Here is a 57,671-nt window from a genome sequence, read left to right on the forward strand (position 1 = left end):
AAAAAAATGCCCGGCCAATTGCCGGGCATTTTCATTTCTGCGACCCGGGTTACGGAGCTCAGTTTGCCGCTTGCGGTTGAGACTCGGTGGTCGCTCCGTTGCGGGCGATCACGGTCAGGATCGACAGCGCGGCGATCACCAGCCCTGGTGACGTTGCCAGCAGCACGCCCGTGGTGCCGGCACCGGCGGCGAGGATCTGGCCGGCGGCCAGGGGGCCTGCCACCGAGCCGAGCCGGCCGATGGCCACGGCCGCGCCGACTCCGGTGGCGCGCACCGATGTCGGGTAGGAAGGGGGCGCCAATGCATACAGCACCAGCTGTGCGGCCATGACGAACAACCCGACGGCAAACCCGGCGATGGCCATTGGCACGATACCCACCGACAGGCCGACCCCGGCCAGCGCCGCCAACACCCCGGCGTACACGAACAGGACCACTTTCAGGCCGTTGCAGCGGTCCAGCATCACCCCGCCGAGCAGCGAACCAATGGCGCCGCCGATGTTGAACAGCATCTGCACCATGCCTGCCTGGGGCTTGGTGAAGCCCTGTTCCAGCAACAGTGAAGGCAGCCAGTTGAGCAGCATGTACATCACGGTCAGGGTGAAGAAGTAGCTCAACCACAAGGCCAGCGTGCAGCGTGCGCGTCCTTCGCCGAACAGCGCCTGAGCGGTAGACGAGCGTGAGCTGCTGGTCGTGATGTGTTGCTGGCGGAACGCGGTGGATTCGGGCAGCAGCAGGGCCATCAGCGGCACTACGAGCAAGGGCGTCAGACCGCCGATGATGAAGGTGGTTTGCCAGTGCTCACTGGAAAACATCGCCACCACGGCCGCCAGCGCGCCGCCCAAGGGCACGCCGCAGTACATGACGCTGATGGCGGTACCGCGATGGCGCTCGCTCACGGCCTCGGCACACAAGGCAATCAGGTTGGGCAGGGCGGCACCCAGGCCCAGGCCGGTCATGAAGCGCACCAGCAGCAGGCTGGAGTAGTTCTCGACATAGGCGGTGCAGAGCGAGAAGACACCAAACAGCAGCACGGCGCCGACGAGGATTTTCTTGCGGCCGATACGATCGGCCACCCAGCCGCCAAAAAACGCACCCGGCAGCAGGCCGATGATCCCGGCGCTGAACACCCAGCCCATCATCTTCGGGTCCAGGGCAAAGCTCTGGCGCAATCCCGCGGCAGCGGTGCCGGCAGCCTGCAGATCGAACCCCTCGATCAGCGCAACGATAAAGCACAAAGCGATTGTCAGCGTCGAGCGACGCGATGGACTGTCCATGGGTGAACCTCATTGTTGTTTTTGTTATGCAGTCGAGCCCGCCATGTGTTTGGGGTGCCGTCGCTGACCGCTGGTGATTAAGATAACAAAGATAACTAAAAAAAGAACACCGTCCTGAAAATTGTAAAAAACACAAATAAAGTGTTTAAAAACAGTCTATTAAGAATGCATTCAGATGGTTATGTGAAAATAGATAATAATATTAATGTTCGATTATCGGTCATCTGCGATTGACGGCGACCCTTGGCTGTTTCCATTCTCTGGTCGTGAAGCCGGCAGTCCCGTGCGGATCCGGCACCCACGAACAACAATAAAAAGTGGACATCGAACATGCCAAAACGCCCTATGAACAGCGGTTCCGTAGCGTCACTTCCCTGCGTCTGCAGTGTCCATCCAGGGTGGGTCGTGGCACTGCTAGGCGTCAGCGTTCTGCCCTCTGAGCTGCGGGCCGAGGGGTTTATCGAGGACAGTCACGCAAACTTGACCCTGCGCAATTACTACATGGACCGTGACTACAAGGATGGCGGGGCCAAGTCTGCTGCGCGGGAGTGGGCCCAGGGGTTCATCCTTGGCATGGAGTCGGGGTTTACCGAAGGGGTTGTGGGTTTCGGTCTGGACGTTCGCGGGTTGCTGGGGGTCAAGCTCGACTCCGCGCCGCATCGCAGCGGCACCGAGTTGTTGCCGGTGTCGGCCAGCGACAAGCGCGCGGCGGATGAATATTCACGGCTCGCCCCGACAGCCAAACTAAGATTTGCCCAATCCACGGTGAAGAGCGGCGATGTCTCGATTTTCCTGCCGTTCGCTTTCGCCAGCCCATCGCGACTGTTGCCACAGACCTTTCGCGGCACGACCCTCAGTTCCAAAGATTTCGATGGCCTGACCCTCAACACCGGCTACATCGACCGCATCAACAAGCGCGATTCCACGGACTATCAGGCCATGAGTATCGCCACGCCAAACCGGCGATTCAACGGCGCCGCCACGACCTCGCATCTGGCGTACGTGGGGGGCGATTATCAGGTCAACAAAGAACTCAGTCTGCGCGCCTACCATGCGGAGGTGGCCGAGTTGTACCAACAGGACACCCTGGCGCTGCTGCACAACCTGCCGCTCGGCGACGGTGTGTTCACCAGTGACTTGCGCAGTTTTTTCAGCCGTGAGGATGGCGCCGCCAAAGCGGGTGAGGTGGACAACCGCAACCTCTCGGCATTGTTCGGCTACCGCCTCGGCGGGCACCGTGTGAGCCTCGGCTACATGCATTCCAGCGGCGACACGGCGACGCCCTACATCTCCGGCACGGAGTTGATGGGCATGAGCGAACAGACCATGGCTTCGGATTTTCTCAACGCCAAGGAGCGCACCTGGCAAGCGATCTATGACTACGACTTCGTCGCGTCCGGGGTGCCCGGCTTGAAGGGAAGGTTGCGTTACGTGCGCGGCGACAACATTGAGCTGGCCGCCTTCAACGCCGAGGACCGCAAAGAGCGCGAATTCCAGATGGAACTGGGTTATGTGATTCAGAGCGGTCCGCTGAAAAACGTCGGGCTGTTGGCGCGCAAGGCGATCTATCGCAACGACTTCCCGAGCGGTACGGCCTTTCGTGACGAAAACCAGACCCGGTTCCAGGTGCTCTACACCTTGCCTATCTGGTAACGCCAAGTTGCTCGATGTTCCTGGCCGGCCACCCCTCGGGGGTGTGCCGGCATAACGCGTTCAGTCCTGATAAACCTTCTTGAGCAGGCGCAGCAGTTCTTCGCGTTCCCCGCCGGTCAGCGCTGACGTGGAGTCGAAATCGCTTTGCGCGGCGATTTGCTTGAGCTCCTTGAGCAAAGTTTCGCCGGTCTTGCTCAGGAAGATCCCGTAGGAGCGTTTGTCCGGCTTGCAACGCACCCGCACCGCCAGCGCGCGGCTTTCCAGTTTATTGAGCAGCGGCACCACCTGCGGCGGCTCGATGGCCAGGGCCCGGGCCAGGTCGGCCTGCATCAGCCCCGGATTCTGGTCGATGATCGCCAGGGCCGAGAACTGCGCGGGGCGCAGGTCGTGGGCTGACAGGCGACCGATCAGGTTCTGGAACAGCTTGAGTTGGGCGCGCCGCATCGCGTAGCCGATCAGGTCATCCAGTGCCGAATCCAGCGGTGCCTGCAGCTCGGCGGTGGCGGACGGGGACTCGCTCTGGTCGGCGAGGGGAGAGGGCTTGGCCATTGCGGGTGAATCCTGAAGAGGTGGAGGTTAACAAGTGTATCTAGTTTGCCGGGGTTGGCCGCTGATAGCTATGCCCGTCGTTCACCGCGATGGGGTGGAAGGATATTTGCGGGTAGATAAAAAAATGGTTAATTAGATTAATAGTTAATTGACATAACTAAATCGCTCCTTTAATTTCCAGTCATCTTCAAGCCAAGAACAAGAGAGCATCGCCATGAGCAATTACGAAGGTCGCTGGACAACCGTCAAGGTCGAGATCGAAGAAGGCATCGCCTGGGTCATCCTCAATCGCCCGGAAAAACGCAACGCCATGAGCCCGACGCTCAACCGGGAAATGATCGATGTGCTGGAAACCCTGGAGCAGGACCCGGCGGCCGGCGTGTTGGTGCTGACCGGTGCCGGTGACGCCTGGACCGCGGGCATGGACCTCAAGGAGTACTTTCGCGAAGTGGACGCGGGCCCGGAGATCCTCCAGGAAAAAATCCGCCGCGAAGCCTCGCAATGGCAATGGAAACTGTTGCGCATGTACGCCAAGCCAACCATCGCCATGGTCAACGGCTGGTGCTTCGGTGGCGGCTTCAGTCCGCTGGTGGCCTGTGACCTGGCGATCTGCGCCGATGAAGCAACCTTCGGCCTCTCGGAAATCAACTGGGGCATCCCGCCGGGCAACCTGGTGAGCAAGGCCATGGCCGACACCGTGGGCCACCGTCAATCGCTGTACTACATCATGACCGGCAAGACCTTCGGTGGGCAGAAAGCCGCCGAGATGGGCCTGGTCAACGAAAGCGTGCCCCTGGCGCAACTGCGTGAAGTCACCGTGGATCTGGCGCGCAACCTGCTGGAGAAAAACCCGGTGGTGCTGCGTGCGGCCAAGCATGGCTTCAAGCGCTGCCGCGAGCTGACCTGGGAGCAGAACGAGGACTACCTGTACGCCAAGCTCGACCAGTCGCGCCTGCTCGACACCGAAGGTGGTCGCGAACAGGGCATGAAGCAGTTCCTCGACGACAAGAGCATCAAGCCCGGTCTGCAGGCCTACAAGCGCTGAGACTGATCGCCGGGTGCATGTCTGCCCCGGCGCTCTGTATCGCTCGACTGTATTCCCGATAAAGACAATAAAGAGGAATCACCATGCTGGACGTGCCCCTGCTGATTGGCGGCCAGTCGCTGCCTGCCCGCGACGGTCGGACCTTCGAACGCCGCAACCCGGTGACCGGTGAAGTGGTATCGCGGGTAGCCGCCGCCACCCTGGAAGATGCCGATGCCGCGGTGGCTGCGGCCCAGGCAGCGTTTCCCGCCTGGGCCGCCCTGGCGCCCAATGAACGTCGCACCCGTTTGCTCAAGGCCGCCGAGCAGTTGCAGGCGCGCAGCGACGAGTTCATTGCTGCGGCTGGCGAAACCGGGGCCATGGCCAACTGGTACGGTTTCAACGTGCGGCTGGCGGCCAACATGCTGCGTGAAGCGGCGTCGATGACCACCCAGATCAATGGCGAAGTCATCCCTTCGGATGTGCCGGGCAGTTTTGCCATGGCCCTGCGCCAACCCTGCGGTGTGGTGTTGGGCATTGCCCCGTGGAACGCCCCGGTGATTCTCGCCACCCGCGCCATCGCCATGCCGCTGGCGTGCGGCAATACCGTGGTGCTCAAGGCTTCGGAGCTGAGCCCGGCGGCACACCGCCTGATCGGCCTGGTCTTGCAGGATGCCGGATTGGGCGATGGCGTGGTCAACGTCATCAGTAATGCCCCGGCCGATGCCCCGGCGATTGTCGAGCGGCTGATCGCCAACCCGGCGGTGCGGCGGGTCAACTTCACCGGTTCGACCCATGTCGGGCGCATCGTTGGTGAGCTCTCGGCGCGTCACCTCAAACCGGCGCTGCTGGAGCTGGGCGGCAAGGCGCCGTTGCTGGTGCTCGATGATGCCGACCTGGATGCAGCGGTGGCGGCGGCAGCCTTTGGCGCGTATTTCAATCAGGGCCAGATCTGCATGTCCACTGAACGGCTGATCGTCGATGCCAAGGTTGCCGATGCCTTCGTCGCCAAACTGGCGGCCAAGGTCGAGACCTTGCGCGCCGGTGATCCTGCGGCGACGGATTCAGTGCTCGGTTCGCTGGTCGATGCCAGTGCCGGCACGCGCATCAAGTCGCTGATCGATGATGCCGTCGCCAAGGGCGCGCGGCTGGTGATTGGCGGGCAACTGGAAGGCAGCATTTTGCAGCCGACCCTGCTCGATGGTGTCAACGAGAGCATGCGCCTGTACCGCGAAGAGTCCTTCGGCCCGGTAGCGGTGTTGTTGCGTGGTGATGGCGATGAAGCGTTGTTGCGTCTGGCCAACGATTCCGAGTTCGGGTTGTCGGCGGCGATCTTCAGCCGTGATACCGGGCGTGCCCTGGCGCTGGCCCAACGGGTCGAGTCGGGCATCTGCCATATCAATGGCCCGACCGTGCACGACGAAGCGCAAATGCCCTTCGGCGGGGTCAAGTCCAGCGGCTACGGCAGCTTTGGCGGCAAGGCATCCATCGAGCATTTCACTCAGTTGCGCTGGGTCACCTTGCAGCATGGACCACGGCATTACCCGATCTGAACCGCAGAAATAACAATAAAAAAGGCTGCAGCTACCACCATGCCCATTCGTGCGGCTTGGTGGTAGCGTGCCTTGATGGAGAACAAGCACGTGAGTTCCGAATTCAGATCGCAACCCCACACCGAGGCCGGCGCGCCGCGCTACCGCCACGTGTCCATCGGTCGCGCCGCGGTCGAGGTGACAGAGCGGCAGGGCGCATTGCACATGCGTTCCCTGGAGCCATTGGCCGAGTATCCGCCGCGCCTGCTTGACCGTCTGGTGCATTGGGCCCGGGTGCGTCCCGAGCAGACTTTCATTGCCGCCCGCCAGGCCGACGGTGAGTGGCGCCGGGTCAGCTATGCCGAGATGCTCGACAGCGTTCGCGCCATTGCCCAGCGCTTATTGAGTTACGGGCTGTGCGCAGAGAAACCGTTGGTGCTGCTTTCGGGCAACGACATCGAACATTTGCAACTGGCGTTCGGTGCCCTGTACGCGGGCATTCCCTACTGCCCGGTATCGCCGGCCTATTCGCTGTTGTCCCAGGATTTCGCCAAGCTGCGTCACGTCTGCGAGCTGCTGCAGCCCGGCCTGGTGTTTGTCAGTGACGCCGCGGCCTACCAACGCGCCATCGAGGCGGTGCTGCCGGCCCAAACGCCATTGATCACCGTCCGTGGCCAAATCGCCGGGCGTAACCAGGTCAGCTTTGCCAGCCTGCTTGAGCAGCCGGGCGGGGCCGAGGCCGAAGCCGCGTTTGCCGGCACGGGGCCGGACAGCATCGCCAAGTTCCTGTTCACCTCTGGCTCGACCAAACTGCCCAAGGCGGTGATCACCACCCAGCGCATGCTGTGCTCTAACCAACAGATGCTGTTGCAGACGTTTCCGGTGTTCGGCGAAGAACCGCCGGTGCTGGTGGACTGGCTGCCATGGAACCACACCTTCGGCGGCAGCCATAACGTCGGCATCGTGCTCTACAACGGTGGCAGCTTTTACCTGGACGACGGCAAGCCCACGGCGCAGGGTTTCGCGCAGACCCTGCGTAACCTCAAGGAAGTGTCGCCCACCGCCTACCTGACCGTGCCCAAGGGCTGGGAGGAACTGGCCTCGGCACTGGAGCAGGACGCGGAGTTGCGGGAGATCTTTTTCAAGCGCATCAGCCTGTTTTTCTTTGCTGCGGCCGGTCTGTCGCAAAGCGTCTGGGACCGCCTCGACCGGATCAGCGAACAGCACTGCGGCGAGCGTATCCGCATGATGGCCGGGCTCGGCATGACCGAGGCTTCACCGTCCTGCACCTTCACCACCGGGCCGTTGTCCATGGCCGGTTATGTCGGCTTGCCGGCGCCCGGTTGCGAGGTGCGCCTGGTGCCGGTGGACGGCAAGCTGGAAGGGCGCTTTCGTGGGCCGCACATCATGCCCGGCTACTGGCGGTCACCGCAGCAGACGCTCGATGCGTTCGACCCGCAGGGCTTCTACTGTTCCGGCGATGCGCTCAAGCTCGCCGACCCGCGTGATCCGCAATTGGGGCTGATGTTCGACGGGCGTATCGCCGAAGATTTCAAATTGTCATCCGGCGTGTTTGTCAGCGTCGGGCCCTTGCGCAGTCGTGCGGTGCTCGAAGGTTCGCCCTATGTCCAGGACCTGGTGGTGACCGCGCCGGATCGCGAATGCCTGGGCGCGTTGGTGTTTGCGCGGATGTTCGAATGTCGACGGCTATCAGGGTTGGCGGCCAGTGCCAGTGACACCGAGGTGTTGGCCAGCGCGCCGGTGCGCGAATGGTTTGCCGGCTGGTTGCAGCGACTCAATCGCGACGCCACGGGCAATGCCAGTCGCCTGGAATGGATCGCCTTGCTCGACGAGCCGGCGTCTATCGACCGGGGTGAAATCACCGACAAGGGCTCGATCAATCAGCGTGCGGTATTGCAGTGGCGCGCGGAGCAGGTCGAGGCGCTGTATCGCGGGCTCGATCCGGCCATCCTGCGTGCCGGGGCGAAGTCGTGAGCGAAGTCCTGAACACCGGCGGGCAGTACTCGGCTTTTACCGATGCGGCGATTTTCGATGCGGTGCGCACGCCGTGGGTGGACCTCGGCGGGGCGTTGGCCGAGGTGTCGCCGATCGACCTGGGCATCAAGGTCGGGCGCGAAGTACTGGCGCGCGCGCAAGTCGATCCGCTGGCGGTCGACAGCGTGCTGGCGGGCTCCATGGCCCAGGCCAGCTTCGATGCCTACCTGCTGCCACGGCACATTGGCCTCTACAGCGGCGTGGCGCAGTCGGTACCGGCACTGGGGGTGCAGCGCATCTGCGCCACCGGTTTCGAACTGCTGCGCCAGGCCGCCAGGCAATTGGATGACGGCGTGCAATTGGCTCTGTGCGTGGCCACCGAATCGATGTCGCGCAATCCGATTGCGGCCTATACCCATCGAGGTGGCTTCCGCCTTGGCGCGCAAGTGCAGTTCAAGGATTTTCTCTGGGAAGCCTTGTACGACCCGGCCCCCGGGGTGGACATGATCACCACCGCCGACAACCTGGCGCGGCGTTATGGGCTGAGTCGCGAAGCGGTGGACGCCTACGCCTGTGCCAGTCATCAGCAGGCGTTTGCGGCACAACAAGCGGGGTGGCTGGCACCCGAGATCGTTGCCGTGGGGCATCAGGTGTTCGAACTGCAAGGCTATCAGCCACGGGGCATCCGCCTGTCACGCGGTGTCGCCACGGTGAGTCAGGACAGCCACCCACGACCCGGTGACATCGCGGCGTTGGCCCGGTTGCGCAGCGTGCACGAAGACGGGGTGCAAACCGCCGGCAACAGTTGTGCGGTGGTTGATGGCGCGGCGGCTGCCCTGGTCGGGCGCGCTTCGGCCTGTCGGGATACACACTTGGCCTTGCTGCGGGCCAGCGCGGTGGTCGGGGTGGCGCCGGAGTTCATGGGCATCGGTCCGGCACCGGCGATTCGCCTGCTGTTGCAACGCAGCGGCCTGAACCTGGAGCAGATCGGTCGCTTTGAAATCAACGAAGCCCAGGCCGCCCAGGTCCTGGCGGTGGCTCAGGAACTGGAACTGGACCCTTCGCGTCTGAACGTCCAGGGCGGTTCGTTGGCGCTTGGCCACCCCTTGGCCGCCAGCGGCTTGCGTCTGGTGCTGACCCTGGCCCGACAACTGCGTGAGCACAATCTGCGTTACGGCGTCGCCGCGGCCTGTGTTGGCGGCGGGCAGGGCATGGCGCTATTGATAGAGAACCCGGCCTGGTGTGCTTGAGATTTCCTCGGCTGGCGGACAGCCTGTGTTGTCCGCTAATGAACGGTTCGTGAGGGTATTGATCTTGCTGCAACGGGGCGTCCAGCCCCGACGCTACTTGACCTCCTCAACTTCATAATTCACATAGCCAAACTCATTGCTGCGAACCGCCATGTATTTGCCGTTTTGCTCGAATACTGTGGCCTCGAAGGGCGTACCGCCGAGTGTTGTCACCAGATGCCCGTCCTTGATTTCATATTTGGCCGGCACGCCAAACTGGCCGTCATGCAGCAGGTTCAGGTATTCCCCTTGCGTAGGCGGCTTGCCATCGACGCTGGTGACCAGGCGTTGGCCTCCTGTTCCATAGACGATCTCGAACGTCTGGCCCGTGACGGTATTGCGCACCTTGATGGTCTTACCCACCACGTAGGCTTGCAACTGCTCGTTAGTGAGCGCTTTGGCGCCTTCGCTTTTCAGCTGGTCGATGGTTTTGCCAGCAGCGACAAGCTTGCTGTCCTCAACGGTCGGCGTGTACCAGATCGGCGAAGTCCACGCACGCTCCTGGACGGTGGCCGAGACATCGGCCGGTGGCGGCACTTGCAACTTGGCCGCGTCATAGGTGCTCCAGCGCGGGGTCGGAATCTGGAGCACGCGGGCGTAGTAGAACGCGTGCTGGGCCGGATCGAAATCCGGATCGACCCAGACTTTTTTCAGCTCGGTGGCACCAATGGTATTGGTGTAAGTCGCCTTGGAAACATCGACCGTGGAACCCACCGGTGGGATTTTGCCGGTGGCCTGGTCCGGTTGGCGATCACCGGACCAGGCGACGTCGTAGATCTTCTCGAAGGTCTGGCCGTTTTTGGTCCAGCCCTTGATGATCTGGATTCGGTCGAGGTTGCCATCGTCGACATCCTTGACCGCCCACACCACGAAGGACGGCGCCTGTTTGCCCTGTTTTGCCGGCAAGTCGCCGCCCATGGGAACGCCCTTGGCGTAGGCCGCATGCACCCAGTCTTTTTCATTCCACAAACCGCTGTCGAAGCCCCAGCCACCAAACATGCGCACGGGGATGCGCACGCCGCTGGTGCCATAGACTTCTTTGCGCTTCATGGCATCGAAGATCGCTTCGCGGGTGTTTTCTTCGGCCCAGACACCGGCCAGACCGGAAGTGCTGGTTTGCAAGGCAATCAACCCCGAGTTCTGTTTGCCGGAAAGACGCGCCGCCGGGGTGCTGTCGGTAAAGCCGTGGGAGCCGAAGTTGTAGCTTTGGGAATAAGGAATCACCCCATTGTGCGAGTCGCTGGCGCCGACCACGCCCATTTTGTAGGGGTTGTATCCACGGGCTTGCTGCAAAGCCATGCCGTTTTGCCAGGCTTGCCTTACGTAACTGCCATTGATTTTCGACGTGCTGTTGTCGATGCCGAGCAGGAAATTCATGATTTCATAATTGGCAAATTCGTCTGTCGGCGACAGTTCGGGGTGGGTTTCCGAGGTGCCCTTTACCTGGTGAATTTCGGTGAGGGATTCATTGCGCATCCGCGTCTCGGCCCAGGCGGCATCGATGGGGCGGCCACGGTCATCTACGTCCACTGGGAACATCAGGCCGTTGCTGAGATTGGCGTTGTGGGAGATCGCCAGCACCTCGTTGCCTTTTTTGCGTTGATCGTCCATCCAGCCCCACAAATCCTCCGGTTTGTCCGAATCGAGGGCTGTGAAGGGCAGGTCCGGCACCTTCTTCGAGTCGCGAAAAAACACATTGCGGTGCATGTTTTGATTGTTGGGGGCCGAGGTCCATTCATAGGCGACAAACGTGGTGAACTTGCCGGGCTTGTAGTACTTGTCGGCGATGGCGATGCTCTGCTGCCAGATATTGCCGGCGACCTTCGGATCGATCAGCTCCTTGATCGGGTGGCTCAAGCTGCCGGCGATCCATTTGAACACCCGGTTGAAATCTTCCGGGGTTTTGACAATCAGCTTTTGCGCGATGGGCTGCTTGCTGAAGTCTGACTTCGGATCGTTGGCCAGGGCGATTACGCCCACGTATTCCGAGTGGTCGGTCACGCCATGGAAATCCAGCGGGCGACCCTTGAGTTGTACTTCAAACCCCATTGGATGCTTGATCGGCATCCCCAGTGAGAATTGGTACGTCTGCTCGGGATCGACCTGGTGGTTGCCGATCAGGTAGGCATCAATTGACCAGGAGCTGTGCGAGTGCGTCTGGCCAAAGTAAACCTCGCGATCCGGGTTGCCCTCTGCCAATGCCAGCGTGCTGACAGTAAACACGGCGCAACCGAGCAGTGTTGGTGCGGTGAAGTGTGTAGGGTTTTTCATATTCCACGTCTCCGGAATACGGCAATGACAGGGTGCAACTCAGGACAGGAAACTCGAGACTCTTTCGAAAAACCAGAAGGCAGCCAGCGTGCCCAACCCGTAAGAAGCAATTGGTCGGGCATACAGGACTGCAGGCTGTGGCAATCGACAACGCAGCAGCAGTTCGCGCAGGCTCAACACGACGGCGACGAACATCAACTGGCCGATCTCGACGCCGACATTGAAGGTGAACAGCGCCAGCGGCAGGTCGCGCTGCGGCAATCCGATTTGCGCCAGCGCACCGGCAAAACCGAAGCCATGCAACAAGCCAAAACAGAACGCCACCACCCATGGCCACTGGAGTGTGAAACTGGTTTCGTCACGGTTCTTGCGGGCGATTTCCACTGCCAGCAACAGAATGCTCAGCGCGATCGTCGCTTCCACAGGAGGGCCGGGCAGCCGCACCGCACCCAGTGTAGCGAGTGCCAGAGTGACGGAATGGGCGAGGGTGAATGCGGTGATGGTCTTCACCAGCATCCAGCCATTACTCACCAGCAACAGGAGACCGAAGACGAACAGCAGGTGATCGAAGCCTCCCAGGATGTGCTGGATGCCATGGACCAGAAATGCACCGGCCACCGAAAACGCTCCCGGCGTGGCAGCGATCTCTATCCAGGGTTGCGCAGGGTGGACGAGGGTGGTCGTCAGGCTGCCATCCAGGCGCGAGACACGCACCAGCACATCGGTGATGCTCGCTTGCAGACCGATGAATTCAATACGTTGCCCGACCAGCCCTGCGGGACCGGCATCAATGACGCGACGCTCGATCAGTGAATCGTTCAGTTCGCTTTCCACGGGCTCAACGACAGTACGAATACCTTCGGCAAACCGGAGCGCAATCGGCAATCGCATGCCTGAAAGCAGCGGCGTGCGCCACAATGCGTCATAGCGCCCGACGGCCGTTTCGTTGAGTTCCAGGTAAGCAGGGCGCGACTCATGGGCCATGGCCGGCAGCCCCATGAGCCAGAGCACCAACATCAGCCAGACTGCGCGCCTCATCGCGACTGCTGCGTCTGTGTGGCGGCAATCGCACCGGAAGAAGCAGGCATCATCACTACGACCTCATAGCGTGCTTTCAGTGCATCGAAACTCGCGCGTTTCGATGCACTGCGCTGTTCGGACAACCAATCGGACTTGACCTGCCGGGCCACGGTTTCGAAGGGCGGAGGAGGTGATTTGGTCAGTGCATCAATCCACACCAGATGCCAGCCAAAACCCGACTCCACAGGCCCCGCCCACCCCCCCGGCGTTTGTTTGAACAATGAAGTGGCGAACGTTGAACCAAAGACCCGCGCCACCTGATCCCGGGATTGTTCTGTATAGGCGTTTTTGAACATGAAGGCATCGCCTTCACCGCTGTTCTTGTCAGGCAGCCCACTGAGTGCGGACTGAGCCTGCGCTTGCGCATCCGCGCCACGTTTGTCGAAGGCGAAAAACAAATGATGGAAGGTCAAAAGTGGCGGCGGGGCATATTGGTCCTGATGCTGGTTGTACCAAGTCTCAAGTACACCGGGTGCCGGTTCGCGAAGTGACGCTATATCCTCGGCGAGGAAGTCCATTTTTTGCGCCAGTCGGCGGCGAATAATAGTGTCGTCTTTATCCAGGCCAAGTTTCAGTGCTTCGCGATAGAGGATTTCCTCTTTCACATATTCCTCAATCAGACCCTGCAACTGTTGCTCCGATGCGGGTCGTTGCCATCGTGCCAGCCAGGAAATCGCGATCCGCTGAACAACTTCGGGGGTGATTTCGATGCGTTGCGGATCTTGATCAAGGGTTGAACGGTGTAAACCTCCGTACAACACAAAGAGTGCAAAGCCTGCGATCAGAAAGTGCAATAGCGGCTGGTGGAGACATCGCTTGATTAACGAAAATCGAGATTCTTTCGCTTCGCAGACGCTAGAGTTCATGACTTATTGCCCCACGCCATTCTGCGAATGGTTTTCGCAGCAGAACGGAGTATTGCTGCTGTGACGCAACTTTCCACCAAGGCTAATCACCATAAGCACTATGGCTTAGTCGCAATCGGATTAACCAATTCCCCTAGGCCGTCCAGTCTTCTGTCTATACAGTCCGGGACGGAGCGCATGTCGCCATTTTCACCCGTCAGCGCGGCTTTCGGTGCAACGGGTTGATACGGCTGCGATATGACCGCTATCCCAACGACGCCACGCTATTGAGCAAGGTCTTGACCAGTTGCGCCTGGCGCGTGGCGCCGGTCTTGGCGAACACTCCGCGCAGGTGGGCGCGCACGGTGTTGCGCGAAACCCCGAGTGCCTCGGCCGTCTCGTCGAGGGTCTGGCCGTCCATGACCAGCATGGCCACTTCGGTTTCCGTGCGGGTCAGCTGGAACAGGCTGCGCAGCAGGTCTCGGGAGGCTTGGGGCGAGTCGGCGGGATCGCGGATGAATACCACCACTGCGGGGCGTCGGGCGCTGTTGTGGGTCTGGTAGTTCATGGCAATCGGGCGCAGCAGCAAGTTCAGCGGCATCTCGCCGCTGGGCCGCGACAGGGTCAGGACTTGCAGGTCGTCGAGGCCCCGCGGGCGCTGTTTCAGCACCGCCTGGATGGCCTGCTGCAGTGTGCGGTTCTCATGGTTGGCGAAGGCACAGAGCTTGTCGTGCTTGCACTCCAGGCCGTCATGGCTGTCGAACAGGCGCTGGGCGGCACGGTTGCAGCGCATCATCCGGCCGTTCTCGTCGAGGATGGCCGTGCCCACCATCAGGCGGTCGATGGTGGCCGCGTAGAGCTGGCGTTCGGCATCCAGTTGATCCACCGCCGAGTGCAGGTCCACCGCCTGTTGCAGGTGCGGCAACAACAGGCGGATCAGGTTGAGCTGCGCCGGGGTGAAGGCTTCGCTGGCGTGGTCGCGGCAGGCGAACAGCGCGCAGTGCATGCCGGCGGCGGTGCGCATGTTGGCCACCAGCACATCGCGCAGGTCCAGGGGCTGCAGGTAGTTGCGGTAGAAATCATGGGCCAGCCAGGCCTCTGTGCCCAGCACCTGGTCGGCACTGGCCACCTGGTCCGCGGGCCAGTCGAGGAACGGGCAGATCGAATAGAAGTGCTCGCTGTAGGAGGGCTCGCCGGGCAACAGCGCGCCATGCACCGAGGCATTGACGATCAGCCCGGGGCGTTCATGGTCGGGGTTGCGCAGCACCAGGGTGAAGAAGCTGACGGCGAAGCGCTGGCGCAGGGCTTCGAGCAAACTGGCCCAGGGCGTTGGCTCCAGCGTGCCGTGGTAGACCAGCCCGAGCAGGCTGCTGAGCTCGGCAGAGGGGATGTCGATGCTGGCGTGCAGGTCCGGGCAGGTGGAAAAGGGCAGGGTCATGCGCGCCTCTTTGGCTGCGTGTTGTCATGGGCGAGTATCGACCGGGGTTACGACAGCAAAATCGTCCGTTTGGCCTAGGGGCGCAGCGCATGCCCAAGGGGCAGGCTGCGCCCGGCAGCCGTTACAGCGCCAGCAGGGCTTCGACGATGCGTTCGGCGGCGGCCTCGGCGGACTCGAACTGGGTGTCGATGTGGATGTCCGGCGCCACCGGCGGCTCGTAGGGTGAGTCGATGCCAGTGAAGTTTTTCAGCTCACCGCGCCGGGCCTTGAGGTACAGGCCCTTGGGGTCGCGCTGCTCGGCCAGGGCCAGCGGCGCATCGATGAAGATCTCGAGGAAGTTGCCGTCGCCTGTCAGACTGCGGGCCATGTCACGCTCGGCACGGAACGGCGAGATGAACGAGACCAGGGTGATCAGCCCGGCATCGAGCATCAGCCTGGCCACCTCCGAAACCCGTCGGATGTTTTCCACCCGGTCGGCTTCGGTAAAACCCAGGTCGCGGTTCAGACCGTGGCGCACGTTATCACCGTCGAGCAGGTAGGTGTGCCGGCCCAGGGCATGCAGCTTGCGTTCGACCAGGTTGGCGATGGTCGACTTGCCCGCGCCGGACAAACCGGTAAACCACAGCACTCGCGGCGATTGGCCCTTGAGCGCGGCGTGGGCCTCGCGGTTGACGTCGATGGCCTGCCAGTGCACGTTCTGCGCACGGCGCAAGGCGAAGTGCAGCATGCCGGCGCCGACCGTGCGATTACTCAGGCGGTCGATGACGATAAAGCCTCCGGTGTCGCGGTTGTCGGCATAGGCATCGAAGGCGATCGGCCGGTCCAGGTGCAGGTTGCACACGCCAATGCCATTCAGTTCCAGGGTCTTGGCCGCCAGATGCTCGAGGCTGTTCACATCGACCCGGTGCTTGAGGTTGGCGCAGCTCATGCCAACGGTGCGGTAACCGATTTTCATCAGGTACGGGCGGCCCGGCAACAGGGGCTGTTCGTCCATCCAGACCAGGGTCGCTTCGAACTGGTCGGCCACCGCCGGCGGGGCGTCGGCCAGGGCGATCACATCGCCGCGGCTGATGTCGATCTCGTCCTTGAGGGTCAGGGTCACGGCCTGGCCGCACAGGGCTTGCTGCTGCTCCCCGGCGCTGCCCAGGATACCGGTGATCTCGCTCTGCTGGCCCGAGGGCAGCACGCGGATACGCTCGCCGACGCTCACGCTGCCGGCCACGACGTTGCCGCAATAGCCACGAAAATCCAGGTTCGGCCGGTTCACCCACTGCACCGGCAAACGGAACGCCGCATTGCTCTGCCGGTCCTGCTCCAGCGGTACGTCTTCAAGGTAGGCGAGCAGACTCGGGCCCTGGTACCAGGGCGTGTTGGGGCTGGCCTGGAGCATGTTGTCACCGCGCAGTGCCGACAGCGGGATGCACTGGATATCCAGCAGGCCGATCTGCGCGGCGAAGGCGCGATACTCGGCTTCGATGCGCTCGAACAATGCCTGGGAATAGTCCACCAGGTCGAGCTTGTTGATCGCCACCACCACCTTGCGAATACCCAGCAGCGACACCAGGTAACTGTGTCGGCGGGTCTGGGTCAGCAAGCCCTGGCGGGCGTCGATGAGGATCACCGCCAGGTCGGCGGTGGACGCGCCGGTGACCATGTTGCGGGTGTACTGTTCGTGGCCGGGTGTGTCGGCGACGATGAACTTGCGCTTGTCGGTGGCAAAAAAACGGTAAGCCACATCGATGGTGATGCCTTGCTCGCGCTCGGCGCTCAGGCCGTCCACCAGCAGGGCGAAATCCAGTTCGTCACCCTGGGTACCGAGCTTTTTCGAGTCGGCTTCGAGCTGGCCCAACTGGTCCTCGAACAGCACCTTGGATTCATACAGCAGGCGGCCGATCAGGGTGCTCTTGCCGTCGTCGACACTGCCACAGGTGATGAAGCGCAGCAGTTGCTTGTTCTGCTGTTGTTGCAGGTAGGGCGTCAGGTCGCCATTGCGTGCATCGGTGATCGCGTTCATCAGAAATACCCCTCTTGTTTCTTCTTCTCCATGGAGCCCGCCGAATCGCTGTCGATCAGGCGGCCCTGGCGTTCCGAGGTGCGGCTGACCAGCATTTCGCTGATGATCGCCGGCAGGTTGTCGGCGTCACTGTCGATGGCGCCGGTCAACGGGTAGCAGCCCAGGGTGCGGAAGCGCACCTTGCGCAGTTCCGGGGTTTCTCCCGGCAGCAGCGGCAAGCGCTCGTCGTCGACCATGATCAGCGTGCCGTCACGGCGCACCACCGGGCGCTCCTTGGCGAAGTACAAAGGCACGATGGGGATCTGTTCCAGGTAGATGTATTGCCAGATATCCAGCTCGGTCCAGTTCGACAGGGGGAACACCCGCAGGCTTTCACCTTTGCGCTTGCGGGTGTTGTACAGGCGCCAGAGCTCCGGGCGTTGCTGCTTGGGGTCCCAGCGGTGCTGCTCGGAGCGCAGGGAAAACACCCGCTCCTTGGCCCGCGACTTTTCTTCGTCGCGCCGGGCACCGCCGAACGCGGCATCGAAACCGTAGTGGTCCAGGGCCTGCTTCAGGCCCTGGGTCTTCCACACATCGGTGTGCACGGCCGAGCCGTGGATGAAGGGATCGATGGCCTTTTCCACGCCTTCGGGGTTGATGTGCACCAGCAGTTCCAGGCCCAGGCGTTCGGCGGTCTGGTCGCGAAAGGCGATCATTTCGCGAAACTTCCAGGTGGTGTCCACGTGCAGCAGGGGGAAGGGCGGCTTGCCCGGGGCGAAGGCTTTCATCGCCAGGTGCAGCATGACCGCGCTGTCCTTGCCGATGGAGTAGAGCATCACCGGGTTCTCACACTCGGCCACCACTTCGCGGATGATCTGGATGCTTTCCGCTTCCAGCCATTGCAGATGAGTCAACATCGGATACCTCCTCGTGTTCTGCCGGGATGGGTGCCGGCTGAACACCACGGTAGGTAAAGCACCGCCGGTGCCTCTTCGTCTGCTCGGACGAAGAAGCGCCGGCGGTTGAAGATCACGCGACGGACGCGTACAGCGTCTCGGCACGGACCTTGAGGGCATGGGCAACGGCATCGAACCCTTGCTTGACCCAAGCGCCATGGTCGGTCATGACCTGGTCGGCGGTGGCGCCGAGGAACTGGTCGGTGGTGTGGTAGCGGCAACTGGCCGCTCCGGTGTGCTCGATGTGTTGCTCGCGACGGGCCGCGTCGGGATTGCCGGCGTTGGCATACATCTCCCAGGCGAGCAGCCGGTGGGGCTCGAAGTCCGCCAGGTACTCGATCACGTGCAGCAGTTCACCCGGGCGCCCCGGATTGGGCAGGAACAGGTTGACCGGATCGCCGAGCACCAGGCTCGACTCGACCTTGACCGTGTAGGGGTTCCACTGCGGGTAGGCGGGCAGGTCGATGAGGATTGCCCAGACCAGTTCGGCCGGGGCGGCGATGTCCACGGTCAGCGAACGGACCAGGTTTTTTTCTGCGCTCATGGGTGGCTCCTGTGAGGATGACTGCGCGCCACGGACGGTGGCGCCAGTGAGCCCTGGGCTCAGGCGCGATCCTCACCGCTTGTACCCGTCGGCTCCTCGTCCGCCCGGACTAGATCGGGCGTTTAGTCCGCATGGACGAAGAACCGTTGCCGCGCTTCTCCCTAAGGTCGTCTACAGCGGCGGGCCCTCCGCCGGCAGAGGAGACTGACATGGCTACAGACACCCCCCAACAGGAGGTCATCAGCGGTGAGACCTGGACCCGGTTTTGCGAGCAGTTGCGCCGCAGCGGCGAACAGATACTGCGTGCCGAAGCCCCGGCCGACGAGCAGACCCGCGCCGAAGGCTTTCGCTACCTCACCCGCTTGCTGCGCATCGCCCTGGAGATGCACCTGGAATTCGCCGACCCCGACTTCCCCGGGTTCATCACCCCTTCCCATGAAACCGCCAAGATCGGCGCCGACAACCCCGACAACCTGTACCGCTATGCGCGCCTGAACGGCGAGCACGAATACCGGGTCAGCGGCCAGCGCGGCAGTGTCGCCTACCTGAGCTTCGGTTCGCAGAAGGGCGGTTACGAGACGGACGGCAAGATGATCCAGACCGGCTTTATCGACGCCGGGCAACTGCAACTGGATGCCGAGGGCAATTTCGAAATCATCCTCAGCCAGCGCCCGCCGGCCAGCGGCAACTGGCTGCCCCTTGAGCCGCAGAGCAATGCGCTGATCGTGCGCCAGACCTTTCTCGATCGCAGCAGCGAGCAACCGGCGCAACTGCGCATCGAGCGCCTGCAGGCCAGCCAGGCACCCGTGCCGCTGGATGCCGCGGGCCTGCAACAAAGCCTGCAGCGGGTCGGCAGTTTCGTCGAGAACACTGCGCGCTTGTTCGCCGACTGGGCCCAGGGTTACCAGCAGCACAGCAACCAACTGCCGCCTGCCGACCAGGCGCTGTGCCAGTCCGTGGGCGGCGACCCCAACATCTTCTATTACCACTCCTGCTGGGCGCTGGCCGACGACGAAGCGCTGTTGATCGAAGTCGATCAGGTGCCGGCCTGCGACTTCTGGAACCTGCAGATCAACAACTACTGGATGGAGTCGCTCGACTACCGCTACCACCGCATCTGCCTGAACAAGCACTCGGCACAGCTTGCGGCGGACGGCAGCCTGCGCATGGTCCTCAGCCACCGTGACCCGGGCCTGGCCAACTGGCTGGAAACCGCCGGCCATCCCCACGGCACCCTGTGCCTGCGCTGGGTCGGCGCCACGCAACCGGTTCACCCGACCACCCGCGTGGTCAAACTCAATGACCTCAAGGAGCTGGCACTATGAGCGGCAACGATTTTTCTCCGGAGCTGCTGCTGGCCGAAGCCAGCGCTCGCGCAGGTGGCCTTGAGGATTTCGGCCCGGGTGATTTTCGCCAGGGCCTGGTGGTGCTGGCTGACGCTCTGGAAAAAGAAGCACGGTTGTCGTCCCGGGGGCGTGCACTGTTGCGCGAGAAACTGCTGGCGCAACTGGTGAACCGTCTGGTGATCGAAGACCATTGTCGACGCTTCCCGGAAATCCTCGAACTGCAAATCAACGATCCGTTGGTGATCGTCGGCCTGCCACGCACCGGCACCACATTGCTGCAACGCACCCTGGCGGTGGACCCGCAGTTCAGCAAGGCACAGTGGTGGGAAACCCGCTACCCGGCACCACTGAGCGGGGAGACCCTGGAGCAACCGTTGCAGCGCCTGGGCCTGGCGCGCGCTGAAGTGGCGGCGATGATCGAGTTCCTTCCGCAGTTGCTGGCCATCCACCCACTGGACGCCGAGCAGCCCGACGAAGAGTTCATGTTGATGGAGCACTCGTTCCTCTGCGCCATGGACTCCTACGTCAACGTCCCCAGCTACACCGCCTGGCTCGACCGTCAGGACCAGACCCAAGTCTACCGTTACCTCAAGCGCACCTTGCAGTTCCTGCAATGGCAGCAGGCACGCCGTGGCATCGCCCCCGGCCGGCGCTGGTTGCTCAAGAGCCCGCAGCACCTGCATACCCTGGAGTTGTTGTTCGACGTGTTCCCCGGGGCGCAGGTGGTGCTCACTCATCGCGAACCGGCCAGGACCATTCCCTCGCTGGCCAGCTTCATCCATACCCTGTGGCAGCTGTACAGCGACCAGGCCGATGCCCTCGCCGTCGGCGAGCAGTGGAACCGGCGCATGGCGCGGGCCTTGCGCCATGCCATGGCGGTGCGCGAACGCATGCCGGCCGAGCGCTTTCTCGATGTGCAGTTCGAAGACACCCTGGCCGCGCCCCAGGCAGTGGTTGAACGCATCTATCGCTTCGCCGGCCTTGAATGCACGCCAAAGGTCCAGGCGGCCATGGACCAATGGTTGTCCGCCAACGGCCGGGAAAAACGCGCTGCCCATCACTACAGCCCTGACCCGTTCGGCCTCAGCGACGCGCTGCTGCAACGTGACTACGCCGAGTACCGCGCCCGGCATCTGGGTGCCTGAGCCTGTCCAAAACAATAAGAGGATTCATCCCATGCTGCTTAAAGACAAAGTCGTGATGGTCTCGGGCGTTGGCCCCGGGCTGGGTATCAAACTGGCCCTGGAGGCCGCGCGCGAAGGGGCGCGGGCCGTGGCTATCGGCGCCCGCGACATGGGCCGCCTGCTTGAGGCGCAACAGCGCATCAAGGCGGTCGCCGGGCATTGCCAAGTGCTGTGCGTGGCCACCGACATCACCGATGTGCAGGCCTGCAAGCGTTTCGCCGAAGCCACCCTCGAGCAATTCGGCCGTATCGATGCGCTGATCAACAGCGCCTTTTCCCATGGCGGTTTCCAGGCGGTGGACGAGGCGGACAACGACCCGCTGCGCGAGGCGCTGGAGGTCAACCTGCTGGGCTCGCTGAACATGAGCCGCGCGGTGCTGGCGCCCATGCGCGCGCAGGGTGCGGGGGCGATTGTGATGATCAACACCCTGGGGGTGCGCAAGCCGTATCAGGGTGGGGCGGCCTATGCCGCGTCGAAAAGCGCCCTGGCGGCCAGCGTGCGCTACCTGGCCAGTGAGCAGGCGGCCCATGGTCTGCGGGTCAACGCCCTGGCCTGTGGCTGGATGTGGGGCGAGCCGGTGCAGGCCCTGGTACGACAGACGGCTGCCGCCCGGGGTGTCAGCGAAGAACAGGTGCGCGCCGAGTTCAGTGCCGGCATCCCTGGCGGTCGCATGCGCAGCGACGAGGAGTGCGCCCGCGCTGCGTTGTTTCTGGCATCGGACTACGCCAGTGCGATCAATGGCGCGCAGCTCGATGCCAACGGCGGCGAAGTCATGCACTGAGGAGGATGGCAGATGAACACAATCGATCACTGCGCCTTCAACGGCGATGCCGACGGTCTGTGCGCCCTGCAGCAGTTGCGCCTGGCGGGAGAACTGGGTCCGCAGGTGCACCTGGTCAGCGGGGTCAAGCGCGACATCGAACTGTTGCGCCGGGTCCAGGCCGGACCCGGCGAGCGGGTCACGGTGCTGGACGTGGCCCACGAGCAGAACCGCGAGGCCACCCGGCGCCTGCTCGACGCCGGCGTCCGGGTACGCTACTTCGACCACCACTTTGCCGGCGAACTGCCTCGGCACCCGGCATTTGAGTCCTTCATCGACACGGTTGCCCAGGTGTGCACCAGCCTACTGGTCAACACCTACCTGGGCGGGCGTCATTACCGTTGGGCGGTGGCCGCCGCCTTTGGTGACGGCCTGGCCGGGCCGGCGCGGGCGCTGGCGAAGCAGCATGGCCTGGCCAACGATGAGGTGCAGGCCCTGGAGGAGCTAGGCCTGCTGCTCAACTACAACGCCTATGGCGACAGCCTGTCGGACCTGCACTTCGAGCCGCTGGCGCTGGCCGCCGAGCTGCTGCCTTACCACGACCCGCTGGATTTCATCCGCCACAGCACAAGCTTCACCACCCTGCGCATCGGCCACGCCGCCGACATGGCTGCTGCCGCAGGCCTTGAACCCTGGCACGAGGGCCGGGGCGCGCGGCTGTACCGCCTGCCCGAGCAACCCTGGGCGCGAAGGGTCAGTGGCGTGTTGGCCAACCAGCTGGCGGCCGGTGCACCGCGCAAGGCGATCGGCTTGCTCAGCGCCAGGGCGGACGGTGACTGGGCGTTCAGCCTGCGGGTACCGGAAGAGGCCGGGCTGGCGGCGGATGCCTTCTGCCGGCAGTTTCCAACGGGGGGAGGGCGCAAGCGTGCTGCCGGGATCAACCGTCTGGCCGACGCGCAATTGAAGGAAGTCGCCGCACGCCTGCTCGATTGCTATCGCTGAAGAAAGAGCAACGCCCCGAGCGGATCGGTCGGGGTGTTGCTTGCCACCAAGGGTCAGCGATACAAGCGCCTGAACCGCTCGATCCAATATAGCTTGAACGCAGTCTTATATTCCATAAATGAAGTACAAAGTATTTTTATAGTGCGTTTTAATCTATTCAGTATTTTGAATCGATTGGAGCACTTGTCTGTGAACACTAAGGCGCTTTTACCTTTTGGCTTGGCATTACTGGCTACCTGCTCGACGGCGTTCGCGGGCGCCACCCTGGATCGCGTAACCGGCAGCGGGGAGCTGACCGGCGTTCTGATGGAAAGCTATCCGCCATTTTCCTTTCTCAATGAACAGAACCAACTGGACGGGTTTGACGTGGATGTCGCCAAGGCCGTTGCGCAACGGTTAGGGGTGAAGCTGAAGCTGCAGACACCGTCCTGGGATGTCATCGCTGCCGGACACTGGAACGGACGCTATGACATCTGCGTCTGCTCGATGACCCCGAGCAAGGCACGGGCCGAAGTGTTCGACTTCCCGGTCGAGTATTACCAGTCCCCGGCCGTGATCGTGGTGAATGCCAAAGACAAGAACATTGCCACGGGCAAGGATCTGTCAGGTAAAAAAGTCGGTGTGATCAGTGCGTCGACCTATGAAGCCTATCTGAACAAGGACCTGGTGATCGAGGGCGCCGAGGACAAGCCGTTGAGCTATCCATTCGAAAGCGTCCAGGTCGCGCCGTACGACAACGAAACGGTAGCCTTCCAGGATCTGGCCCTGGGTACGGGCGTGCGCCTGGATGCCATGGTCACCAACCTCATCACCGCTCGCGAACGCATCGCCCAGGATCCTCGCTTCAAAATTGCCGGCGACACGCTGTATGCGGAACCCAACGTGGTAGCGATCGAAAAGGGCGATCCGCAATGGAATGCCAAAGTCACTGAGGTCGTCACCCAGCTCAAGGCCGACGGCACATTAAGCAAGATTTCACAGAAGTGGATCGGTGCCGATATCAGCCAATGACAGCCCTCAATCCACACCCGGCCAAGGCGACTGTCGCCCCCGAGACCCAGACGCGTCGTTTCAGCCCGCTACCTGGTTTTCGCACTCGCCTGTATTTGACCTGGGCAGTGCTGTTTGCCCTGTGCGTCATGTTTTTCATGAGCTTCGATCTGAAGTTCTCGATCATTGTGCAGAAGCTGCCCAACCTGGTCGGCCTGCATTTGGGGCCTGACGGTTTCTTGCAGGGCGCCGCACTGACACTGTTCCTGTGCTTCTGCTCGATCTGGCTTTCATTGCTCCTTGGCTTCGTGACGGCACTGGCACGCCTGTCTCGCAGTGCAGTGGCTTTCGGCATTGCCAGTTTCTATGCGTCCTTTTTTCGCGGTACTCCGCTGCTGATCCAGATCCTGCTGATCTACCTGGGGCTGCCGCAGTTGGGTGTGGTTCCGGGCGCCATCAGCGCGGGGATCATTGCGCTGTCGCTCAATTATGGTGCCTACCTCAGCGAGATTTTTCGTGCCGGCATCATGGCTGTCGCACCCGGGCAGCGCGAAGCGGCGATGGCCCTGGGGCTGAAGCCGGCGGCAACATTCCTGCACGTCGTCCTGCCGCAAGCCATGCGCACGATCATTCCCCCGACAACCAGTCAGTTCATTTCAATGCTCAAGGACTCTTCGTTGATATCGGTGATGGGGGTCTGGGAAGTGATGTTCCTGGCGCAGTCGTACGGTCGCTCGTCCTACCGCTACATCGAAATGCTCACCACCGCAGCCGTTATCTATTGGCTCCTGTCCATTGGGCTGGAGTTGATTCAGAACCGTCTTGAACGCCACTACGGCAAGGGTTTCAAGCATCAGCGCTGACCCGTCCGATTAATGATTTTTTACAGGTACTACGATGTCCGATCCGAAACCTCTGTTGTTTGCGTTATACGAGCAAGCCAGTGTTGGCTGTGGCGGCGCGCCGAGCCTCTGGACGCACCCGGCTGACGAACGACTGACCATCAATTCCCTGGGCTACTGGTCGAATCTGGCACGCATCGCCGACCAGGCTCATCTCGACATGCTGTTCTTTGGTGATGTGCTGGGCTTCTACGATGTGTTTGGCGGCAATGCCGACGCGGCCATGAAGTGGGCGGTGGAAGCACCGGCCAACGATCCGTTGATGATCATCCCGGCATTGGCCGCCGTGACGGAAAACCTCGCCTTCGGCGTCACTGTCACTACCAGTTACGAGCATCCTTTCACCCATGCCCGGCGCTTCAGCACACTGGATCACCTGACCAATGGCCGGGTCGGGTGGAACATCGTCACCTCCTACCTGACCAGCGCCGCTCGCAACTTCGGCCTGGAGCAGATGATCAGGCACGATGATCGCTATGAGCGCGCGGATGAATTTCTCGATGTGGTCTACAAGCTCTGGGAGGGCAGTTGGGCAACCGATGCCGTGGTGGCCGACAAGTCTCGCCAGGTCTATGCCAGGGGCGATCGCGTGCGACCGATCAACCATGTTGGCGAGCATTACCGGGTGGCCGGGCCGCATTTGACGTCCCCGTCACCGCAACGTACACCTTTGCTGATCCAGGCCGGTTGGTCAGGCCGTGGTCGCGAGTTTGCGGCCAAGCACGCCGAACTGATTTTCATCGCCAAGTCCAACCCGCTGGAGATTCGCCAGGGACTGGAAGATATATGGACGCAGGCCAGGGCACGGGGGCGTCACGCCGAGGATGTGAAGTCGCTGACGGTGCTGCGCATCGTCACCGCCAGGACCGAGATCGAAGCCCAGCGCAAATATGACGAGCTGCAAAGCAACTATCACTTGCAGGCGCAACTGGTGAGTTATGCCGGGGATACCGGTATCGACATCAGCCGCTACGCGGACAGCGATGCGTTGTCCACTCACACCGAAGGCATGACCTCTTATGTGATGCGTCCCGATGGCAGTGGCAAGCCCTTGACCGCCGGCGATGTCAAACAGCGCTTTGCCAACGTCACCCGGGGCAGTGACCTGATTCTGGTGGGAACGCCGCAACAAGTGGCCGACCGGATCGAAGAGCACGCCCGTATTTCCGGCACCAGCGGCTACATGCTCAACCCGCTGATCAGCCCGGGCAGCCTTGAGGACTTCGTTGAGCTGATCATTCCTGAACTGCAAAAGCGTGGTTTGTATCGCACCCGGCCACAGAGCGGTACTTTCCGTTCGCGGTTACGGGAAGATGGCGCTAGCCATTTACCGGATTCGGCCTACGGCGCCTCATTCCGCTTTGATTAAGGGTTTCAGGACGGGACAAACATCTTAAAAAAGGGGCTCTCCAGGGGGCCCTTCATTGAGCAAATATCCTGTTCAGAAGTATTTGAGCCATCCGATATCGCGACGGCGTGCCTTCAATGCCGCGAAGCAGCGCACGGGTAAATACAGGGATAGAGCCAAGAACACCGCCGTCAGCCACACAGCCCAAATGCTGTCGAAACCGAAAAAAACTCCCTGGTTCAATCCGAACAGCGCCACGCCGACCAGATACAGCGCCTTGAGTGCGTAAAGGTGAAGCAAGTAGAAGAACATCGGCGCCGCACCAAAGACGGCCAATGCATTGACCCACTTGCGTTGTCGGGCCCGTTCCAGGGCACGTAGCAGTAACAGCCCCACTCCCAGCGTCAGTGAAAGAAACAGCAGGGAAGGTGGGTATTTTGTAATGTTGAAGAAGCTCATGAGGGTTTGCGTGATGCCTTCATGGGCGACCCAATGCGCCTCGCCATAACCATTGATGGCTCGCAGCGCGACAAATCCGATCAATGTCCCGGCCCCGGCAAGCAGCAGATTACGTTGACGCTGCGCGGCCAAGACCTGGCCGGCAAACCAGGGGCCGATACTGTATCCAAGGGCAATCACACCGATCCAGGGAAGCACCGGATAAGAGGTGCGCAGACGCAAGCTGTCGGAGAAATCGATCCAGCCGCGATCATGCAGAATCGCCCAAGGTATATGCATGGGCGAGCCTGCCGCGAAGTGAACATTATCCAGCAGGTTGTGCCCGGCCACGATCACCAGGCCCAGGCAGCACAGCATGGGCCTGGGTAACCAAACCAGTCCGGCCAGGGCAATCATGCAGATGCCAATGGCCCAGATCACTTGCATGTAGATTGCCGTAGGCGGGAACTGAAAAGTCCAGGCGAAATTCACCAGGGTGAACTCAAGCAGCACAAGGAACAGACCGCGCTTGAATAAAAAAGCTGACACATCGCCCTTGCCCTGGTGTTTTTGGCCATACAGGTAAGCGGAAAGCCCGGTGAGCAGTATGAAAACCGGCGCACACAAATGGGCAAGTGTGCGGCTGAAAAATAGCGCCGGCTCAGTGGATTCGATGTCCATCGGGTCTGTTACCTGACGGTGCAAAAAGAACGTTTCGCGCACGTGATCCAACAGCATCAGGAGGATTACCAATCCCCTCAGGGCATCAATGGACAGCAGGCGTTGGCTCAAGCCTGTGATGGGCGGGACATGGGTAGAAGTTGTCATCGAATATCGCAAGCAGGGAGTGGATGGCTCTGCCAGTGACAACGGGCAGCTCATGTTTATATTGGTTATAACATAACATGTTTGCCTGCTTCGTGGACATTCGCATGGGGTGGCTAAATCGGTGTCATCGTCACGTCGAGGAGGGCGAAAGCGCATCGCTCGTACCTCATCGACGTTTTTAGCCTGCGGGGCGTCGCATTAGCGACGATAGTAGCGGCGATCGTCCTCGTAACGGTACCGCATGGCCCGATCCTGGTGGCGCTCCCAATCACGGCGGCGTTCGGCTTCCCGGCGAGCTTGTTCTCTACGCCAGTTATCTCGATGCCAGTCGTCCCGGCGCCAATCGTCTCTACGAGAGTGCCAACGGCCGTCATGCCAGTATCGGTCGTCATGGGCAAGCAACGGCCCTGTCTGCTTGTCGGACATGCTGGCCAAGGTCGGCCAAGGATTGCCAGCAGCCTGGACGGGAACCTGAACTGCCGCGACTTCAGGTGCCAAAACAGGGGTTGAGGTCTTCATCTGTGTGGCTGATGCCGAGCCCACTGCCGCGAACGCGAACAGGCCGAAGAGCACCATCCGTGGGTCATGGAATTTCATGAGCGAAGACAACCTCTGATTGATTTCTGGGCGTGTGGCCATCCGGCTGCGGGAATCCTGCGGGTTCTCGTCTGGCGAGTGGATGTGCCTATCCACATAGACCGATAAACAGGAAAAAGTTCTAGGGGCCGCTGTTTAAATAGCCAACGGCATAAGGGGGCGGGATCCAGGCATCAATCCTCGAAAGTTATTGAGCGCAAATAAACGCTCGGACGCGACATCGGGCGTGTAGAATAGTTCCGTTTTAATGGAGTAAATTGTGCAATGGAGCTTGTATGAGTCACGCAGAGTCGCTACCGTCATCCCGCCCCATCCCGGTTTCGTACAATACCCAAGCAATTGATTTGGGTGAGTTATTCACCACCCTGTGGCGTCAAAAGTATCTAATCGCAGGCATAGCCTTGGCAGTCACAGCGATGGCAGCGGTCTACGCTTTTACAGCGACACCTCAATACCGGACGAAGACATTTCTTCGTCCTCCGTCTATTAAAGACCTTGACGCACTCAATCAGACTGGGGTTTACACCCTCAATCCCGAGGAATCACTCAGGCGCGTAGGTGCTGCACTTAACTCCTATGAAGTGCATAAATCCTACTTCGATAAGCACCAAGAACAATTCTCCGGTATTGACTCAGGCGACTTGAAACAGGCCTTCGAACGCTTCAACAGCGAAGCGTTCAGGGTTATTCAGCCAAGTACTAAGATCGGCGACAACCTCACAACATTCGTCGGACTGGAAATGACTTATCCGGAAACCGTCGAAGGTCATCTCATTCTTAATGGGATCGTGCAAGAAGCCATAAAAAGCGAGCGCAAGCAGATTCAGGACGACTTGAACAGTGTGATTGACAACAGTCTCAACACCCTGGAACGCAAGATGGGCATTGCCCGCGCTAGTTATGAGGCCGATAAGGACTCAACGATTGCTAAAATCAGTGAAAGTGACGTTCTCAAGCGCGCGCAGCTGCAGGATGAGTTGCGTGCAGTTCGTACAGAGCTGCGCGACCGTCGGGAAAGTCGTATCACCCAGCTGAACGAGTCCATTCACATAGCTCGTGAGTTGGGGATCGTGAAGCCGACTACCCCTACGGCGATGGGGCAAGGTAACGGCGTAAGTCAGGGCAATGTTTTTCGTGCGGAAGTTTTCAACGAGCAGTTCCCGCTGCACTTCATGGGTACTGAAGCTCTTGGTGCCGAGCGAAATGCCCTGTTGGCACGAAAGTCTGATGACCATGCCAGCCCTCGGATCTCCGAGATCAAAAAAGAGCTTCAGCTTCTGGATCAAAATCGGCAGATTGAACGACTTAAATCGCGTAAAAACGACGATCTATTCCTCAACACGCTGGTTGATATGAGGGCAGAAAAAACACGGCTGGAACATATCAATCGCGACCTGAGTGAACTGGTTTTGGTAAAGGTTGATCAGCAGGCTATCAAGCCAAACCAACCGATCAAGCCCAATAAGTTGCTGATTCTGATTCTCGGGATATTCGGGGGCGGTGTGCTCGGCATATTCGTCGCACTGATACGCGGCATAGTACTTAACCGCTCTGCCAGCCATTACGAGTTGAGTACCGGAAAAGTACTTATAGGGCAATCAACCATACAATAAGCATTAAGGAGTCATGTCGCATAACTCCGAAGTTATGCGGCGGCTCTCTCGGGCTTGGCGGTGAAAGCATTGTGATGTCGTGTGAGTCTGTCGCAGCTGCTCAATGATCTGCAACACTCCTTCTGCTTGCACGGAATTTAGTTGTTTTGCATCGACCGGTTGAATCCACAACACAAAGCTGCCGCTTGGAGATCATCCCCGGCCGTTCACGCTCATACCTGATCCATAGCCTCGGTCATCCCCCGATCTTCACCCAGGAACCCGCCACTCTGATGGTGCCACAGCCGCGCATAGATGCCGTTCCTGGCGAGCAACTCGGTGTGGGTGCCCTGTTCGATGATGCGTCCATCGTCCATGACAACAAGTCGATCCATTGCCGCAATCGTGGACAACCGATGGGCGATGGCGATTACGGTTTTTCCCTCCATCATTTCATCGAGGCTTTCCTGAATGGCCACTTCGACTTCCGAATCCAGCGCGCTGGTCGCTTCGTCAAGTAGCAGGATAGGGGCGTTCTTGAGCATCACTCGGGCTATGGCGACGCGCTGGCGCTGGCCGCCCGAAAGCTTGATGCCGCGCTCGCCCACCAAGGTGTCGTAGCCGGTGTGCCCTTGCCGGTCGCTCAGTTGGCTGATGAACTCATCGGCCTGGGCATTGGCCGCGGCACTGCGGATTTGTGCGTCGCTTGCATCGGGTCGACCGTAGGCGATGTTGTCGCCAATGGAACGGTGCAGCAGGGAAGTATCCTGGGTGACCATGCCGATGGCGCTGCGCAGGCTGTCTTGCGTCACGTGCGCAATGTCTTGCCCGTCAATGCGAATCTGCCCGCTGTCGACGTCATAGAAGCGCAGCAGCAAGTTGATGAGTGTGGATTTGCCCGCGCCGGAGCGGCCCACCAGGCCGATTTTTTCGCCAGGACGAATGCTCAGGCTCAGGCCATCGAGCACTTGGCGTTCGCCATTGTAGTTGAAGCTCACGTTGTCGAAGGTTACCGCTCCGCCGGAGGTCACCAGGACTCCCGCGCCTGGCGCATCCTGCACCTTTGGGCCGCGGGTAAGGGTTGCCATGCCATCCTGTACGGTGCCGATGCCTTCGAACAGCGAGGCCATCTGCCACATGATCCAGTGCGACATGCCGTTGATACGCAACGCCATGGCGGTAATCGCCGCCACGGCACCTGTGCCGACTTCGCCCAGGTGCCACAGCCAAAGCGCATAACCGCCTGCTGCCATGATCAAAGCCACCACCAACGCTTGGTTGACGATCTCGAATTGGCTGACCAGGCGCATCTGGCGGAAGCCGGTCTGCTTGAAATCCTCCATGGCCGCGCGCGCGAAGTGCGCTTCACGATTGGAGTGGGAGAACAGTTTCACTGTCGTGATGTTGGTGTAGGCGTCTGAGATACGTCCGGTCATCGACGACCGCGCATGGGCTTGTTCCTGTCCGACTTTCCCCAAGCGGGGGACGAAGTAGAGCATGGCCAGCCCGAACAACACGATCCAGGCAACGAAGGGCAGCATCAGTTTCAGTGCGAAGCCGCCGGCCAGTGCGATGATCGCGATGAAGTACACCCCGATTCCGGGTGCGATCTCGATAAGGGTGAACAGCACGTCGCGCACGGCCAGTGCAGTCTGCATCACCTTGGTGGTGACCCGTCCGGAGAACTCATCGGAAAAGAACGAAAGGCTTTGCCGGAGCATCAGGCGGTGGAAGTCCCAACGCAGTCGCAACGGCAGATTGATCGCCAATATCTGGTGCTGAACCATGGTTCGCAGAGCCACCAGCCCGATGCTGGCAAGCATTACGATGCCCATGCCCCACAACACGCGACTCTCCTGCGCAGCCGCATCACCACCGGCCTGCCAGGTCGAGAGCAGGTCCACGACCTGGCCGAGGAAGGAAAACAGCCAGGCTTCGTAGATCGACACGCCGGCACTGAGCAGCGCAAACGCAAGAATATAGCCGCGGGCGCCCCGTGTGCACGCCCAAAGGAACCGAGTCAGGCCTTCGGGTGGCGGTGGTATCTCGTCGGGCGGGAAGGGGTCGAGTCTTTGTTCAAATGCGCGAAGCATGCTGGTCTCCGAAACGATCAAGTAAGGAGATTCTGCCATTTAAAGGTTACTTTGAGGGTTATATGGAGTGGCGGGTCAGCGCTTCATGATCCGATCAACTTGAAAGCCCAAAGCGCCGCCATGCCTGCCGCCAGTGTCAGGACAGTATTTCGAGTCTTCCACGCGACCCAGGCAGCAACAATGGCGGCGGGGATTTGCGGGTTGCCGAGCACGAATTCACTGTGCCCGTTGGGATACACCACGGCGGGGAGTACCAACGCCGCCAGCACACTTGCCGGTACGTAGAGCAGGGCTCGACTCAGCAGGTCGGGAATTCGCCATCGACCATAGAGCTCGACAAACGAAAGGCGCATCACAAAGGTTCCCACGCCTACTGCCAGAAACATCCCCCACAAAGCCAGGTCACTCATCGTGTCTCCTTCTCGACGCCGTCAGAGCTCATAGTGTTCAACGGGCTTCTACGAATGTTCTCGATCAATAACCCTGTAAAGACTCCACCTATCGAAGCCATTACCAATCCAAGGTTGTAGGGCATATTGACTGCCAACACAGCGATCAACCCGCCGACCGCTGCGGCCCCCAGGCTCGCCGCACTACGCAGATTGGGAACGAGAAGCGCCAGAAAAGACAAGGGAATGGCAAAGCTCAGTGACCACGACTCGGGGATACTTGCGCCCAGAAAGACCCCGGCCAATACCGAGAGCTGCCAGGTTAGCCACATGGCCACAGCAGTACCGGCATAAAAGTAATGTCCGAATCGATCTGGTTCTCCCGAGGAAAACCTTAGACTGTAGAGCGCGAAAGACTGATCGGAAAGCAGGTAGGACATTGGCCATGTCCAGCGACGGGGCAGGTGATGCAGGCGAGGTGCCAACGAAGCGCTGTACATGATAAAGCGCAAGTTGATGATCAAGGCTGTAACCACAATCGCCACCGGCAAGACACCGTTATGTAGCAGCTGGAGTGCAACCATCTGTGCGGATCCAGAGTAAAACAGCAGCGTCATGCCCATCGTCATGCCAGGCGACATTCCCATTTCGATGGCCATCACTCCGGTAACCAGCCCGAATGGAATCACTCCGGGAGTCAATGGAATGAGCGTTCGAACGCCGTGCATGAAAGCTTCCATTCCTGTTCGATACTGCATTTCGTTTCCTTTTGACCGGCGCTGCGAGGGCTTCGTGGAGTGGAGTGTAGGCGCCGCAGGAGCATGGGCAGAATCGACTTTTTTTCTGAGAAAACAGGTACTTTTTGTTATGGCAAGAATTCCCCAGCCTGATCAGGCACTCATGAAAATGCCATCGTTCAAGGCCATGCGGTCATTTGTTGCTGCCGCCAAGTACCGGGATTTCACCCGGGCCGCAGAAGCGTTGTGCTGCTCCCCGGCGTTATCAGCGCTTTGGCTTTCACAGCTGTCGGAGCAGGTCGACTGGAACGTGTGGTTCGCTTTTCAATCCCACGATCTACAGATACCAACGGCGCAAAGCCCGCATTACTGCGCGGTTAAGAGGCATTCAGTCAAGAGTCCTCAATCGCCTGTGGAAAGCCCATGCTTGTGTGCGTAGGCGTACAGATCTACGCGGTTAGTCAGGCCCAGCTTGCTGTAGATCGATGTCAAATGGTTGCGCAGCGTGTGCTCGCTGATGTGCAGTTTCTCGGCCACCAACTTGCCAGGGGCTGAGGGATCGCTGGCCAGCGATGCAATGGTTTGCTGCTCGCGGCGTGTCAGCCTGGCGATTTTGTGTTGCTCCGGGTCTATATCGCGATCGGCTTTCTTGCGCGCCAGTTCAAGGAAGATACGGCTGGTCGCATTGCGGTCAATCCAGAGTTCGCCTTCATGCACTTTTTCTATGGCTTTGAGCAAAATTGAGGCGGATGCCGACTCCCGCTTATCCACCACCCCACGTGCGCCCGCCAGCACCGCACGGTCATGCAGTGCCTCGTCGCTCGACCCTGTCACTACCAGAATCCTGGCTTTGGTCCGGCTGTGCAGTTCGGCCAGCGACTCGATGCAGTCCTCGCTGTCCAGGTCCAATACCACCACATCTGGTGTGTACAGGTGCAGCGAAAGCAGGTATTGCGCCACCGACGCCGTCGAACCCGCCAGCGCCAACTTCGGTTGAGCGCTTTCCACCAGACGCTCAAGGCCCCAGGCCACGAGCGGTAGAGCAACTAACAGGACTTGAATTGGCATGCGGCTCGCTGCCTCTTTAGGCGGGTTGTGTTAGCTGATCATGATAGCAATCGTTGCAGATCCTGGCTTTTTCCATAGCGCTTCAGGCACCCCCTCCCATGACATTTGTCCCGTAAAACACTGTTTTTCCGGGTGATTGACTCCCAGAAAAAAGGGATAGAGCACTCATGTAAAACACAGTGGTCGTTTTTAGACTGCAGCCATGAAAGACGCACACCGAATTGAGCCCCGTGAACAAGTCACCCTGTCGCTGCAACTGATCGGCGGGGGCAACGGTGTCACCCGTGACATCAGCGCCTCCGGATTGTATTTCGAAACCGATAGCGAGCAGCAGGTGGGCAACTTGATTGACTTCGAGATCGAACTCGACACTCCCGGCGGCCCGATGAAATTCAAGGCGCAAGGACAAATCGTGCGCGTTGAGCAACAGGATGGCAGGGCGGGGGTGGGTGTGAAGCTGCTGGCCAGCCGGCTGGTACCGGTGGAGTGAAGTGTTCGTGGGTTGAGGAAGAATCGGCTTGTGGCTGTTAGCGGCCCACAGCGGTTTTTTTCTCAGGGTGACATTCTAGGGAGAAAAACATGGCTAGCACTACAACTACCAGCGGCGGAACCGTTACCTCGTTCTCCAGCACGCCGCAGGCGAAGGATGACGTCCTTAACACCACTGAAAATCTGCTGGGGGTCATGTATTGGGACGTCATGTCCAATGACCTCGGTGGCAACGCGAAGACACTCTGGTCACTCGACAACGCGGACAGTCTTTCTACTGCCACCAAGGTTTATGCTCCGGCCGACCTGCTGACCCAGGATACGGCGAGGGCTGAGGCGACGAGTACTGACACCAGCTTGAATGGTGCAAGGATCTGGATCACCCCGGATGGCAAGGTCGGCTACGACGCCGCTACTTTCACCACTGCTTTCAAGGCACAACTCCAGGCGCTTGCTACTGGCGAGATCCTGACGGACAGCTTTACCTATGCGATGCGTCTGGGCAACGGAACGCTCAGCTGGGCCACCGCGACAGTGCAGTTTTCGGGCGAGAATGATGGTGTGACGATCGGTCTCGGCGCGCAGGCCGGCACGGTGACCGAAGACGCCGACACCACTGCGAGCGCAACCGACTCGCTGGCGGCCAGCGGCACGATAACCTTCAATGACATCGACCTGAGCGACACGCACACGGCGACGTTCGCGCCGGCGGGGGGCAATGCCACTCAGCTTGGTACATTCATACTCTCGCCGGTAAGCGAAGCCGCGAACGCGGCCGACGGTTCGGTGCAATGGACGTACAACCTGAGCAATACGGCGGCGCAGTACCTGGCCCAGGGACAGACAGTCACCGAAACTTACCTGGTCACCATCAGCGATGGTCATGGTTCGTCGGTAACGCAGAATGTGAGCGTCACCATCACCGGCACCAACGACGCACCAACGGTGACGGCGGCAGAAATCGAAAGCGGTGCAGTGACCGAAGACGGCACCACGGTGGCCAACGGCAGCTTCGCCTTTGGCGACGTGGACCTGGCCGATGACGCCCATGTGGCCAGCGTGAGCGCGCCGGCCGGTGCGCTGGGTACGCTGGTGGCCAACGTCAGCGACGAGAGCACCGGCGACGTGGCGGGCAGCGTGGGCTGGACCTATACGCTGGACAACAGCGCGGCGCAGTACCTCGCCGAGGGCCAGACCAAGACCGAAGTGTTCACGGTGACGCTGACCGACGACTTCGGGGCGACGGTGACCAAGGACGTGACGATCACCCTGACCGGCAGCAACGACGCGCCCGTGCTCAGCTTCGCGACCGGCCATGATGCCGGCGCGGTGCAGGAGGACACCGCGCTCAGCGTGAATGGCCAGTTCAGCTCGGCCGACATCGATCACGACGCCACGGCGACCTGGACCATCAATGGCTCGCCCACAGGCACTTACGGCTCGATCGCCGTGGACACTACCGGCCAGTGGACGTACACGCTGGCCAATGGCACCGATGGTATCGCCAGTGCGGTGCAGTCGCTGAAGGCCGGCGAAAGCCATGAGGACGTGTTTACGGTGCAGGTCAGCGACGGCCTGGGCGGCGTGGACACCCAGCTGGTGACCGTTACCATCACCGGCAGCAATGATGCACCCGTGCTCAGCTTCGCGACCGGCCATGATGCCGGCGCGGTGCAGGAAGACAGCGCGCTCAGCGTGAATGGCCAGTTCAGCTCGTCCGACATCGATCACGACGCCGCGGCGACCTGGACCATCAATGGCTCGCCCACAGGCACCTACGGCTCGATCGCCGTGGACACTACCGGCCAGTGGACGTACACGCTGGCCAATGGCACCGACGGTGTCGCCAGTGCGGTGCAATCGCTGGCGGCTGGCGAGAGTCACAACGAAGTGTTCAGCGTGCAGGTCAGCGACGGCCTCGGCGGTGTCGACGCCCAACTGGTGACTATCACCGTCACCGGCAGCAACGACGCCGCCGTGCTGTCCTCGGCCAGCGTTACGCTGAGCGAAACCAATGCTCCGCTGACCACCGGCGGCAGTCTGACCATCAGCGATATCGACAGCCCGGAAAGCTTCCAGGCGCAGTCCAACACCGCCGGCAGCTACGGCCAGTTCTCCATCGGCACCGGCGGAGCCTGGACCTACGTCGCCAACTCCGCTCACAACGAGTTCGCCGCCGGCACCACCTACACCGACAGCTTCGCGGTGAGCAGTGCGGACGGCAGCCTCACTTCGGTCACCGTGAATATCCTCGGCACCAACGATGCGGCCGTGCTGTCCGCCGACACCGCCAACCTCAGCGAGACCAATGCCGCCGTCGACATTTCCACCACCGGCACCCTGACCATCAGCGACGTCGACAGTGCCGCAACCTTCGTCGCGCAAACCAACACCGCCGGCAGCTACGGCCAATTCTCCATCGGCACCGGCGGTGCCTGGACCTATGTCGCCAACTCCGCCCACAACGAGTTCGCCGCCGGCACCACCTACACCGACAGCTTCGCGGTGAGCAGTGCCGATGGCACCCTCACTTCGGTCACCGTGAATATCGCCGGCAGCAACGACTCACCGACGATCACTTCCAACGGTGGTGGTACGACGGCGTCGGTCAATGTGGCGGAGAACACCACGGCGGTCTCGACAGTGACGGCGACCGATGCTGATCTGCCGGCGCAAACACTGAGCTACTCGCTCCTGAATACGGTCGGGACGGACTTCAGCAAGTTCTCGATCAGTTCGAGCGGGGTGCTGACGTTCAACTCAGCGCCCGATTACGAGAATGCCCAGGATGTCGGTGGTACTGACGGCGACAACGCCTACGTCGTGGACGTTCAGGTGGCCGACGGCAATGGCGGAACCGACACGCAGACGATTACGGTGAACGTGCAGAACGTCGTTGAGACGCCAGTTGATACCGTGGCGCCAACGGTGATAGTGACAGGGACTGCCTTAGGGAGTTCGATGGGTTCAACGTCGACGGTCACATTCCAGTTCAGTGAGACGGTGAGCGGTTTCAACCTGTCTGATGTAGCAGTGACGACAACGAGCGCAACGCCACGCGCAACCTTCAGTAACTTTACCCAGGTTGACGGCGATACCTACACGGCAACGCTGACCAGAACGCTGGGCGGTAGCATAAAAGTCGACGTTGCCGCGAACAGCTACACCGACCTGGCGGGCAATCCTGGTGCGGCCGGGAGCAGTGCAAACCTTCCGGCAGGCGTTGCCGGCGAACCCGTTAATCTGGCCCTCAACGTTCCACTGGCCGATATTAGCGGCCCCGTGACGGTGACTATCAGCGGTGTTCCTTCGGGGTGGGTGTTCAATGCAGGAACCGACAATGGCGATGGCACCTGGACCGTGCAGACCAGTGATCCCGGTGCATTGACCGTGACAACTCCAAGCGAATTCGCCGGTGCGTTGGTGCTCGATGTCAACATGTACTGGAACAACAGCGACGGCAGCACCGCAAGCGCCTATGTGTTCAACAACGTCGAAATCTATGCCCCAGGCGCACCGGTCTTCGCCTTGTCCACCGACGACAACCTGACCGGCTCGTCCGGTGCCGACACCTTCGTGTTCGCCCGGCCGATCGGCAACAACGTCATTTACAGCTTCGATGCGGTGGCGGACAAGATCGACTTGATCGGCTTCACGGGCGTCAACGATTTTGCGGATGTGAGTATCGTCAACGACGCGAGCGGCAATGCCGTGCTCAGCATCAGTGCCGACCAGACGATCACGGTCAAGGGCGTGGATGCGGCGGCGTTGAGCGCGGCCAACTTGTTGTTCGATGTGGACCCGGTCACGACCAATACGGGCACCATCACCATTGCCGACGGCGCGATCATGCCGTTCGGTGGCAGCATCCATAACAGCGGCACCATCGAGCTCGGCTCCACCGGCAGCGCGACCAGCCTTGAGATTCTGTTCCGTGGCGCGACGTTGAGCGGTGGTGGGCAAGTGGTTCTGTCCGACAGCGCGCAGAACGTGATCTTTGGTGGCAGCGCGGACACGGTGCTCACCAATGCCGACAACACCCTCTCGGGTGCCGGCCAGTTGGGAGCGGGGCAGATGATGCTGGTCAACTCGGGCCTGATCCTTGCCAGCGGTATGAATGCACTGGTGATCGATACCGGCAGCAGCGCCGTCACCAACACGGGTGTGCTGCAAGCCAGCGGCAGCGGCGGACTGGTGATTGAAAGTGCGGTCATCAACAGCGGCAGCCTGTGGGCGAACGATGGCAACATCACGGTCCACGGCGACGCCAGTGGCGCGGGAAGCGCGACTATCAGCGGTTCGGCGATCCTGGAGTTCGGTGCAGCCTCCGATCAGCATGTGACGTTCGACAGCGGGGCGGCAGGCACGCTCAAGCTCGATGTGTCGACGGCATTCAGTGGCAGCGTCAGCGGTTTTGCCGCAGGTGACAAGCTGGACTTCGGCGATGTTGCTTTCGGCGCCAATACGCAGATCTCCTATGCAGCGAATGACACGGGCACCGGCGGCATGCTGAGCGTGAGCGACGGTGCGCATGTGGCGCAGGTCGCGCTGAATGGCCAATACGCGGCCGCGGGTTTGCAGGCGAACACCGAGGGCAGCGGCAGTGAGCTGGCCTACGATGCAGCGGCGGCAAGCCATACGATGCTGGGCGGCCAGGCCAACGACATTCTGGTCGGCGGTGCGGGGGACGATCTGTTTTTCGGCGGGCTGGGCAACGACACGCTCAATGGCGGCTTCGGCAACGATACCTTCATGTTTGCTGCGGCAGGCTTCGGCAACGACTCGATCCAGGACTTCGATATTGATCCGGCCGCAGGGCAGGACTTGCTCAATATCGCAGGGCTGGGGATCAGCAGCGAGACGTTCGCTGCCAACGTGAGCATTGCCGCTGACGGGGCGGACACGGTGATCGGGATCGGAGTGGACACTATTCGCCTTGTCGGTGTTAACAGTGCAGGTATCGATCAGACGGACTTTATCCTGATGACATGATGCTTTTGCTACTGGCCGCACGTTGCTATGCGGTTGCAGACCTCATCGCGAACAAATCCGCGATGGGGTTTGCGGACGGTAGAGTCCTGGTTGCAGTGGCTGTTGCAGCGGGAACTTCAGGGTGCTGGCCAGGTCAATTGGGGCCCCGTATCGCAGATGCCGAGCAGCGCCTTGGCCTGTTTTACTTCAGTGTCGTCCGAGATCAGTCGAGTTCGCCCCCCTGATGCCAACCAAGAGTTTTCTGTCGGGACTCATCCTGGCGTTCTGCGCCGTCGCGTCGCTTTGTTCGGTTGCCGCCGAGCGAAGAGCGCCCGCGCAAAGCAACAGCGCATCAACCACCCTGATCGAAACCGCCTCGCGACAGTATGAAAATGGCCAACTGGACCAGGCTGCTGCCACGCTGGAGCGTGCCCTGCATATCCAGCCGAACAATCCCGCGACCCTGCATTACCTCGGTGTGTTGCGTCTTCAGCAGGGGCAGTACCAGCAGGCCGAAACCCTGGCGGCGCGCTCGAACATGCGGGTTGGTGGCAATGTCGCGTTACGCAACCGCAACTTCCAATTGATCCAGGCGGCGCAGCAGGCCCAGGCTTCGGGTATTCCACCCAATGCCAAAGAGGACCTGGTCGCAGCACAGAAGGGGCTGCAAGAGGAGGCCCAAAGGCGCCGCGAAGCGGAAATGGCCGTTGCCGAGCAATCCACTCCGGACACTGGGCACGATGCTGGCAACTTCGCTCGCGCAGAGGCAGATCGGGTTCCGGCTGCGCCGATGGCTGGCAGAACCGGGCCCGAAGGAAAATTACAAATGGCTAATGTCGAGCCGGGGCGGGCGTACGCTGAGGTTGAGATCCCGCGCGACCATATGCCGCCTCCGGGCAAATGCCGAATCTGGTTTCCTGATCGTCCGCCGGGGCATCAGCCTGCACCCGGCAAATGCAAGAAGCTGCGACATCGGGTTCCGTCAGGAGCCTATCTGGTGCGCGGCTGAGTTCTGAGTGTCCACTTCTGGCTAGGGGGGTGTCCGTCGCGAGGGGCTGCAAACAACTGTGATCGGGATAAAGTTACCTGCCGAAAACGCTATCAAATGCGGACTGACCGATCGTCACCAATTGGATCAAGGCCAATTGACCGGTGATTGAGCTACTCGGCCTTTTTACCGGAGGTCACGAGTTCAATCGGATCCGTTATGTAGAACAAGCAGGTAGATATGCAGGGCGATGTTCAATCTGCCTGTACCGATCAACTATGATTTTTCGCTGGCGGATCACGTTGAGGGTAAACATGCGGAGCCTCGATTCTCTCCTTGAGCTTGGCAGCAAAGTCGTGAGCACTTTTTTCATGCCGAAACTGAACTCGTCTGATGCCAAAACATACAGACCAAAGAGCTTCTCTTTGACTGGATAGGTACTCGATTTTCACTGACATGATCATGTCTCCAAGGCGCGATCCAAGGGTTAAAAGTGGATTTCAGCGGTCTTGAGGCCCAAGTCTCGAAGCTCTGCGATCAGGTCATCCAGATGCCCGAAAGACTCGACTTCCTCGTTGTCATCTACCAAGAAATAACTTCTCCCGGCGTCCTTCTTGAAAAACACGATCCACTCCTTGGGGTTGGTCGGGTTTGCGATCACATGGGTGTCAAAGGTCACGCCTTCGGCGTGTTTGCATTTCACAGCTTTACGATTCATGTCAGTCACCACGCTACACGCGCTCTCAAGATTCTCTATTTGCAGTGCATGCCCGCCCAGCTCCATCTGAACTTTCTCTATAAACATTTCCAGCCGCCCGAAGCAGTGGATCAAGGGCATTTAAATTATCACTGTATGTTAATATTATGCACATGCATCCACTGAGGAGCTAGCCATGATTGCGATAGTTGAGGCATGGAAGGCGGGGTTGTTGGGGCGAGAGCATTGGCTGCGCAATATGGTGTCTGGCGTGATCGTCGGGGTCGTGGCGCTTCCTCTGGCAATGGCGTTTGCCATTGCATCTGGCGTCAAACCTGAGCAAGGCATCTACACCGCAATCATCGGTGGCCTGCTGGTTTCGCTCTTTGGGGGAAGCCGCTTGCAGATTGCCGGGCCGACAGGCGCGTTCATCGTGATTTTGGCGGGAGTCACGGCCGAGCATGGTGTTGACGGTCTGCAAATCGCCACGATGATGGCAGGTGCCATATTGTTATTGCTGGGGATGACCCGGCTCGGTGCAATCATCAAGTTTATCCCCGATCCGGTGATCGTCGGATTCACCGCAGGCATCGGCGTGATCATCTGGGTCGGACAGTGGAAAGACTTTTTCGGTTTACCGAGGATCAGTGGAGAGCATTTCCATGAAAAGCTCTGGCATTTGCTCCAGGCGCTCCCTGATCTTCATTTGGCCACGACCCTGCTGGCGGTACTTAGTCTTTTCCTGGTCATCACCGCGTCCAAAATGCCCGGACTCAAACGGGTACCTGGTCCATTAGTCGCAATGGCGGTAGCTACAGCGATACAGTCAACCTTTCATTTCGAGGGGGTAGCCACGATTGGCAGCGCATTTGGTGGCATACCTCAAGGCCTTCCAGCGTTGAGCCTGCCTGAAATCACGCTGTCTCGCGTCATCGATTTGATCGGTCCGGCGTTCACTATCGCCATGCTTGGAGCGATCGAATCACTGCTGTCGGCGATGGTGGCCGATGGCATGGCGGGCACTAAGCATGATTCCAATCAGGAGCTGATCGGTCAGGGAGTGGCTAATCTGGTCACTCCATTGTTTGGCGGTTTCGCAGCTACCGGAGCGATTGCCCGTACTGCAACCAATATCCGTAACGGCGGCACGAGCCCGCTGGCCGGCATTATGCACGCGGTCACGTTGGTGCTTATTATTCTGTTTCTGGCACCTCTGGCCTCAAACATTCCACTGTGCGCTCTGGCCGCCATTCTTTTCGTGGTCGCGTACAACATGAGCGAGTTGAAGCACTTCAAACGCATGGTCCAGCGGGCCCCTCGCGCAGACGTAGCTATTCTGCTCATCACTTTCAGTCTCACAGTGTTCAGTGACTTGGTGATCGCTGTGAATATCGGCGTCATCCTTGCGATGCTGCACTTCATGCGCCGCATGGCCTCATCTGTTGAGGTACAACAGGTAGTCGAACATGAGCTAGAAGAAGAGTTGAGGGCCAATGGGCACACTCGCCTGCCGGCAGGCACATTGATTTATACGATTGAAGGGCCATTGTTCTTTGGCGCGGCTGAGACCTTCGAGCGAGTCTTGGCACAGACCCATACCGATCCACGTCTGCTGATTATTCGCTTGAAGCGTGTACCGTTCATGGATATCACTGGCTTGCAGGTGCTGGAGGAGGTCATTCAGCAACTGCACAAGCGCAATATCGTGGTGAAACTCTGCGAAGCGAACACGAAGGTGCTCAACAAGCTCGATAGGGTGGGTATCTTGCAAGAAATCGGCACGGAGCATTACCACGCCGACTTCAACACCGCGCTGGCTAAAGCGGTCAGCCTCGCAGAGGGTCCGTCGATCCTTTAGAGGCTTGCTGCCCGTGTCAGGTTATGACTTGGTACTGGCGGCATGCTTACTTTTGGTTGAATAGGTGGCGCCGTGGGTGTCCAGGTAGTCACGAATCAGTTGACGGACCACCTGAGAAGGCGTCAGGTCTTGTGCTGCACAGAGTTTCTCGAAGGCTTTTTTCTTGACGGGATCAATGAGCACAGTGAGGCGCGCAGTCTTGCTTTCCATGGGGTATTCAATCGCTCAAGTCGCTAGATGTTAATCAAATTGTAATTGCCTTGTCCGGTGCTGTCACTGTGCTGCTCGTTAGTTCGACTTTACTCACACGAAAAGATTTGGCTCTCACGGTGGGTGATGAGTCGGATCTGCTTCGACTCAGCGTGGATAATCCCCATCCGCAAGGAAGGGAGCAAATTTATTCCAGGCTAGCCGACTGCCTGCAACGGGTGGACTGTGGCTAGTCACGAGCGACCGGATATGGCCGCGGTCCGAAAAAGAAACCGCGGCAACCGATCAATCAGGCGGAGGGGAGCAGGCCTTTCTGTTTGGCAACATGAGTCGCCAGTGCGTCCATCAAATCCGGGGACAGGCAGTCATAGGGTTCCAGGCCGATCGAGCGCAGGCGCTCGCGAATAGCCTTCATTTGCGCTGGCGGTGTGCCGGTTTCGATGATGGAGGACACGAACGCCGCGAATCCCGGCGCCGCCCATCCGCTCTGTGGCGAAAGTTCGGTGTGGACGAAGTCCAGGCCATAAAACGCATGGTCCTTGTTCTCGATGCGCCCAAAGAGATGAGCGTGACACTGCTTGCAGGCGTGGCGCTGGATGGTGGCGGTTTCGTCGACAATTGCCAGTTTTTCGCTGTGGGCAATGACGCTGACCTTATCTCGAGGCACCACCGCGATGACGGCGAATGTCGCGTTTTGTGGTTTCCAGCATTTGCTGCATCCGCACGCGTGGTTATACAGAGTTTGTGCGTCGATCTTGACCTCGACCTTGTCGGTCGCACACAGGCATTGCAGGGTGCCACCTGTGAAATTCGCGGCGGCGGGTTGGATACCGTTGTCCAGTGCGGGGTGAAGTTGCAAGGTGCTCATGCTGGCGTCTCCGTTTCAGGGGGGGGCGGACAAAATTGCCTGGGGCCGTACCTCAGACCGGTAGTTCAGCGACTTCGAGACGATGGTCAGGGCAGAGGTTGCAGGCTGGTTTTGAAGGTAGTGACCACTCGGTTACGGCCTTCGTGTTTAGCGTGATACAGGCGTTGATCGGCTATACGCAGAATTGCCTCGATGGTGTCGCCATCGCGACCGGATTGCGATACGCCGATGCTCACTGTAACCACGGTTGACCGCTGCAGGCCATGAAAGGAACTGTTTGCAACGGTGTTTCGCAGACGCTCAGCGATTTCGTGCGCGCCTTCAAGTGAAGTCTGAGGTAGCAGTATCATGAATTCTTCCCCGCCCACTCGGGCTACACCGTCATACGGCCGGATCGAATCGAGGCATTTCTCCACGAAACTCTTCAGGATGTCATCGCCAACCTGATGCCCGAAGCGATCGTTGATGGACTTGAAATTATCCAGATCGAGTGCCAACACGGAGAATGGCGCACCGCCGCGTTTGGTCCGGCCAATTTCGGCTTCGACCCGCTCCATGAACCGACGCCGATTGTCAGCGCCTGTCAGTGGATCGGTCGCCGCAAGGTGCCCGAGCTTTTGATTGGTGCGCTGGAGCTCCTGCAGGGCGCTCTCGGTATACGCCATCGCCTCGGCAAGACGCACCATCAACTCCTCCTGGCTGTAAATCTTCGAAAACGACCGCGTGGTGAGGAACGCTTGCACTACCCCATAGCTCAGCATGAAGAATCCACCGGCGAAGATCGCGTGGGCGAGCCACCACATATGGTTCCACGGACGTGCAAGGATGAAGGCAAGAGAGGACAGCGCGAACGCGGTGACCGAGATGATGAAAATTGTCATCAGCGGCGAACGGATACGGCGCAGTACGAGTATTGTCACGGTCAATGTGGAAAGAACGAGGGCACCACCCTCCATCGAGAGGCGCACCGCGAGATCGCTGGCGATCGGCGAATTCGCGACGTACGCCACTGCCCCGTCAACCACCAGGAACAGTCCTATCCAGGTCAACCACGGGCGGGCCTTCATTCGTTGGTCCGCGGTATCAGGTGGGCGGTGGTACGACAGCATTGCGACTAACAGCAGAATCGACATGACCAGTCGAGAGGCTGGTCCATAAAGCAGGAAGAGCCAGATATTGTGGTGTGCTTGTTCGGTGAACGCACCGTGCAACGCGTAGATCAGTACAAAGCCGAGAAATCCAAGCGTCATCCATCGCAGCAGCGGATCTCCCGATGACTGATAGCAGCGCCACGTTACGTAGGTAACAAACAAGCCTGCCAAGGTGGCTGTCGTGATCGCAACTATATGGAACAGGTGATTCTCGAATAAAAGCGTGGGGTCCTGGAAAAAGTATAAGTAGCCAATCAGATAGGCCGGAACAAACGCAAATCCTGCGAGCAGCAAGTAGGCGTAAACCCTGACCATGAGGCGAACGGCTTCAGGTGGTTCGTCGGTGGCGATGAGATTGCTCATGGTTCCCTCCAATCTTGAATCCATACAGCCAACACCGGTCCGGTGTTGGCGCCGCCTGCATGCCCACGGTCACTCGCATCACTACCCAAATACGGGATGGACCGGTCTATGGCATTTCAATTATGGATAAAAATTCAACCTTCTGATCAGAGTTTTTTCAGGAAGTCCAGTAGCAGCTCATTGACCTCTGTCGCGCGCTCTTGTTGTATCCAGTGGCCGGCACCTTCGAGGATATGACACCCGCGCAGTTCCGGCAGTGTCTGCGCGAAGGCTTCGATCTGCCGCGGGGAGCTCGGAAACTTCAGCACGCCGTCGCGGCTGCCCGCAATGAACATCGACGGCTGCCGGATAATGCAACCGCGCCAAGGTGCCAGCAGTGCCCATGAGCGAGTCATGTTGCGGTACCAGTTCAAGCCGCCGCGAAATCCGCTGCGGGTGAATTCGCGGGTGTAGTAGGCAATATCCTCGAGGTTTAGCCAGTCTGGCAGGGTTTCGGGCTCGATCATCGCGCCCAGGAAGCCCTGGCCTGGCTGCAGCCTGCCGAAAACCGGCCAATCGGGCCCGTCACCCGAGCCACTGAAGTAGATGCGCCGGATCGACGACTCGATGTCCCTTTCCAGCTCGGCCTCGGCCACACCCGGCGTCTGGAAATACTGGATGTAGAAGTCGCTGATACCCCGTGAGACAAGCGCACTGAGGAGCTCCACGCGCCCCGGTGGCGAGAAGGGAACACTCATGCCGACCACGGCGCGGAACAGATCGGGTCGCATCAATGCTGCGCTCCAGGCCACCTGCGCGCCCCAGTCATGGCCAACGATCACTGCTTGCTGTTCGCCGAGTGCATTGACCAACTCGACCATGTCGCCTACCAGGTGGAGCGTGGTGTAGGCGTCGGGTTCGGCTGGCGCATCCGTGCCGCCATAGCCGCGCATGTCGGGCGCTACCGCTCTGTAGCCGGCGGCCGCCAGCGCAGCAAGCTGGTTGCGCCACGAGTACCACAGCTCCGGGAATCCGTGGCACAGCAAGACCAACGGACCGGAGCCCTGGATGGCGACCTGCATGCGGATGCCATTGATGTCGAGCAGTTCGAGGTGTGGCTCGTTCATGTGCGCTTCCTGCTATTCAAGCGATGGCCTCCAGTAACCGCGGCAGATTCGCCAGAGCCTGCTGCTTGCTGACAGAGAGCCGATGCAGCTGCGCCAGTTTCTCGGTGTCGGCCTCTTGCATGCCCCTGACCACCGCCGTCATGAAGTACAAACGCGACTGCCTGACCCAGCGGGCCAGGCCTTCATGCTCTCCCCAGCGTAGTTGGTTACCCAGGTTGACCGCCCACATTCTGATCCAGTCCGTGGGGAGGTGAGGCGGGGGGACCATTGTGCAAAACGCGTTCATTTGCGTTTGATCCTCCAGGTGGCTTTCCACATAAGCGATCAAGGCCGCGCTGAACAACGGTTGGCAGGTGCTTACCATCAACAGGTTGATCTTGCCTCCGTCGAACACCTGCATTTCAGGCAGTGACGGAATGGCGCTGGCACTGCAATCAATGTGCAGAACGCCTGGGCTCGTGGCGATGCTTCCCTGCTCGAGCACAATGCGCGTTGGCTCGATCACTCGCACCCGCCCCAGGCGCACAATGTTGTCGATGCGTCGCAGCTCACGCAGTTCCGCCTGTGTGACGGTGGCGCAGCGGTAAGCAGTGGGTTCGACGGTCTTGTCCAGGCGCAGGAGCTGGCCCGCCGCCTCAAGCCTGGAGAACAGGTCCGGGATCGAGTCCGCGGCGGCGATGGCCTCGAACTGTGCCGTGAGGCCGCCGATTGTTCGTTCGAAGCCGTCGAGGCCGGGTTGCAGGTTGGCCCGGTCGATCAACCACGGATCGTTCGGCATGATCCAGCAGATTTTTTCGGGCGCAACACCGTTTTGCAGGCACCACAGGCAGGCGTCGATCCCGGTCTTGCCCGATCCCACCACGACGTAGCCAGTGTGTGGGTGCCGGATCTTCGGCAGGTCGTTCAGTGGCACGCATTGCACGCCGGACTCCACCGTGTATCTGGGCGGGTGGGTCGAGGGCACCGCCGTCTGGGCATGGGTGGCGTCCACCACTTTTTTGCACACCCGCACCTGATGGCTTACGCCGCTAACGAGGGAGGTAAACCGGTGGTCGTCAATGCGGTCGCCGGTGTAGTCGCACATGGGGAAGTAACGGACCCGACCTGACGGCAGAAACTGCTGGTTCATCACCTGATCGAAGTAGCTCACCACCTCGGCGCCGGAGGCTAGCTCATACAAGCCCTCGTTCAGTGCCGTCGTGTCTTTCGTTCCGCTGCCCAGTTCCCGTGAGTTGACGCCATAGAAGGCCGAGGGCTGGTGCAATCGGACAAAGGGGTAGGCATCATTCCAGTGCCCGCCAGGTCGACCGTGTCGATCCACCATCACGATGCGTGCATTCGTTTCCTTGAGCAGCGTATCGACGAAGGCCATGGCCGTCGCGCCAGCCCCGATGACCAGGTAGTCGGTTTCGATAGGATTTGCGTCCATAAGGTTGCACCTTCCCGGAGGCTGCCCCTCCTTAACCTCCGAAGATTAGCCACCCATGCCGCGCGCAATAGAACGAATGCTCCTCACCCACATAACCAATGGAATTAATGGCTGCAGCCTGAATGTCCATACTCAAGTCGGCATGCGCGAAGAAACATCAGCCATGCGGCCTGGATTTCAGTTAACCGGTAGTCAATGACCGCGCGGTAGACGGACGCCCCGAAAACCGTCCCGGTGAACAACTTGAACGCATTGTCAGGTGTATTTAACGGAATGTTCCATTTAACAACTTTCTGCCTCGGGCGCACGGAAGGCCTTACTGTAGTAGCCGGACTGGTCGAAACAGCAAACCTGCTTCTTGCCGGATGCAAGCATATCGCAGGCATCACCAATTCTTTTTGCGCGCGTCTTAAGTTGCTTGGCTGAAGTAATCCAGTGAATCCAGTCTACTCGTGCGATGGTCGTCGTATTGTTCCAAACGTTACGAGCCTCGGGAGCGGCTGCCAGTGCCTCCTGAAAATCTGCCGGGATGTCAGGCTCGGGTTCCTTCTTCACAGGGGTTAGCTCGAGTGTAACGATATCCCCAACGGCCGCGCCTGCGGCCTCGAGTAACGCTCTACTTACCTGCAGCCAATGGCTCAGTTGACCATCGGGCTCAAGGGTTGCCTGGAAATGCTGTCCATTGATTGTGCCTTCAACTGTCGTCCTTCCTCGCCTCGGAAGCTGTTCACTCGCGTCTCTTGGCAGTACTACGAACGCCCACGACGTATCGTTACCAGGCTTTGCCGGACGAAGAAGCTTTGCTTCGAATCGGGATTTCACATCGATTGTTGTCATTGCAACTCCTCCAACTAATACGCCAAGCTCAGATGCGGTCGTTACCCAGGCCGACAGACAGGTGCCGATTCCGAGGTTCAGGGACGAGCGGTAACGGCACAATGTGACACATTCGGGATAAGACAGGTCAGTGATGCAGGCCGTTGCGAACCACTTGCCACTCACGCGGGGAATCGGGCTATCCAGTGCCTGGCAATCTCTTCGCGTCGGCAGATCCACACCGCATCGTGGCATTGCACGTAATCGAGAAAACGCGCCAGCGCCATCGCACGACCTGGGTGGCCACTGATCCGCCCATGCAGGCCGATGCTCATCATCTTCGGGTGTTGCGCGCCCTCCTGCCACAACAGGTCGAAAGCGTCCTTGAGCAGCTGGAAGAAGTCTTCACCGCAGGCGAAACCATTGGGCAGCAGATAGCGGGCGTCGTTGTTGACCAGTGTGTAAGGAATCACCAGGTGGGCGGGCGAGCCTGGGAGCCAATAGGGCAGGTCATCGTTGTAGGCGTCCGAGCTATAGAGAAACCCACCTTCCTCACGCAACAGACGGCGGGTGTTCTGGCTGACCCTTCCTGTGTACCAACCCACGGGGCGCTTACCGCAGATCTGCTCGATCACGTCGAGAGTGAGGCGAATATGGCGCCGCTCCTGGTCTTCAGGCATGTCGCGATAGTCCAGCCAACGGTAGCCATGCCCGGCAATCTCATGCCCCGCAGCGCAAAGCGCCAGGCCAATGGCCGGGGTGAGTTCCAGTGCCCGGCCGACGGCGAAGGCGGTCAGTGGCAGGCCGCGGGCGCTGAACAGATCCAGAATGCGCCACACCCCCGCGCGCGATCCGTATTCGTACATGCCCTCGACGCTCAAGTCCGGTTCCCCCACACGTGGCGGGCGGCCCGGCAGCTCGTGAAGCCAGGCCTCCGACTGGGCATCGCCATTAAGGAGGCATGACTCCGCGCCTTCTTCGATATTGAGTACGAACTGGACCGCGACGCGCGCCTCACCGGGCCAACGCGGGTGGGGCGGGCAGCCGCCATATCCGATGAGGTCGCGAGCGGACATCAGCCCAGCTCGAAGGTCGTGACGCCGAACACACGTTCGTGCGCGATCGCCGGAGGAGGGCCGAGGTACATGCGTGCGCAGCCGAAAACCTCGAGCATGCCCTGTTGGTGCACGAGTGCCATCGCGGCGGGATTATTCTCCGGGGCATCGAGAAACAGCGGGCCACCCTCGGCAAATTCCGCCAGGCGCGCATAGAGGGCATTGGCTGCCAGGGTGTCATCGGCGAACAAGGGGCCGATCTTGTAGCCTTCCCGGCAGTGCCTTACTACGCCATAGCCGCTTAGCCTGCCCGCGCGCCGGCAACCCACGGCGAGCGCATCGGCCTGGGCTATCCACCCGCTCAGGAAGCTTGCGCGCGCGGCGGGAAAACAGGTGCGGTCGTAATCGACAACCTGATCGAACGGGAAGGAGGCCAACGGGACGATGTCCTGGCCGTCTACCTGCGAAGTCGTCGGGCGGGCGGTGAGATCGGCGCGAAAACGCATGTTGCGATGGGAGAAGACGAAACCACCCTTGGCGTAGTAGTCCTGCATCGCGAAGACGCCGTCCATGCCGATGCTCGCGCCTGGGCGCAGGCGGGCGAGGAGTCGCTCGCGACGTGCGTGCCAGAGGGTATCGCCCAGGCCTTGACCGCGATATTCAGGCCGGACGATGAAAAAACCCATGAAGCCGAATTCGCCATTGTAGGAGGTGATGGCACCGCCGCCGATCAATTCGCCGCCCCGGGACGCCGCGATGAAGGCGGCAGGGTCCGTCGCCCAGAACAGCTCGGCATCGTGAAGGCCGGGATTCCAACCCTCACGGGCAGCCCAATCGACGAGCTCGTCCAGCTCGGGACGGGTCATGTTGCGTATGACCAGCTGATTCGACACCGCGAAGTTCTCCTCAGTCGCTATTGACGGTAAGCCCGACCCGGGTAAAAAAGAGGGTAGCAGGGCACCACCTGTTTGCCATTGGCCTGTCTACCGACCGCTTTGACCCGGAGCATCGGCGGGTTCTTCGCGGATAAACAGCGCGAGCATGCCCAAACTGAACGGTCTTTTGTCCCAGTATCACAATATTGTGTCCTGAAAAGCTGAGTGCAAGGCGCCCTCCGAGGGCTACCTTCAAGCCGACTACTGAAAATAGATGGAGGTAGAAAGTGGATGCACTCACTGCAATGCGCATTGGTCAATCCTGACCGCCGACCCCCTGCTCAAGAACGTTCTGCCGGGCAACAACATGACCCTGGCCATGTAGATGCACTCCCGTGCGGGCTTTGAAGAGACTATCGCTCGCCGTCCGGCTACACGCTTGATAACAACAATAAAATAAAGACTTCGAGGAGGCTGCATGGCCTTTCATCCAATCGTCGCCGACGATGACGACGCTGGTTGCGTCAGCGTTTCGCGCCAATATGCCTGGATCGTTTTTGCACTGACGTTCGGCCTGTTGATTTCCGATTACATGTCGCGTCAGGTGCTGAACGCGGTGTTCCCGTTGCTCAAGACCGAGTGGGCGTTGAGCGACGGACAGCTCGGCCTGCTCAGTGGCATCGTTGCCTTGATGGTGGGCCTGCTGACGTTTCCCCTGTCGTTGCTGGCCGACCGTTTCGGCCGGGTCAAGAGCCTGGCGCTGATGGCGTTGCTGTGGAGCGTGGCGACCCTGGGTTGCGCGCTGGCTCAGGACTACCAGCAGATGTTCATCGCGCGATTCATGGTCGGGGTCGGTGAGGCTGCCTACGGCAGCGTCGGTATCGCCGTGGTGATTTCGGTGTTCCCCAAACACATGCGGGCCACCCTGACCAGTGCCTTCATGGCCGGCGGATTGTTCGGCGCTGTCTTAGGGATGGCCCTGGGCGGCGCCATCGCGGCCAAGCTGGGCTGGCGCTGGTCGTTCGCCGGCATGTCGTTGTTTGGCCTGGTGCTGGCGATGCTCTATCCGCTGATCGTCAAGGAAGCGCGCATTGCGCCATCGCGTGTCGCTCCAGTGGCGAACAAGGCAACGGTGGCGGTCAAGCGTCCGCTGCGCACGCTGTGGTCCAGCCGTTCGGTGGTGTCGACCTACATCGGCAGCGGCTTGCAGTTGTTCGTCGGCGGTACGGTGATGGTGTGGATTCCCAGCTACCTCAATCGCTATTACGACATGCCTGCCGACAAGGCCGGTGGCATGGCGGCGGGCATCGTGTTGTGCAGCGGTGTGGGGATGATTGTGTGCGGCATGCTCAGCGATCGACTGTGTCGCAACTCGCCGGAGCGCAAGGTCAGCCTGGCCATCGGCTTCTGCCTGGGCAGTTGCCTGTTGCTGTCGACGGCCTTTGCCTTGCACGCAGGGCCGGTGCAACTGCTGCTGATCTGCCTGGGCATGTTGATTGCCACCGGCACTACAGGCCCCAGCGGCGCGATGGTTGCCAACCTGACCCATTACTCGGTGCACGGTACGGCGTTCGCCACGCTGACCCTGGCCAACAACCTGCTGGGGCTGGCGCCGGGGCCGTTCATCACCGGCCGGGTGTCGGACCTCATCGGTCTGCATGCCGCGTTTCAACTGGTGCCATTGATCAGCCTCGTCGCGGCGGCGGTGTTCTTTTATGCCAAGTGTCATTACCACAAAGACATTGCCCGCCTTCAGGGGCAGAGTGTTCCTGAGTCCATGAGCGAATTCGGGCTGGAGGTGAAACTGTGAGTCGTCGTTAACATCCCGACCTGTGCCACAAACACCGTTTTTTGCGGCGACTGTACCAGCAGTCGCCGTTTTTTTTGCCGTGTGTTCAGAATGACTTGGAGGCGGCAGCGTCCGAACCGGACTGTTTCTGCGCGCTGCGCCACACCGCCGGCGGCATGCCGAACTGGTTGATGAACCAGCGGGTAAAGGAACTCGCCATGGAGAAGCCGAACATGTCGGCAATGTGGCTCAGCGAGTGGTTCGGGTTTTCCATATAACGCAGTACCAGGGCGCGGCGCACATCGTTGATCAGGTCGCTGAAGGCACAGCCATGGTCCTTGAGGCGACGTTGCAGGGTGCGCACGTTCATCCCCTGGTGCTGGGCGATCTGCTCAATGGTGGCGCGGCCCATGGGCAACAGCAGGTAGATGGCCTTGCGCACTTCGAACAGCGTCGAGGTGGTCTCGGGGCTTTGCAGCGAGTCCAGGTAGCTCTGGGCATGACGGGCCATGGTCGGGTCGGCATCGGGGTTGATCATGTCGAGGCTGGCGACAGGGCAAACGATGCCATTGAACTCGCTGCCGAATTCCAGGTTGCAGCCGAATACGCGTCGATGCAGGTACAGGTTGTCCGGCGGCTGGTGCATGAAGTTGACGCTGTAAGGGCGCCAGTGCGAGCCGAGCAGGGCCGAGCACAGACCGAACGTCACGCCGATGGCCAGCTCCGTGGCCTGGCGACTGGGCATCGGCGACTCGGTGACCATTTCTTCACGGATGATCACCATCTTGCCGCACTCTTCAACGAAGATGGCCAGCGAGTCGTTCATCAGATGACGGTAGCGCACCATCACCTGCAGCGCTTCGCGCAGGGTGCGTTGATGGCTGAGCAGCAGGCTGACCACGCCGAAGTCCGATAGCTGGCGCGACTCGGCCATGCTCAGGCCGAAGGTCTGGCAACCGCTGGCGATGGCCGAATCTTCCAGCAGACGCACGGCGGCATCGATGGGAATGCGCGATTCCGGGTCTTGCAGCTGAGCCTTGTTCAGGCCTGCGACTGCCATGACGTCGAGCGGGTTGAATCCCAGGTCCTGGGTAACGTCCAGGTATTTGGTCAAAACGGCGGCGCGAACAAGCGTGGGCATGCGTAGGACTTCCCTCGGCCGATGGTGACGTGAAGATGTGTTGCGCGATCGGGTGCTGTTCTGATGACGTTTGCGCTGCTCCCGGGACGATCCCGGTGGGGGACTGCAAGTAGCGCGATCAGATCCAGGATCGTATTTTTTGCATCACCATCGAATGGGTTGCTGGGCCCGAATTCACGAACCGCTGGAGCCATCAAGGACCCAGGATCCTGGGCGGTCTACGTGTATCCGGTAGGTGTTGTGGCCCCCATCAACGGAGCAGGGGCCACTGACTCATAGTAGGTTGCACGAGCGCGGTGCAAGGAGCATTTCGGGACAGAATCTTCGCGTATTGGGACGCTTGCGCAAGGGTGGCGGGGTCATAAACGTCGGGGGTGCGAGGCTCAGGCAATGTGGCTGGCCAACAGGCTTGAGTCGGCCATTAACCTGCTTTCTTATTCAGGCGACAGGGGCCCGGATGCCGTCTTGCTCGCTCGGTAGGAGACGGCCCAAGCCGAGGGTGTCTTGCCAAAACGGCTGCGGAACCAGCGTGAAAAATCACCGGCAGAGGAAAAACCGAGGAGTTCGGCGACTTCATACAATCGGCGCTTGCTGTTGGCCAGATACTCTTCGGCGAGTTCGGCGCGTACGGCATTCATGATGGTCGTGACACTCTCTCCCTCGGCCGCCAGGTGTCGGTTGAGGGTGCGTCGGTGCATCCCGAGATGCTGGGCCACGCCATCGACGGAGCACAGTCCGCTTGGCAGCAGCATCTTGACGATCTGGCGTACCCGCTGCGCCGGTTCGTCGCGCAGGTTGGCCAACTGCATGTCCAGCGATCGTTTCACCTCGCGATGCAACGCGGGGTCGGCCGTGGGAATAGGCAGGTCCAGATCATGCCGACGGCATACGATGGCATTGAATTCCTGGGAAAACTCGATGTTGGTACCCAACACGCGGTGGTGTACTTCAAGGCTGGAAGGTCGCTCGTGAGTGAAACTGACCCTTACCGGCCGGAAGGCATGGCCGCTCAGGATGCTCAACGTGCGAAGCATAATACCGGTTGCCTGTTCAATCGCCTGGCGCCAGACGCCACGATGGCCCTGCATGTTTACACCCACATGCAGCAGGGTCAGGTCGCCTGCATCCTCGAGCCACATTTGTACACCGGCGTTATGCAAGCGCGTATAGCGAAAGCACGATTGCAGCGCTGCGCGAAGTGTTGGCTCTTCGCGGATGAGCAGCGCGAGCATGCCAAAGTTGGAGAGGTGCCGGGTTTCCGCAAGCAGCAGCCCGAAGGCCTCCTGGCCGGACAGGCGGGCTGACTCCTCCAGCAGCCAGCCTACCGAATCGCTGCTGATCATGATGTTGGGATCGTCGAGGACACTGGCCGGTAGCCGGGTCATGCGCAGCATGCGAAATGGATCGAGCCCCACTGAACGGGCAACCTGCTCAAAGTCGGTAAGGCTGGCGCTTCGCGTCAAGGTATACATGCTTGGCCTCGTGTCCCAGTTTCACCAGATTGTGTCCCGGGAAGCTTAGTGCAGGACAACCGCCCAAGGCTACCTTCACGCCGACAATGACAACAAAGATGGAGGTAGATAATGGACACGCGCACCGCTACAGGTATCGGCCAGCCGCTCGCGGCAAGGGCGCAGGTGGACGCCGACGACCCCGATGCATTCAACCACTGCTTTGCCGAACTCAACGGCATTCGCATGCATTACATCGACGAGGGACAAGGGCCTCTCGTTATCCTGCTGCACGGTTTTCCTTACCTTTGGTACATGTGGCGGCGCCAGATCGCGGTACTGGCCGAGGCCGGTTATCGAGTCGTGGTCCCTGATCAACGGGGGTTTGGCCAAACCGATCGACCCGATGCCATTGAAGCCTATGACATGAGTCAGGCCGTCGGCGACATGGTCGGCTTGATGGCGACGCTGGGCGAAACATCGGCTGTGATCATCGGGCACGACCTGGGCGCCTGGGTGGCCCAGGCGGCGGCCATGCTGCGGCCGGATCTGTTCCGTGGCCTGGTGATGCTCAATACGCCAGTGCCGCCGCGGGGCAAGGTCAAGCCGACCATAGGCTTGCAGGCAATGGCGAAGGGCAGGGTGTATCACCACCTGTATTTCCAGCAGCTCCACAAGCCGGACCGCGAGTTGGCCAGCGATCCGCGCAAGACCTTGCGCAGCGTCTTCTACTCGATCTCCGGCAGCGCTGTCGGGGCTGAACGCTGGCGCCTGTTCGTCGAACCTGGTGAACCCATTCTCAACGCGTTCACTGAGCCGAAGGGCGAGTTCCCGTCATGGCTGAGCCCACGGGCGCTCGACTACTACGTCACTGAATACACGCGCACAGGGTTTACCGGTGCCTTGAACTACTACCGCTGTCGTGACCGGAACTGGGAGATCACCGCGTTTCTCGACGGTGCGCTGGTACGCCAGCCGAGTATGTTCATTGGCGGTGCCGCCGACCCTTCGCTGGAACCGGACGAAATCCGCGCGCTCTACGAACGGCTCGACACTTATCTGCCCGGGCTGCAGAAGAAGGTCTTGCTACCCGGCGTGGGCCACAGCGCCGCGGAAGAAAGCGTCGATCAAGTCAATGAATTACTCCTGACCTTTCTCGAGCAACTGGAGCGCTAGAAACAAGTGCACTGTGCGTGGTCGCGATCACTCGCGGCCACGCACAGTGCTTACACTCGTTCAGCCGGCAGCCTTGACCAGCAGATGGTCACCGAACTGCTCGCGCAGACGGTTCTTCTGGATCTTGCCCGTAGCACCCAACGCAATCGTATCGACAAAGATCACATCATCCGGCGTCCACCACTTCGCGATCTTGCCTTCATAAAATGCGAGCAGTTCTTCTCGCGTCAGTGTCGCTTGCGGCTTCCTGACGACGATCAGCAATGGGCGTTCGTCCCACTTGGTGTGTCTGGCGGCAATGCAGGCCGCCTGGGAGACTGCCGGATGGCCCATCGCAATGGTTTCCAGCTCGATGGAGCCTATCCATTCGCCGCCCGACTTGATCACATCCTTGCTGCGATCGGTGATCTGCATGAAGCCATCGACGTCGATGGTCGCTACATCGCCGGTTGGGAACCACCCTTGGCCTGCGTGCTCGAGCAGCGGCGAACTGTTCGTTTCGTTCCTGAAATAATCGCGCACCACCCAGGGTCCACGCACCAACAGCTCACCCGAGGTTGCGCCGTCCCAGGGTAATTCCATGCCATCGGCGTCAACGATCTTCATGTCGACGCCAAACACCGCCCGGCCTTGCTTGGATTGCACGACATGACGCTCTGCCGGGGACATTTCGAGGTGCCTGGCCTTCAGGGCGCCGACGGTTCCGATAGGGCTCAGCTCCGTCATCCCCCAGACGTGCAATACCGCTACGCCGTAGGTTTGCTCAAAGGTGTGCAGCATGGACGGGGGGCAGGTCGCGCCACCAATGATGCTGCGTTTCATGCTGGAGAATTGCCGGCCGGTTTTTTCCAGATGACCAAGCAAGCCTTGCCACACGGTCGGGACACCCGCCGACAGTGTCACCTGCTCGGCTTCGAGCAGTTCGAACAGCGATGCTCCATCCAGGGCCGGTCCGGGAAATACAAGTTTTGCCCCGACCATGCACGCGATGTAGGGAAGTCCCCAGGCGTTGATATGAAACATCGGCACAACGGGCAGGATCACGTCGTGCGCCGAACAATTCAGGGCGTCGGGGAGCGCGGCGGCATAGGTGTGCAGCACCGACGAGCGATGACTGTACAAAACCCCTTTCGGGTTGCCCGTCGTGCCAGAGGTGTAGCAGAGCGTACTGGCGGCATCCTCGTCGAAAACCGGCCAGGCGTAGCCGGCGGATCCCTGTTGAAGGAGGTCTTCATAGCACAGCAAGTTGTCGATGCCGGCATCCTTGGGCATACGCGCCTGATCGGTCATGGCGATGAACGCCTTGACCCCATTGCAGCGCCCGGCGATGGCCTGGATCAGTGGCAGGAAGGTCAAGTCGAAGAAGATGTACTGGTCTTCGGCGTGATTGGCGATGTAGGCGACCTGGTCTTCATGCAGGCGAGGGTTGATGGTATGCACAATGGCACCCATGCCGGCAACGCCGTAGTACAACTCCAGGTGCCGATAGCCATTCCATGCCAGTGTACCGATTCGCTCG

At 60.3% G+C, this 57,671-nt stretch carries 46 protein-coding genes (1 of these 46 running past the window's edge); 19 read left to right on the top strand and 27 right to left on the bottom strand.

Going from position 1 to position 57,671, the window contains the following annotated elements:
• Positions 1-58 precede the first annotated feature (58 nt).
• On the bottom strand, positions 59-1,276 hold the full coding sequence (mhpT, locus tag ACM6G4_RS05795) for a 3-(3-hydroxy-phenyl)propionate transporter MhpT (protein WP_056722906.1): 1,218 nt from the start codon (positions 1,274-1,276) through the stop codon (positions 59-61).
• Between the two features lie 345 nt (positions 1,277-1,621).
• On the opposite strand from mhpT, the gene ACM6G4_RS05800 reads away from it, so the two are divergent.
• On the top strand, positions 1,622-2,929 hold the full coding sequence (locus ACM6G4_RS05800; protein ID WP_223542105.1) for an OprD family porin: 1,308 nt from the start codon (positions 1,622-1,624) through the stop codon (positions 2,927-2,929).
• Between the two features lie 60 nt (positions 2,930-2,989).
• On the opposite strand, the gene ACM6G4_RS05805 is transcribed toward ACM6G4_RS05800, so the two are convergent.
• The gene (locus ACM6G4_RS05805; protein ID WP_056722902.1) at positions 2,990-3,478 is read right to left on the bottom strand and encodes a MarR family winged helix-turn-helix transcriptional regulator; all 489 of its coding nucleotides are present in this window, start codon (positions 3,476-3,478) and stop codon (positions 2,990-2,992) included.
• Between the two features lie 214 nt (positions 3,479-3,692).
• On the opposite strand from ACM6G4_RS05805, the gene ACM6G4_RS05810 reads away from it, so the two are divergent.
• From ACM6G4_RS05810 to ACM6G4_RS05825, 4 genes are all read left to right on the top strand, one after another.
• On the top strand, positions 3,693-4,523 hold the full coding sequence (locus ACM6G4_RS05810; protein ID WP_056722899.1) for a p-hydroxycinnamoyl CoA hydratase/lyase: 831 nt from the start codon (positions 3,693-3,695) through the stop codon (positions 4,521-4,523).
• Between the two features lie 83 nt (positions 4,524-4,606).
• Entirely contained in the window at positions 4,607-6,055 is a 1,449-nt protein-coding gene (locus ACM6G4_RS05815) for an aldehyde dehydrogenase (RefSeq protein WP_056722897.1), read from the top strand.
• A gap of 90 nt (positions 6,056-6,145) precedes the next feature.
• A complete protein-coding gene (locus tag ACM6G4_RS05820) occupies positions 6,146-8,029 on the top strand; it encodes a feruloyl-CoA synthase (RefSeq protein WP_223542104.1) in 1,884 nt (627 codons plus the stop codon).
• Positions 8,030-8,037: 8 nt separating this feature from the next.
• Entirely contained in the window at positions 8,038-9,279 is a 1,242-nt protein-coding gene (locus ACM6G4_RS05825) for a thiolase family protein (RefSeq protein ID WP_409079333.1), read from the top strand.
• Positions 9,280-9,372: 93 nt separating this feature from the next.
• On the opposite strand, the gene ACM6G4_RS05830 is transcribed toward ACM6G4_RS05825, so the two are convergent.
• The 7 genes from ACM6G4_RS05830 to ACM6G4_RS05860 all read right to left on the bottom strand — a co-directional run bounded on the left by ACM6G4_RS05830 (position 9,373) and on the right by ACM6G4_RS05860 (position 18,445).
• Positions 9,373-11,589 carry a DUF3604 domain-containing protein gene (locus tag ACM6G4_RS05830; protein WP_056722892.1) on the bottom strand — a complete coding sequence of 739 codons (2,217 nt, stop codon included), beginning with the start codon at positions 11,587-11,589 and terminating at the stop codon, positions 9,373-9,375.
• A gap of 39 nt (positions 11,590-11,628) precedes the next feature.
• Entirely contained in the window at positions 11,629-12,627 is a 999-nt protein-coding gene (locus ACM6G4_RS05835; RefSeq protein ID WP_056722890.1) for a HupE/UreJ family protein, read from the bottom strand.
• The gene (locus tag ACM6G4_RS05840) at positions 12,624-13,535 is read right to left on the bottom strand and encodes a peptidyl-prolyl cis-trans isomerase (protein WP_414913243.1); all 912 of its coding nucleotides are present in this window, start codon (positions 13,533-13,535) and stop codon (positions 12,624-12,626) included. The genes ACM6G4_RS05835 and ACM6G4_RS05840 overlap by 4 nt, the downstream gene beginning before the upstream one ends.
• A 244-nt stretch (positions 13,536-13,779) precedes the next feature.
• A complete protein-coding gene (locus ACM6G4_RS05845; RefSeq protein ID WP_056722886.1) occupies positions 13,780-14,952 on the bottom strand; it encodes a helix-turn-helix transcriptional regulator in 1,173 nt (390 codons plus the stop codon).
• A gap of 121 nt (positions 14,953-15,073) precedes the next feature.
• Positions 15,074-16,966 (bottom strand): sulfate adenylyltransferase subunit CysN, encoded by a 1,893-nt coding sequence (gene cysN / locus ACM6G4_RS05850; protein WP_414913244.1) that lies wholly within the window; start codon positions 16,964-16,966, stop codon positions 15,074-15,076.
• Entirely contained in the window at positions 16,966-18,060 is a 1,095-nt protein-coding gene (gene cysD, locus ACM6G4_RS05855; RefSeq protein WP_414913245.1) for a sulfate adenylyltransferase subunit CysD, read from the bottom strand. Before cysD ends, cysN begins: the two co-directional genes overlap by 1 nt.
• Positions 17,975-18,445 (bottom strand): SRPBCC domain-containing protein, encoded by a 471-nt coding sequence (locus ACM6G4_RS05860; protein WP_056722868.1) that lies wholly within the window; start codon positions 18,443-18,445, stop codon positions 17,975-17,977. The genes cysD and ACM6G4_RS05860 overlap by 86 nt, the downstream gene beginning before the upstream one ends.
• A 209-nt stretch (positions 18,446-18,654) precedes the next feature.
• On the opposite strand from ACM6G4_RS05860, the gene ACM6G4_RS05865 reads away from it, so the two are divergent.
• The 7 genes from ACM6G4_RS05865 to ACM6G4_RS05895 all read left to right on the top strand — a co-directional run bounded on the left by ACM6G4_RS05865 (position 18,655) and on the right by ACM6G4_RS05895 (position 25,998).
• Complete coding sequence (locus tag ACM6G4_RS05865; RefSeq protein WP_223541642.1) at positions 18,655-19,770, top strand: DUF1214 domain-containing protein; 1,116 nt, start codon at positions 18,655-18,657, stop codon at positions 19,768-19,770.
• Positions 19,767-20,936 (top strand): sulfotransferase family protein, encoded by a 1,170-nt coding sequence (locus tag ACM6G4_RS05870; RefSeq protein WP_414913246.1) that lies wholly within the window; start codon positions 19,767-19,769, stop codon positions 20,934-20,936. The genes ACM6G4_RS05865 and ACM6G4_RS05870 overlap by 4 nt, the downstream gene beginning before the upstream one ends.
• A gap of 31 nt (positions 20,937-20,967) precedes the next feature.
• Complete coding sequence (locus ACM6G4_RS05875) at positions 20,968-21,756, top strand: SDR family oxidoreductase (protein WP_414913247.1); 789 nt, start codon at positions 20,968-20,970, stop codon at positions 21,754-21,756.
• A gap of 12 nt (positions 21,757-21,768) precedes the next feature.
• Entirely contained in the window at positions 21,769-22,737 is a 969-nt protein-coding gene (locus ACM6G4_RS05880) for a DHH family phosphoesterase (RefSeq protein WP_414913248.1), read from the top strand.
• Positions 22,738-22,926: 189 nt separating this feature from the next.
• A complete protein-coding gene (locus ACM6G4_RS05885) occupies positions 22,927-23,748 on the top strand; it encodes an ABC transporter substrate-binding protein (protein WP_409079466.1) in 822 nt (273 codons plus the stop codon).
• Positions 23,745-24,590 carry an amino acid ABC transporter permease gene (locus ACM6G4_RS05890; protein ID WP_414913249.1) on the top strand — a complete coding sequence of 282 codons (846 nt, stop codon included), beginning with the start codon at positions 23,745-23,747 and terminating at the stop codon, positions 24,588-24,590. Before ACM6G4_RS05885 ends, ACM6G4_RS05890 begins: the two co-directional genes overlap by 4 nt.
• 34 nt (positions 24,591-24,624) lie before the next feature.
• Entirely contained in the window at positions 24,625-25,998 is a 1,374-nt protein-coding gene (locus ACM6G4_RS05895) for an LLM class flavin-dependent oxidoreductase (protein ID WP_056722857.1), read from the top strand.
• A gap of 72 nt (positions 25,999-26,070) precedes the next feature.
• Here ACM6G4_RS05895 and ACM6G4_RS05900 read toward each other — a convergent pair whose 3' ends face one another.
• Together ACM6G4_RS05900 and ACM6G4_RS05905 are read right to left on the bottom strand one after the other, a co-directional pair.
• On the bottom strand, positions 26,071-27,243 hold the full coding sequence (locus ACM6G4_RS05900) for a DUF1624 domain-containing protein (protein ID WP_414913250.1): 1,173 nt from the start codon (positions 27,241-27,243) through the stop codon (positions 26,071-26,073).
• 198 nt (positions 27,244-27,441) lie between these two features.
• Positions 27,442-27,840, bottom strand: coding sequence for a hypothetical protein (locus tag ACM6G4_RS05905; RefSeq protein WP_414913251.1), 399 nt, complete (start codon positions 27,838-27,840; stop codon positions 27,442-27,444).
• A 275-nt stretch (positions 27,841-28,115) separates the two neighbouring features.
• Between ACM6G4_RS05905 and ACM6G4_RS05910 the strand changes: the two genes are divergently transcribed.
• Positions 28,116-29,453: a Wzz/FepE/Etk N-terminal domain-containing protein gene (locus tag ACM6G4_RS05910; protein WP_414913252.1), complete on the top strand. Its 1,338-nt coding sequence runs from the start codon at positions 28,116-28,118 to the stop codon at positions 29,451-29,453.
• A 212-nt stretch (positions 29,454-29,665) separates the two neighbouring features.
• On the opposite strand, the gene ACM6G4_RS05915 is transcribed toward ACM6G4_RS05910, so the two are convergent.
• The 4 genes from ACM6G4_RS05915 to ACM6G4_RS05930 form a co-directional block, all read right to left on the bottom strand.
• The gene (locus ACM6G4_RS05915) at positions 29,666-31,525 is read right to left on the bottom strand and encodes an ABC transporter ATP-binding protein (protein ID WP_056722851.1); all 1,860 of its coding nucleotides are present in this window, start codon (positions 31,523-31,525) and stop codon (positions 29,666-29,668) included.
• Positions 31,526-31,608: 83 nt separating this feature from the next.
• The gene (locus ACM6G4_RS05920; protein ID WP_056722846.1) at positions 31,609-31,935 is read right to left on the bottom strand and encodes an AzlD domain-containing protein; all 327 of its coding nucleotides are present in this window, start codon (positions 31,933-31,935) and stop codon (positions 31,609-31,611) included.
• Positions 31,932-32,672, bottom strand: coding sequence for an AzlC family ABC transporter permease (locus ACM6G4_RS05925; RefSeq protein WP_056722844.1), 741 nt, complete (start codon positions 32,670-32,672; stop codon positions 31,932-31,934). The genes ACM6G4_RS05920 and ACM6G4_RS05925 overlap by 4 nt, the downstream gene beginning before the upstream one ends.
• A gap of 381 nt (positions 32,673-33,053) precedes the next feature.
• A complete protein-coding gene (locus ACM6G4_RS05930) occupies positions 33,054-33,719 on the bottom strand; it encodes a LuxR C-terminal-related transcriptional regulator (protein WP_056722842.1) in 666 nt (221 codons plus the stop codon).
• A gap of 202 nt (positions 33,720-33,921) precedes the next feature.
• On the opposite strand from ACM6G4_RS05930, the gene ACM6G4_RS05935 reads away from it, so the two are divergent.
• The 3 genes from ACM6G4_RS05935 (at position 33,922) to ACM6G4_RS05945 (ending at position 40,188) form a co-directional block, all read left to right on the top strand.
• Positions 33,922-34,209: a PilZ domain-containing protein gene (locus ACM6G4_RS05935; protein WP_056722837.1), complete on the top strand. Its 288-nt coding sequence runs from the start codon at positions 33,922-33,924 to the stop codon at positions 34,207-34,209.
• An 89-nt stretch (positions 34,210-34,298) separates the two neighbouring features.
• Positions 34,299-39,200 (top strand): beta strand repeat-containing protein, encoded by a 4,902-nt coding sequence (locus ACM6G4_RS05940; RefSeq protein ID WP_414913253.1) that lies wholly within the window; start codon positions 34,299-34,301, stop codon positions 39,198-39,200.
• Positions 39,201-39,423: 223 nt separating this feature from the next.
• Positions 39,424-40,188, top strand: a complete 765-nt coding sequence (locus ACM6G4_RS05945; protein WP_414913254.1) for a tetratricopeptide repeat protein — start codon at positions 39,424-39,426, stop codon at positions 40,186-40,188.
• A gap of 466 nt (positions 40,189-40,654) precedes the next feature.
• On the opposite strand, the gene ACM6G4_RS05950 is transcribed toward ACM6G4_RS05945, so the two are convergent.
• Positions 40,655-40,885 carry a hypothetical protein gene (locus ACM6G4_RS05950; RefSeq protein ID WP_056723133.1) on the bottom strand — a complete coding sequence of 77 codons (231 nt, stop codon included), beginning with the start codon at positions 40,883-40,885 and terminating at the stop codon, positions 40,655-40,657.
• A 175-nt stretch (positions 40,886-41,060) separates the two neighbouring features.
• On the opposite strand from ACM6G4_RS05950, the gene ACM6G4_RS05955 reads away from it, so the two are divergent.
• Positions 41,061-42,722, top strand: coding sequence for a SulP family inorganic anion transporter (locus ACM6G4_RS05955; RefSeq protein ID WP_056722832.1), 1,662 nt, complete (start codon positions 41,061-41,063; stop codon positions 42,720-42,722).
• Positions 42,723-42,743: 21 nt separating this feature from the next.
• On the opposite strand, the gene ACM6G4_RS05960 is transcribed toward ACM6G4_RS05955, so the two are convergent.
• The 8 genes from ACM6G4_RS05960 to ACM6G4_RS05995 form a co-directional block, all read right to left on the bottom strand.
• Positions 42,744-42,932 (bottom strand): ribbon-helix-helix domain-containing protein, encoded by a 189-nt coding sequence (locus tag ACM6G4_RS05960; protein WP_056722830.1) that lies wholly within the window; start codon positions 42,930-42,932, stop codon positions 42,744-42,746.
• 289 nt (positions 42,933-43,221) lie between these two features.
• On the bottom strand, positions 43,222-43,800 hold the full coding sequence (gene gfa / locus ACM6G4_RS05965) for an S-(hydroxymethyl)glutathione synthase (RefSeq protein WP_056722828.1): 579 nt from the start codon (positions 43,798-43,800) through the stop codon (positions 43,222-43,224).
• 86 nt (positions 43,801-43,886) lie between these two features.
• Positions 43,887-45,314, bottom strand: coding sequence for a GGDEF domain-containing protein (locus tag ACM6G4_RS05970; protein ID WP_056722826.1), 1,428 nt, complete (start codon positions 45,312-45,314; stop codon positions 43,887-43,889).
• Between the two features lie 146 nt (positions 45,315-45,460).
• A complete protein-coding gene (locus tag ACM6G4_RS05975) occupies positions 45,461-46,420 on the bottom strand; it encodes an alpha/beta fold hydrolase (protein ID WP_056722824.1) in 960 nt (319 codons plus the stop codon).
• 16 nt (positions 46,421-46,436) lie between these two features.
• Positions 46,437-47,849 carry an NAD(P)/FAD-dependent oxidoreductase gene (locus ACM6G4_RS05980; protein ID WP_414913255.1) on the bottom strand — a complete coding sequence of 471 codons (1,413 nt, stop codon included), beginning with the start codon at positions 47,847-47,849 and terminating at the stop codon, positions 46,437-46,439.
• A 282-nt stretch (positions 47,850-48,131) separates the two neighbouring features.
• A complete protein-coding gene (locus ACM6G4_RS05985; protein ID WP_056722819.1) occupies positions 48,132-48,686 on the bottom strand; it encodes a YdeI/OmpD-associated family protein in 555 nt (184 codons plus the stop codon).
• 161 nt (positions 48,687-48,847) lie between these two features.
• Positions 48,848-49,741, bottom strand: coding sequence for a polysaccharide deacetylase family protein (locus ACM6G4_RS05990; RefSeq protein WP_056722816.1), 894 nt, complete (start codon positions 49,739-49,741; stop codon positions 48,848-48,850).
• On the bottom strand, positions 49,741-50,613 hold the full coding sequence (locus tag ACM6G4_RS05995; RefSeq protein WP_414913256.1) for a GNAT family N-acetyltransferase: 873 nt from the start codon (positions 50,611-50,613) through the stop codon (positions 49,741-49,743). Before ACM6G4_RS05995 ends, ACM6G4_RS05990 begins: the two co-directional genes overlap by 1 nt.
• 460 nt (positions 50,614-51,073) lie before the next feature.
• Here ACM6G4_RS05995 and ACM6G4_RS06000 point away from each other — a divergent pair, with 460 nt between their 5' ends.
• Positions 51,074-52,405 (top strand): MFS transporter, encoded by a 1,332-nt coding sequence (locus ACM6G4_RS06000; RefSeq protein WP_414913257.1) that lies wholly within the window; start codon positions 51,074-51,076, stop codon positions 52,403-52,405.
• 85 nt (positions 52,406-52,490) lie between these two features.
• Here ACM6G4_RS06000 and ACM6G4_RS06005 read toward each other — a convergent pair whose 3' ends face one another.
• Together ACM6G4_RS06005 and ACM6G4_RS06010 are read right to left on the bottom strand one after the other, a co-directional pair.
• A complete protein-coding gene (locus ACM6G4_RS06005) occupies positions 52,491-53,525 on the bottom strand; it encodes an AraC family transcriptional regulator (protein ID WP_056722808.1) in 1,035 nt (344 codons plus the stop codon).
• 434 nt (positions 53,526-53,959) lie between these two features.
• A complete protein-coding gene (locus tag ACM6G4_RS06010) occupies positions 53,960-54,997 on the bottom strand; it encodes an AraC family transcriptional regulator (protein ID WP_056722806.1) in 1,038 nt (345 codons plus the stop codon).
• A gap of 111 nt (positions 54,998-55,108) precedes the next feature.
• Here ACM6G4_RS06010 and ACM6G4_RS06015 point away from each other — a divergent pair, with 111 nt between their 5' ends.
• Positions 55,109-56,152, top strand: coding sequence for an alpha/beta fold hydrolase (locus ACM6G4_RS06015; protein ID WP_414913258.1), 1,044 nt, complete (start codon positions 55,109-55,111; stop codon positions 56,150-56,152).
• Positions 56,153-56,212: 60 nt separating this feature from the next.
• Here ACM6G4_RS06015 and ACM6G4_RS06020 read toward each other — a convergent pair whose 3' ends face one another.
• Positions 56,213-57,671: the 3' portion of a 3-(methylthio)propionyl-CoA ligase gene (locus tag ACM6G4_RS06020; RefSeq protein WP_414913259.1), read on the bottom strand. The gene runs 191 nt beyond the window's last position; only the last 1,459 of its 1,650 coding nucleotides appear in the window; the start codon falls outside the window, past its right edge; its stop codon occupies positions 56,213-56,215.

The sequence above is a fragment of the Pseudomonas sp. IT-P258 genome (assembly GCF_949767825.1).
Lineage (GTDB): Bacteria > Pseudomonadota > Gammaproteobacteria > Pseudomonadales > Pseudomonadaceae > Aquipseudomonas > Aquipseudomonas monachiensis.

Bases quoted from the DNA above. Each gene is read 5' to 3' on its own strand.
- ACM6G4_RS06000 (WP_414913257.1), top strand. From the start codon at position 51,074: ATGGCCTTTCATCCAATCGTCGCCGACGATGACGACGCTGGTTGCGTC.
- ACM6G4_RS05985 (WP_056722819.1), bottom strand. From the start codon at position 48,686: ATGACAACAATCGATGTGAAATCCCGATTCGAAGCAAAGCTTCTTCGT.
- ACM6G4_RS05835 (WP_056722890.1), bottom strand. From the start codon at position 12,627: ATGAGGCGCGCAGTCTGGCTGATGTTGGTGCTCTGGCTCATGGGGCTG.
- ACM6G4_RS05905 (WP_414913251.1), bottom strand. From the start codon at position 27,840: ATGAAATTCCATGACCCACGGATGGTGCTCTTCGGCCTGTTCGCGTTC.
- ACM6G4_RS05940 (WP_414913253.1), top strand. From the start codon at position 34,299: ATGGCTAGCACTACAACTACCAGCGGCGGAACCGTTACCTCGTTCTCC.
- ACM6G4_RS05910 (WP_414913252.1), top strand. From the start codon at position 28,116: ATGAGTCACGCAGAGTCGCTACCGTCATCCCGCCCCATCCCGGTTTCG.
- ACM6G4_RS05800 (WP_223542105.1), top strand. From the start codon at position 1,622: ATGAACAGCGGTTCCGTAGCGTCACTTCCCTGCGTCTGCAGTGTCCAT.
- ACM6G4_RS05805 (WP_056722902.1), bottom strand. From the start codon at position 3,478: ATGGCCAAGCCCTCTCCCCTCGCCGACCAGAGCGAGTCCCCGTCCGCC.
- ACM6G4_RS05815 (WP_056722897.1), top strand. From the start codon at position 4,607: ATGCTGGACGTGCCCCTGCTGATTGGCGGCCAGTCGCTGCCTGCCCGC.
- ACM6G4_RS06015 (WP_414913258.1), top strand. From the start codon at position 55,109: ATGGACACGCGCACCGCTACAGGTATCGGCCAGCCGCTCGCGGCAAGG.
- ACM6G4_RS05960 (WP_056722830.1), bottom strand. From the start codon at position 42,932: ATGGAAAGCAAGACTGCGCGCCTCACTGTGCTCATTGATCCCGTCAAG.
- ACM6G4_RS06005 (WP_056722808.1), bottom strand. From the start codon at position 53,525: ATGCCCACGCTTGTTCGCGCCGCCGTTTTGACCAAATACCTGGACGTT.
- cysN (WP_414913244.1), bottom strand. From the start codon at position 16,966: ATGAACGCGATCACCGATGCACGCAATGGCGACCTGACGCCCTACCTG.
- ACM6G4_RS05900 (WP_414913250.1), bottom strand. From the start codon at position 27,243: ATGACAACTTCTACCCATGTCCCGCCCATCACAGGCTTGAGCCAACGC.
- ACM6G4_RS05840 (WP_414913243.1), bottom strand. From the start codon at position 13,535: ATGAACTCTAGCGTCTGCGAAGCGAAAGAATCTCGATTTTCGTTAATC.
- gfa (WP_056722828.1), bottom strand. From the start codon at position 43,800: ATGAGCACCTTGCAACTTCACCCCGCACTGGACAACGGTATCCAACCC.
- ACM6G4_RS05945 (WP_414913254.1), top strand. From the start codon at position 39,424: ATGCCAACCAAGAGTTTTCTGTCGGGACTCATCCTGGCGTTCTGCGCC.
- ACM6G4_RS05955 (WP_056722832.1), top strand. From the start codon at position 41,061: ATGATTGCGATAGTTGAGGCATGGAAGGCGGGGTTGTTGGGGCGAGAG.
- ACM6G4_RS05865 (WP_223541642.1), top strand. From the start codon at position 18,655: ATGGCTACAGACACCCCCCAACAGGAGGTCATCAGCGGTGAGACCTGG.
- ACM6G4_RS05870 (WP_414913246.1), top strand. From the start codon at position 19,767: ATGAGCGGCAACGATTTTTCTCCGGAGCTGCTGCTGGCCGAAGCCAGC.
- ACM6G4_RS05830 (WP_056722892.1), bottom strand. From the start codon at position 11,589: ATGAAAAACCCTACACACTTCACCGCACCAACACTGCTCGGTTGCGCC.
- ACM6G4_RS05925 (WP_056722844.1), bottom strand. From the start codon at position 32,672: ATGCAGTATCGAACAGGAATGGAAGCTTTCATGCACGGCGTTCGAACG.
- ACM6G4_RS05930 (WP_056722842.1), bottom strand. From the start codon at position 33,719: ATGCCAATTCAAGTCCTGTTAGTTGCTCTACCGCTCGTGGCCTGGGGC.
- cysD (WP_414913245.1), bottom strand. From the start codon at position 18,060: ATGGCGCTTGGGTCAAGCAAGGGTTCGATGCCGTTGCCCATGCCCTCA.
- ACM6G4_RS05890 (WP_414913249.1), top strand. From the start codon at position 23,745: ATGACAGCCCTCAATCCACACCCGGCCAAGGCGACTGTCGCCCCCGAG.
- ACM6G4_RS05875 (WP_414913247.1), top strand. From the start codon at position 20,968: ATGCTGCTTAAAGACAAAGTCGTGATGGTCTCGGGCGTTGGCCCCGGG.
- ACM6G4_RS05980 (WP_414913255.1), bottom strand. From the start codon at position 47,849: ATGGACGCAAATCCTATCGAAACCGACTACCTGGTCATCGGGGCTGGC.
- ACM6G4_RS05880 (WP_414913248.1), top strand. From the start codon at position 21,769: ATGAACACAATCGATCACTGCGCCTTCAACGGCGATGCCGACGGTCTG.
- ACM6G4_RS05935 (WP_056722837.1), top strand. From the start codon at position 33,922: ATGAAAGACGCACACCGAATTGAGCCCCGTGAACAAGTCACCCTGTCG.
- ACM6G4_RS05860 (WP_056722868.1), bottom strand. From the start codon at position 18,445: ATGAGCGCAGAAAAAAACCTGGTCCGTTCGCTGACCGTGGACATCGCC.
- ACM6G4_RS05895 (WP_056722857.1), top strand. From the start codon at position 24,625: ATGTCCGATCCGAAACCTCTGTTGTTTGCGTTATACGAGCAAGCCAGT.
- ACM6G4_RS06010 (WP_056722806.1), bottom strand. From the start codon at position 54,997: ATGTATACCTTGACGCGAAGCGCCAGCCTTACCGACTTTGAGCAGGTT.
- ACM6G4_RS05915 (WP_056722851.1), bottom strand. From the start codon at position 31,525: ATGCTTCGCGCATTTGAACAAAGACTCGACCCCTTCCCGCCCGACGAG.
- ACM6G4_RS05920 (WP_056722846.1), bottom strand. From the start codon at position 31,935: ATGAGTGACCTGGCTTTGTGGGGGATGTTTCTGGCAGTAGGCGTGGGA.
- ACM6G4_RS05950 (WP_056723133.1), bottom strand. From the start codon at position 40,885: ATGAATCGTAAAGCTGTGAAATGCAAACACGCCGAAGGCGTGACCTTT.
- ACM6G4_RS05970 (WP_056722826.1), bottom strand. From the start codon at position 45,314: ATGAGCAATCTCATCGCCACCGACGAACCACCTGAAGCCGTTCGCCTC.
- ACM6G4_RS05845 (WP_056722886.1), bottom strand. From the start codon at position 14,952: ATGACCCTGCCCTTTTCCACCTGCCCGGACCTGCACGCCAGCATCGAC.
- mhpT (WP_056722906.1), bottom strand. From the start codon at position 1,276: ATGGACAGTCCATCGCGTCGCTCGACGCTGACAATCGCTTTGTGCTTT.
- ACM6G4_RS05990 (WP_056722816.1), bottom strand. From the start codon at position 49,741: ATGTCCGCTCGCGACCTCATCGGATATGGCGGCTGCCCGCCCCACCCG.
- ACM6G4_RS05975 (WP_056722824.1), bottom strand. From the start codon at position 46,420: ATGAACGAGCCACACCTCGAACTGCTCGACATCAATGGCATCCGCATG.
- ACM6G4_RS05810 (WP_056722899.1), top strand. From the start codon at position 3,693: ATGAGCAATTACGAAGGTCGCTGGACAACCGTCAAGGTCGAGATCGAA.